Origin of the sequence: Delftia sp. 11MD (assembly GCF_050907895.1) — a bacterium.
In the GTDB taxonomy this organism is placed as follows: Bacteria; Pseudomonadota; Gammaproteobacteria; order Burkholderiales; family Burkholderiaceae_C; genus Comamonas; species Comamonas tsuruhatensis.
The window spans coordinates 2289276-2342392 of sequence record NZ_CP194333.1 but is presented as its reverse complement, the minus strand read 5'-3'; the positions used below and the strand labels follow the sequence as shown (position 1 = coordinate 2342392).

62 protein-coding genes and 1 tRNA gene (2 of these 63 cut by a window edge) are annotated in these 53117 nt (G+C 65.7%); 43 read left to right on the top strand and 20 right to left on the bottom strand.

Annotated features, from left to right (window positions below):
- The 8 genes from ACRSCF_RS10570 to ACRSCF_RS10535 form a co-directional block, all read left to right on the top strand.
- Positions 1–220, top strand: the end of a protein-coding gene (locus tag ACRSCF_RS10570; protein WP_034364552.1) for a DMT family transporter. Its footprint begins 731 nt before the window's first position; 220 of the gene's 951 nt are visible here — the last part of the coding sequence; its start codon lies beyond the left edge, outside the window; the stop codon is at positions 218–220.
- A 216-nt stretch (positions 221–436) separates the two neighbouring features.
- Complete coding sequence (locus ACRSCF_RS10565) at positions 437–736, top strand: SWIB/MDM2 domain-containing protein (RefSeq protein WP_012206418.1); 300 nt, start codon at positions 437–439, stop codon at positions 734–736.
- Positions 737–837: 101 nt separating this feature from the next.
- A complete protein-coding gene (locus tag ACRSCF_RS10560; protein WP_034364670.1) occupies positions 838–1965 on the top strand; it encodes an alpha-hydroxy acid oxidase in 1128 nt (375 codons plus the stop codon).
- Between the two features lie 106 nt (positions 1966–2071).
- Positions 2072–2344 carry a (2Fe-2S)-binding protein gene (locus tag ACRSCF_RS10555; RefSeq protein WP_016448321.1) on the top strand — a complete coding sequence of 91 codons (273 nt, stop codon included), beginning with the start codon at positions 2072–2074 and terminating at the stop codon, positions 2342–2344.
- 101 nt (positions 2345–2445) lie between these two features.
- Positions 2446–3150, top strand: a complete 705-nt coding sequence (locus ACRSCF_RS10550) for an energy transducer TonB (protein ID WP_432675721.1) — start codon at positions 2446–2448, stop codon at positions 3148–3150.
- A gap of 15 nt (positions 3151–3165) precedes the next feature.
- The gene (locus ACRSCF_RS10545) at positions 3166–3888 is read left to right on the top strand and encodes a MotA/TolQ/ExbB proton channel family protein (RefSeq protein ID WP_016448323.1); all 723 of its coding nucleotides are present in this window, start codon (positions 3166–3168) and stop codon (positions 3886–3888) included.
- A gap of 3 nt (positions 3889–3891) precedes the next feature.
- Entirely contained in the window at positions 3892–4305 is a 414-nt protein-coding gene (locus ACRSCF_RS10540) for an ExbD/TolR family protein (RefSeq protein WP_016448324.1), read from the top strand.
- Between the two features lie 213 nt (positions 4306–4518).
- Positions 4519–4740 (top strand): hemin uptake protein HemP, encoded by a 222-nt coding sequence (locus ACRSCF_RS10535; protein WP_016448325.1) that lies wholly within the window; start codon positions 4519–4521, stop codon positions 4738–4740.
- Between the two features lie 265 nt (positions 4741–5005).
- Here ACRSCF_RS10535 and ACRSCF_RS10530 read toward each other — a convergent pair whose 3' ends face one another.
- Positions 5006–5413, bottom strand: coding sequence for a GlcG/HbpS family heme-binding protein (locus ACRSCF_RS10530; protein ID WP_017405970.1), 408 nt, complete (start codon positions 5411–5413; stop codon positions 5006–5008).
- A gap of 190 nt (positions 5414–5603) precedes the next feature.
- Here ACRSCF_RS10530 and ACRSCF_RS10525 point away from each other — a divergent pair, with 190 nt between their 5' ends.
- Both ACRSCF_RS10525 and ACRSCF_RS10520 read left to right on the top strand, forming a co-directional pair.
- A complete protein-coding gene (locus tag ACRSCF_RS10525; protein ID WP_012206426.1) occupies positions 5604–6296 on the top strand; it encodes a Bax inhibitor-1/YccA family protein in 693 nt (230 codons plus the stop codon).
- Between the two features lie 68 nt (positions 6297–6364).
- Entirely contained in the window at positions 6365–6793 is a 429-nt protein-coding gene (locus ACRSCF_RS10520; protein ID WP_016448327.1) for a hypothetical protein, read from the top strand.
- Positions 6794–6881: 88 nt separating this feature from the next.
- On the opposite strand, the gene rlmD is transcribed toward ACRSCF_RS10520, so the two are convergent.
- Complete coding sequence (gene rlmD / locus ACRSCF_RS10515; RefSeq protein ID WP_034364556.1) at positions 6882–8354, bottom strand: 23S rRNA (uracil(1939)-C(5))-methyltransferase RlmD; 1473 nt, start codon at positions 8352–8354, stop codon at positions 6882–6884.
- Positions 8355–8430: 76 nt separating this feature from the next.
- On the bottom strand, positions 8431–8748 hold the full coding sequence (locus tag ACRSCF_RS10510) for a hypothetical protein (protein WP_017405967.1): 318 nt from the start codon (positions 8746–8748) through the stop codon (positions 8431–8433).
- Positions 8749–8935: 187 nt separating this feature from the next.
- On the opposite strand from ACRSCF_RS10510, the gene ACRSCF_RS10505 reads away from it, so the two are divergent.
- Genes ACRSCF_RS10505 through ACRSCF_RS10490 form a run of 4 tightly spaced genes read left to right on the top strand, consistent with a single transcriptional unit; the run spans position 8936 to position 11271 of the window.
- Positions 8936–9490, top strand: a complete 555-nt coding sequence (locus tag ACRSCF_RS10505) for a GbsR/MarR family transcriptional regulator (protein ID WP_034364559.1) — start codon at positions 8936–8938, stop codon at positions 9488–9490.
- Between the two features lie 38 nt (positions 9491–9528).
- A complete protein-coding gene (locus ACRSCF_RS10500; RefSeq protein ID WP_244388014.1) occupies positions 9529–10398 on the top strand; it encodes an NAD-dependent epimerase/dehydratase family protein in 870 nt (289 codons plus the stop codon).
- Positions 10391–10795 (top strand): DoxX-like family protein, encoded by a 405-nt coding sequence (locus ACRSCF_RS10495; protein WP_034364561.1) that lies wholly within the window; start codon positions 10391–10393, stop codon positions 10793–10795. Before ACRSCF_RS10500 ends, ACRSCF_RS10495 begins: the two co-directional genes overlap by 8 nt.
- Entirely contained in the window at positions 10792–11271 is a 480-nt protein-coding gene (locus tag ACRSCF_RS10490; RefSeq protein ID WP_432675715.1) for a DUF2269 family protein, read from the top strand. Before ACRSCF_RS10495 ends, ACRSCF_RS10490 begins: the two co-directional genes overlap by 4 nt.
- 41 nt (positions 11272–11312) lie before the next feature.
- Here the strand turns inward: ACRSCF_RS10490 and ACRSCF_RS10485 are convergent, their stop codons facing one another.
- The 7 genes from ACRSCF_RS10485 to ACRSCF_RS10455 all read right to left on the bottom strand — a co-directional run bounded on the left by ACRSCF_RS10485 (position 11313) and on the right by ACRSCF_RS10455 (position 18124).
- Complete coding sequence (locus tag ACRSCF_RS10485) at positions 11313–11528, bottom strand: TOBE domain-containing protein (RefSeq protein ID WP_012206434.1); 216 nt, start codon at positions 11526–11528, stop codon at positions 11313–11315.
- A 54-nt stretch (positions 11529–11582) separates the two neighbouring features.
- Positions 11583–12563, bottom strand: coding sequence for an ATP-binding cassette domain-containing protein (locus ACRSCF_RS10480; protein ID WP_047218081.1), 981 nt, complete (start codon positions 12561–12563; stop codon positions 11583–11585).
- 15 nt (positions 12564–12578) lie between these two features.
- A complete protein-coding gene (gene ssuC / locus ACRSCF_RS10475; RefSeq protein WP_012206436.1) occupies positions 12579–13430 on the bottom strand; it encodes an aliphatic sulfonate ABC transporter permease SsuC in 852 nt (283 codons plus the stop codon).
- Positions 13431–13441: 11 nt separating this feature from the next.
- A complete protein-coding gene (gene ssuD / locus ACRSCF_RS10470) occupies positions 13442–14602 on the bottom strand; it encodes an FMNH2-dependent alkanesulfonate monooxygenase (protein ID WP_012206437.1) in 1161 nt (386 codons plus the stop codon).
- A gap of 38 nt (positions 14603–14640) precedes the next feature.
- Positions 14641–15696 carry an aliphatic sulfonate ABC transporter substrate-binding protein gene (locus ACRSCF_RS10465; RefSeq protein WP_034364564.1) on the bottom strand — a complete coding sequence of 352 codons (1056 nt, stop codon included), beginning with the start codon at positions 15694–15696 and terminating at the stop codon, positions 14641–14643.
- Between the two features lie 23 nt (positions 15697–15719).
- A complete protein-coding gene (locus tag ACRSCF_RS10460; protein WP_016448337.1) occupies positions 15720–16721 on the bottom strand; it encodes a sulfonate ABC transporter substrate-binding protein in 1002 nt (333 codons plus the stop codon).
- Positions 16722–17101: 380 nt separating this feature from the next.
- Positions 17102–18124, bottom strand: coding sequence for a sulfate ABC transporter substrate-binding protein (locus tag ACRSCF_RS10455; RefSeq protein WP_012206440.1), 1023 nt, complete (start codon positions 18122–18124; stop codon positions 17102–17104).
- Positions 18125–18268: 144 nt separating this feature from the next.
- Here ACRSCF_RS10455 and ACRSCF_RS10450 point away from each other — a divergent pair, with 144 nt between their 5' ends.
- The 8 genes from ACRSCF_RS10450 (at position 18269) to ACRSCF_RS10415 (ending at position 27124) form a co-directional block, all read left to right on the top strand.
- Entirely contained in the window at positions 18269–18541 is a 273-nt protein-coding gene (locus tag ACRSCF_RS10450) for an oxidative damage protection protein (RefSeq protein ID WP_012206441.1), read from the top strand.
- A gap of 172 nt (positions 18542–18713) precedes the next feature.
- On the top strand, positions 18714–19382 hold the full coding sequence (locus ACRSCF_RS10445; RefSeq protein ID WP_012206442.1) for a trimeric intracellular cation channel family protein: 669 nt from the start codon (positions 18714–18716) through the stop codon (positions 19380–19382).
- Between the two features lie 15 nt (positions 19383–19397).
- Positions 19398–21329: an FAD-dependent 5-carboxymethylaminomethyl-2-thiouridine(34) oxidoreductase MnmC gene (gene mnmC / locus ACRSCF_RS10440; RefSeq protein WP_244388013.1), complete on the top strand. Its 1932-nt coding sequence runs from the start codon at positions 19398–19400 to the stop codon at positions 21327–21329.
- A 189-nt stretch (positions 21330–21518) separates the two neighbouring features.
- Positions 21519–23573: a TonB-dependent receptor plug domain-containing protein gene (locus ACRSCF_RS10435; protein ID WP_034364566.1), complete on the top strand. Its 2055-nt coding sequence runs from the start codon at positions 21519–21521 to the stop codon at positions 23571–23573.
- 132 nt (positions 23574–23705) lie between these two features.
- Positions 23706–24257 carry a DUF2478 domain-containing protein gene (locus ACRSCF_RS10430; RefSeq protein ID WP_034364673.1) on the top strand — a complete coding sequence of 184 codons (552 nt, stop codon included), beginning with the start codon at positions 23706–23708 and terminating at the stop codon, positions 24255–24257.
- A gap of 5 nt (positions 24258–24262) precedes the next feature.
- The gene (locus ACRSCF_RS10425) at positions 24263–25324 is read left to right on the top strand and encodes an iron ABC transporter substrate-binding protein (RefSeq protein WP_244388012.1); all 1062 of its coding nucleotides are present in this window, start codon (positions 24263–24265) and stop codon (positions 25322–25324) included.
- Positions 25324–26337: a FecCD family ABC transporter permease gene (locus tag ACRSCF_RS10420; protein ID WP_034364568.1), complete on the top strand. Its 1014-nt coding sequence runs from the start codon at positions 25324–25326 to the stop codon at positions 26335–26337. The genes ACRSCF_RS10425 and ACRSCF_RS10420 overlap by 1 nt, the downstream gene beginning before the upstream one ends.
- Before the next feature lies 1 nt (position 26338).
- Positions 26339–27124 (top strand): ABC transporter ATP-binding protein, encoded by a 786-nt coding sequence (locus ACRSCF_RS10415; RefSeq protein ID WP_244451703.1) that lies wholly within the window; start codon positions 26339–26341, stop codon positions 27122–27124.
- On the opposite strand, the gene ACRSCF_RS10410 is transcribed toward ACRSCF_RS10415, so the two are convergent.
- Positions 27121–28164 carry a hypothetical protein gene (locus ACRSCF_RS10410; RefSeq protein ID WP_034364676.1) on the bottom strand — a complete coding sequence of 348 codons (1044 nt, stop codon included), beginning with the start codon at positions 28162–28164 and terminating at the stop codon, positions 27121–27123. The genes ACRSCF_RS10415 and ACRSCF_RS10410 overlap by 4 nt on opposite strands.
- Before the next feature lie 264 nt (positions 28165–28428).
- Between ACRSCF_RS10410 and ACRSCF_RS10405 the strand changes: the two genes are divergently transcribed.
- The 8 genes from ACRSCF_RS10405 to ACRSCF_RS10370 all read left to right on the top strand — a co-directional run bounded on the left by ACRSCF_RS10405 (position 28429) and on the right by ACRSCF_RS10370 (position 35693).
- On the top strand, positions 28429–30261 hold the full coding sequence (locus tag ACRSCF_RS10405; protein ID WP_034364570.1) for a nitrite/sulfite reductase: 1833 nt from the start codon (positions 28429–28431) through the stop codon (positions 30259–30261).
- 28 nt (positions 30262–30289) lie between these two features.
- On the top strand, positions 30290–30673 hold the full coding sequence (locus ACRSCF_RS10400) for a DUF934 domain-containing protein (RefSeq protein WP_017407096.1): 384 nt from the start codon (positions 30290–30292) through the stop codon (positions 30671–30673).
- 1 nt (position 30674) lies between these two features.
- On the top strand, positions 30675–31433 hold the full coding sequence (locus ACRSCF_RS10395) for a phosphoadenylyl-sulfate reductase (RefSeq protein WP_013801647.1): 759 nt from the start codon (positions 30675–30677) through the stop codon (positions 31431–31433).
- A 40-nt stretch (positions 31434–31473) separates the two neighbouring features.
- Positions 31474–32406 (top strand): sulfate adenylyltransferase subunit CysD, encoded by a 933-nt coding sequence (gene cysD, locus ACRSCF_RS10390; RefSeq protein ID WP_016448348.1) that lies wholly within the window; start codon positions 31474–31476, stop codon positions 32404–32406.
- A complete protein-coding gene (locus tag ACRSCF_RS10385) occupies positions 32406–33773 on the top strand; it encodes a sulfate adenylyltransferase subunit 1 (RefSeq protein ID WP_016448349.1) in 1368 nt (455 codons plus the stop codon). The genes cysD and ACRSCF_RS10385 overlap by 1 nt, the downstream gene beginning before the upstream one ends.
- Positions 33774–33938: 165 nt before the next feature.
- Positions 33939–34268 (top strand): ferredoxin FdxA, encoded by a 330-nt coding sequence (fdxA, locus tag ACRSCF_RS10380; protein ID WP_012206456.1) that lies wholly within the window; start codon positions 33939–33941, stop codon positions 34266–34268.
- 13 nt (positions 34269–34281) lie between these two features.
- Positions 34282–35334 (top strand): NAD(P)/FAD-dependent oxidoreductase, encoded by a 1053-nt coding sequence (locus ACRSCF_RS10375; protein ID WP_016448350.1) that lies wholly within the window; start codon positions 34282–34284, stop codon positions 35332–35334.
- A gap of 71 nt (positions 35335–35405) precedes the next feature.
- Positions 35406–35693, top strand: a complete 288-nt coding sequence (locus ACRSCF_RS10370; protein WP_016448351.1) for a hypothetical protein — start codon at positions 35406–35408, stop codon at positions 35691–35693.
- Positions 35694–35741: 48 nt separating this feature from the next.
- Here the strand turns inward: ACRSCF_RS10370 and asd are convergent, their stop codons facing one another.
- Positions 35742–36596 (bottom strand): archaetidylserine decarboxylase, encoded by an 855-nt coding sequence (asd, locus tag ACRSCF_RS10365; RefSeq protein ID WP_026062786.1) that lies wholly within the window; start codon positions 36594–36596, stop codon positions 35742–35744.
- A 452-nt stretch (positions 36597–37048) separates the two neighbouring features.
- On the opposite strand from asd, the gene infA reads away from it, so the two are divergent.
- Positions 37049–37297: a translation initiation factor IF-1 gene (gene infA / locus ACRSCF_RS10360; protein ID WP_012206460.1), complete on the top strand. Its 249-nt coding sequence runs from the start codon at positions 37049–37051 to the stop codon at positions 37295–37297.
- A 60-nt stretch (positions 37298–37357) separates the two neighbouring features.
- Positions 37358–37434: transfer RNA gene (locus tag ACRSCF_RS10355), tRNA-Pro, on the top strand.
- A gap of 93 nt (positions 37435–37527) precedes the next feature.
- Here the strand turns inward: ACRSCF_RS10355 and trhA are convergent.
- Positions 37528–38181: a PAQR family membrane homeostasis protein TrhA gene (trhA, locus tag ACRSCF_RS10350; protein ID WP_052151651.1), complete on the bottom strand. Its 654-nt coding sequence runs from the start codon at positions 38179–38181 to the stop codon at positions 37528–37530.
- A gap of 204 nt (positions 38182–38385) precedes the next feature.
- Between trhA and ACRSCF_RS10345 the strand changes: the two genes are divergently transcribed.
- Both ACRSCF_RS10345 and ACRSCF_RS10340 read left to right on the top strand, forming a co-directional pair.
- A complete protein-coding gene (locus tag ACRSCF_RS10345; protein ID WP_017406949.1) occupies positions 38386–38805 on the top strand; it encodes a CopG family transcriptional regulator in 420 nt (139 codons plus the stop codon).
- Positions 38806–38815: 10 nt separating this feature from the next.
- Complete coding sequence (locus ACRSCF_RS10340) at positions 38816–39925, top strand: extracellular catalytic domain type 1 short-chain-length polyhydroxyalkanoate depolymerase (protein WP_026062785.1); 1110 nt, start codon at positions 38816–38818, stop codon at positions 39923–39925.
- A gap of 642 nt (positions 39926–40567) precedes the next feature.
- Here the strand turns inward: ACRSCF_RS10340 and ACRSCF_RS10335 are convergent.
- Positions 40568–40855, bottom strand: a complete 288-nt coding sequence (locus ACRSCF_RS10335) for an H-NS histone family protein (protein WP_016449500.1) — start codon at positions 40853–40855, stop codon at positions 40568–40570.
- 656 nt (positions 40856–41511) lie between these two features.
- Here ACRSCF_RS10335 and ACRSCF_RS10330 point away from each other — a divergent pair.
- The gene (locus ACRSCF_RS10330; RefSeq protein WP_034364575.1) at positions 41512–41946 is read left to right on the top strand and encodes a YbaY family lipoprotein; all 435 of its coding nucleotides are present in this window, start codon (positions 41512–41514) and stop codon (positions 41944–41946) included.
- A 71-nt stretch (positions 41947–42017) separates the two neighbouring features.
- Here the strand turns inward: ACRSCF_RS10330 and ACRSCF_RS10325 are convergent, their stop codons facing one another.
- Positions 42018–42641, bottom strand: a complete 624-nt coding sequence (locus ACRSCF_RS10325) for a glutathione S-transferase family protein (RefSeq protein WP_016453322.1) — start codon at positions 42639–42641, stop codon at positions 42018–42020.
- A 101-nt stretch (positions 42642–42742) separates the two neighbouring features.
- On the opposite strand from ACRSCF_RS10325, the gene ACRSCF_RS10320 reads away from it, so the two are divergent.
- Positions 42743–43207, top strand: coding sequence for a ribonuclease HI family protein (locus ACRSCF_RS10320; RefSeq protein WP_082254139.1), 465 nt, complete (start codon positions 42743–42745; stop codon positions 43205–43207).
- A gap of 17 nt (positions 43208–43224) precedes the next feature.
- Here ACRSCF_RS10320 and ACRSCF_RS10315 read toward each other — a convergent pair whose 3' ends face one another.
- On the bottom strand, positions 43225–43551 hold the full coding sequence (locus ACRSCF_RS10315; protein WP_016453324.1) for a tetratricopeptide repeat protein: 327 nt from the start codon (positions 43549–43551) through the stop codon (positions 43225–43227).
- A 610-nt stretch (positions 43552–44161) separates the two neighbouring features.
- Here ACRSCF_RS10315 and ACRSCF_RS10310 point away from each other — a divergent pair.
- Complete coding sequence (locus ACRSCF_RS10310; RefSeq protein ID WP_139223781.1) at positions 44162–44422, top strand: hypothetical protein; 261 nt, start codon at positions 44162–44164, stop codon at positions 44420–44422.
- Positions 44423–44524: 102 nt separating this feature from the next.
- Here the strand turns inward: ACRSCF_RS10310 and ACRSCF_RS10305 are convergent, their stop codons facing one another.
- Positions 44525–48346 carry an ExeM/NucH family extracellular endonuclease gene (locus ACRSCF_RS10305; RefSeq protein ID WP_244388011.1) on the bottom strand — a complete coding sequence of 1274 codons (3822 nt, stop codon included), beginning with the start codon at positions 48344–48346 and terminating at the stop codon, positions 44525–44527.
- Between the two features lie 465 nt (positions 48347–48811).
- On the opposite strand from ACRSCF_RS10305, the gene ACRSCF_RS10300 reads away from it, so the two are divergent.
- From ACRSCF_RS10300 to ACRSCF_RS10290, 3 genes are all read left to right on the top strand, one after another.
- Entirely contained in the window at positions 48812–49108 is a 297-nt protein-coding gene (locus ACRSCF_RS10300) for an H-NS histone family protein (RefSeq protein WP_034364579.1), read from the top strand.
- Positions 49109–49170: 62 nt separating this feature from the next.
- Entirely contained in the window at positions 49171–49389 is a 219-nt protein-coding gene (locus tag ACRSCF_RS10295) for a hypothetical protein (RefSeq protein WP_016453327.1), read from the top strand.
- Positions 49390–49659: 270 nt separating this feature from the next.
- A complete protein-coding gene (locus ACRSCF_RS10290) occupies positions 49660–50148 on the top strand; it encodes a thermonuclease family protein (RefSeq protein WP_432675701.1) in 489 nt (162 codons plus the stop codon).
- Here the strand turns inward: ACRSCF_RS10290 and ACRSCF_RS10285 are convergent.
- Positions 50126–50788, bottom strand: coding sequence for an SOS response-associated peptidase (locus tag ACRSCF_RS10285; RefSeq protein WP_203400699.1), 663 nt, complete (start codon positions 50786–50788; stop codon positions 50126–50128). The genes ACRSCF_RS10290 and ACRSCF_RS10285 overlap by 23 nt on opposite strands.
- A 51-nt stretch (positions 50789–50839) precedes the next feature.
- Here ACRSCF_RS10285 and ACRSCF_RS10280 point away from each other — a divergent pair, with 51 nt between their 5' ends.
- The 3 genes from ACRSCF_RS10280 (at position 50840) to ACRSCF_RS10270 (ending at position 52017) form a co-directional block, all read left to right on the top strand.
- Positions 50840–51298 carry a hypothetical protein gene (locus ACRSCF_RS10280; protein ID WP_158528242.1) on the top strand — a complete coding sequence of 153 codons (459 nt, stop codon included), beginning with the start codon at positions 50840–50842 and terminating at the stop codon, positions 51296–51298.
- A gap of 12 nt (positions 51299–51310) precedes the next feature.
- The gene (locus ACRSCF_RS10275; RefSeq protein ID WP_034364583.1) at positions 51311–51514 is read left to right on the top strand and encodes a hypothetical protein; all 204 of its coding nucleotides are present in this window, start codon (positions 51311–51313) and stop codon (positions 51512–51514) included.
- Positions 51515–51735: 221 nt separating this feature from the next.
- Positions 51736–52017, top strand: a complete 282-nt coding sequence (locus ACRSCF_RS10270) for a hypothetical protein (RefSeq protein WP_016453333.1) — start codon at positions 51736–51738, stop codon at positions 52015–52017.
- Here the strand turns inward: ACRSCF_RS10270 and ACRSCF_RS10265 are convergent.
- Together ACRSCF_RS10265 and ACRSCF_RS10260 are read right to left on the bottom strand one after the other, a co-directional pair.
- On the bottom strand, positions 52014–52829 hold the full coding sequence (locus tag ACRSCF_RS10265) for a Gp49 family protein (RefSeq protein ID WP_324623098.1): 816 nt from the start codon (positions 52827–52829) through the stop codon (positions 52014–52016). The genes ACRSCF_RS10270 and ACRSCF_RS10265 overlap by 4 nt on opposite strands.
- A 45-nt stretch (positions 52830–52874) precedes the next feature.
- A protein-coding gene (locus tag ACRSCF_RS10260; protein ID WP_244388004.1) for a crAss001_48 related protein crosses the window boundary here: on the bottom strand, positions 52875–53117 show its 3' portion. The gene runs 162 nt beyond the window's last position; 243 of the gene's 405 nt are visible here — the last part of the coding sequence; its start codon lies off the right edge, out of view — the gene reads right to left on this strand; it ends in the stop codon at positions 52875–52877.

The window sequence follows — 53117 nt, the reverse complement described above, 5'->3', positions numbered from 1 at the left end:
GACGGGCCTGCGCAGCGTGCCAGCCTCGCAGGCGGGCACTTTCACGGTTTTGCTGCCGATCAGCGCCGCCTTGGTCGGCATGTGCGTGCTGGGCGAACGGGTCACATCCATGCAGGCGCTGGCCTTCGCGATCGCCCTGCTGGGCATTTTTGTGGCTACCTGGCCCGCCCGAAAACTCTCTTCGGAACCTTCGTCCACAAGCGAAGTCCGCCCCCTCTGAAAGCGCTGGCTCCGACGGCCCTCCAGCCATGGCGGCCCCCGAAAGGGAGCAGGAATGCAAAAACTCTTCAAAAAACAGCGCCACAGCAACAAATCGAGGCAAAAATTTGACGGGTGAGCTTGGAAGACCGTTTTTTTCCCATTAGCATCAGCCTGCCAGTGGATAGCGACGGTTTTTCGCTGGTAAAGAATCCACTCCATACTAGGAACAAGCAACATGGCAACTGCAAAGAAGGCAACGGCTGCTCCGGCAGCTCCCGCAAAGAAGCGCACTCCCAACGCCGCCTTCATGAAACCCCTCACCCCCAGCCCCGCTCTGGCTGCCGTGGTGGGTTCCACCCCCCTGCCCCGCACCGAGATCATCAGCAAGCTGTGGGTCTACATCAAGGCCAACAAGCTGCAAGACGCTGCCAACAAGCGCATGATCAACGCTGATGCCAAGCTCAAGGAAGTGTTCGGCAAGCCCCAAGTCTCGATGTTCGAGATGGCTGGCCTGATCGGCAAGCACGTCAAGTAATCCCCGGGCCTGCCCCACGGATGAAAGCCGGCCCATGGGCCGGCTTTTCTTTTTTCCGGATGTCTGCCACCGGCGATGCGCCATCGCCCCCCTCCAATGCCATGAGCCAAGTGCCCGCACTGCAAGCCGTTCCCGACGGCATCATCAATCTGGCCGACCACGAGATCCAGGCGCGGCAGCGGTTGGACGACAACGCCTGGGCCTACTTCTCGGGCGGCGCGGCCGATGAGCACAGCCTTGCCGCCAACCGCAGCGCCTGGGATGCGCTCACGTTGTGGCCACGCGTACTCAGGCCTCTTGCAGGGGGAAACACACGGCTGCAACTGCTGGGGCGAGAGCTGGCCTGCCCCCTGCTGGTCGCCCCCATGGCCTTCCAGCAAATGGCGCATGCCGACGCAGAGCTTGCAACAGCCTATGCGGCTGCGGCGCTGGGCGCGGGCATGGTGCTCAGCACCCAGGCCAGCCTGCCGCTGGAGACTGTGGCGAAGGCCGCACAGCTCACGCCGACCCGCGGGCCGCTATGGTTCCAGCTGTACCTGCAGCACGACCGGGGCTTTACCAGGCAATTGATCGAACGGGCCGAGGCGGTAGGCTACGAAGCGCTGGTGCTGACGGTGGACGCCCCCGCCAGCGGCGTACGGGACCGTGAACGCCGCGCGCGCTTTAGCCTTCCCGCCGGCATTTCTGCCGTCAATCTGCAGGGCCTGGCTCCATCTCCGGCCGTCCGGCTCACACCGGACCAGAGCGCACTGTTCGACGGCCTGCTGCAGCATGCGCCCACCTGGGATGACGTCGCCTGGCTGCAGCAGCAGACACGCCTGCCAGTGCTGCTCAAGGGGGTGCTGCATCCGGCTGACGCGCTGCAGGCGGCGAGATCGGGCGTGGCAGGCATCATTGTTTCCAACCACGGGGGACGCACGCTGGATACCGTTCCCGCAACGGCCACCGCACTGGCGCGCGTCACCAAGGCCTTGCGCAACTCGGGCCATGCGCTCCCTGTGCTCGCCGACGGCGGCATACGGCGAGGCACCGATGTGCTCAAGGCCATCGCTCTCGGTGCAACGGCTGTGCTGATAGGCCGCCCGATAATCTGGGGTCTGGCCAATGCAGGTGCCGCTGGCGTGGCCCACGTACTGAGGCTGCTGCGCGACGAACTGGAGGTCGCCATGGCCCTGACAGGCTGTGCAACCCTCGCGCAGGCCACTGTGGAACTGCTGGATACCGAGTAAAGCGCAAGGCCATACAGCCCTACAGACAACCAAGAATTGCAAATGCGATGAATTCTCATTTATAATTTTTCATCTCATCAATAGCCAGCCATTACTGCCTGTAGCCATGATCGTCTGTGTATGTCGCCGGGTTTCCGACCGTGAGATCGCACGCCACGCTCACGCTGGCATGAGCTTTGACGAAATCCAATTCGAATTGGGTATCGCCATGCAGTGCGGCCGGTGCGAGAGTTGTGCCCGGGATGTGGTGGCGCAATGCTGCGCAACCCAGCCCGTGGCGGCCATACACAACGAGATCGCGGCCCAGACCGTCCAGCTTGCCAACAATATCCTGGAGAGCAAAGCATGGTCCTCCTCTCAGCACTTGTCGGCAGCCTGATCCTCGTCGTTACATGCACCTGGTGGATCCTGCGCAGCTGATACTCCGTCTTCCGAGCGACAGCACCCGGCACCTATCCGCTGTCAGCTCCTTCTGTCTCTATGTCCCAGTCTGATCGTTTTGGCCCCCCCGGGGGCCCTGGCCGTAACGTGGCCATCGCGGGTTCGGTCGTGGTCTTGCATGCAGCAACCCTCTGGGCGATGCAGCATGGCCTGCTCCAGCGCGCCCCCGAAGAGGTCATCGTGCCAGCCCAGGTGATCGCGGAATTCATTTCGCCACCCGCGCCCGAGCCCGAGGCCCCCAAGCCACCTCCGCCGCCACCGCCCCCCCCCAAGCCACAGCCGGTCGTGAAGAAGGCGCCGCCTCTGCCCAAGGCCATTGCCGATCCCAAGCCGGCACCTGCGGCGCCGCGAGGCACGCTGGAAGACGAGCCCAAGCCCGTGGTGGAGGCACCGCCGGCCCCCCCGGCACCGCCCGCCCCACCTGCCCCGCCCGCGCCTCCTGCCCCTCCGGCACCGCCCAAGATCGAGCTGCCATCCAACAATGCCGCCTACCTGAACAACCCGGCACCCAACTACCCTGCCATCAGCCGGCGCATGGGCGAGCAGGGAACCGTGATGCTGCGCATCTTCGTGGATGCGCAAGGCCTGCCTCAGAAGATCGAGGTCAGCAAATCCAGCGGCTACGACCGTCTGGACCAGCAGGCCGTGGACGGCGTCAAGAACTGGAAGTTCGTCCCCGGCAAGAGCAACGGCACGCCAACCCCCATGTGGGTTACGGTCCCGGTCAAATTCACCCTCAATTGATTCTCAGGAGTATCCATGGATTCCCAATTCGGCATTGCCCACGTCTGGACGCAGGGAGACTTCGTCACCCGTGCCGTCGCCGTCATCCTGCTGGCCATGTCGGTGGCCTCTTGGCTGGTGATGATCATCAAGGCCCTGGACATCGTGAAGTTCAAGAAGTACGCCCGCAACGCCCAGGACTTCTGGCACAGCCCCGACCTGGCCAGCGGCCTGGAAAAGCTCGGCAATGACCGGTCCAACCCCTTCCGCTACCTGGTGCTCGAAGGCCGCGAAGCCACTGCCCACCACCGCAAGACCAGCGCCCACCTGCACGACACGCTTGACATCAGCGACTGGGTGACCCGCTGCATGCGCAACGGCATCAGCGAGTTCACGGCCCGCCTGCAATCGGGCCTGGCCATTCTGGCCTCCGTGGGCTCTACAGCTCCCTTCATCGGCCTGTTCGGCACCGTCTGGGGCATCTACCACGCACTGGTCGCCATCGGCCTGTCGGGCCAGTCCTCCATCGACAAGGTGGCAGGCCCCATCGGCGAGGCGCTGATCATGACGGCCCTGGGTCTGGCCGTGGCCATTCCGGCCGTGCTCGGCTACAACGCCGTGGTGCGTGGCAACAAGTCCATCCTCAACGCACTCAACAGCTTTGCCCACGACATGCACGCCTACTTCGTGACCGGCGCCCGTGTGTCCATCGACGGCAAGGAAGCCGGCAATGTGCTGCCGCTGAAGAAAGGCGCGTAAGCCATGGCATTCGGAACAATGGATGATGACGGCGAAGAGGTGATGAACGAGATCAACATGACGCCGCTGGTCGACGTCATGCTGGTGCTTCTGATCATCTTCATCATCACCGTGCCGGTGATGAAGCATTCGGTGAACGTGGACCTGCCCCGCGCCACCAACCAGCCCGAAGACGTCAAGCCCGCCACCGTGCGCCTGGCCGTGTCCGCTGATGGCCAGTACCACTGGAATGGCGTGGCCGTGAGCGATACGCAGTTCGAGGAAAACCTCAAGGCCGAGGCAGCCAAGGAGCCGCAACCCGACCTGCACATCCAGGGCGACAAGGAAGTGCGCTACGAGCGTGTTGCCCAGGCCATGGCCGCCGCCCAGCGTGCCGGCGTGCGCAAGATCGGCTTTGTGACGGACCCCGTCAAGTAGGCCGCGAGAGCGGCATTCGTTGCCTGGCGCTCAGCGACAACGGCCCTTCGGGGCCGTTTTCCATTGCGGCCCGGTCTTGGAACAAGCTCGCGAGGTGATCAGGCGTTCGGTCGTTCGGGGGGCAGAAACCACAATGAGAGTAAGTCTCACTTGATTTTCAATTGAGAATTGTTATCATTCACAAAACTTTCCAATTTTTGAGGAATTCCCTGCATGTCTGCCACTTCCGCCGCCACCTCGCATCTGTCCGGCAACTCCACAGCCCAGGCCTTTGCAGCGCTGCAGGCCGCAGCATCCGCAGCCCTCAGCGGGGCCGCCAGCGGACTCGACAGCACCTTGCTGCTCAATGGGCAGAAGGCTGTGACCATCGTGCACAACGGCACACCCTATCGTCTGCAGGCCACCAAGCTGGGCAAGCTCATCCTGACCAAATAACCAAGATTGCAGCCGTCGGCGGGTCATGTTCGGGTCCGCTGACCGCTTCTTTGTTTCATCGTGGGGCGACCTTGGGGCTTCCAGTCCCAAAGGTCGATTAGCCAGCCAACAGAATCTTCGGATTTTGCGTAGCCAAGCATTTTTTCCCTGAGCTGCAATGTGGATCGCTTCAAAGAAAAAGCCCCTGTACCTCAGTACAGGGGCTTTTTCTTTGCCTCATGAATCGGCCCGAAAGGCAGATTCATGCAGGGTGCATCAGGGGCTTTTACAGACCCAGAGCCGCAATGCCGGCGCTGGCCACCTGGGCATCCTCATTGGCTTTGACGCCGCTGACGCCCACGGCACCCAGGCACTGGCCGTCCTTCATGATGGCCACGCCGCCTTCGAGCAGGCCGTCCACCGTGGGGGCGCTCAGGAAGGCCGTACGGCCGTTGTTGATCATGTCTTCATAGCCCTTGGTATCGCGGCGGCCCAGGGCAGCCGAACGGGCCTTGGACGGAGCGATATGGGCCGAGACTGCGGCGGCGCCATCGAGGCGCTGCAGCCACAGCAGGTGACCGCCGTCATCGACGATGGCAATGGTCACGGCCCACTTGTTCTTCAGCGCCTCGGCCTCTGCGGCGGCGGCAATGGCCTTCACGTCGGCCAGTTCGAGTTCATGCTTGGTCTTCATAAGATTGCAGTTATCCATTCCATCACAAATGTCCTATAAGCATAGCAATCGTATGAGGACTGACAATGCATGCGCAGAACAAAACATTCGAAACCAAACCATGGCAGCGGCTCGGGGTATTGCAAGCGGCGCGCGAGCCGCCACCTAGAATGGGCAAGTCGCAACAACACTCCTTCGGAGGACTGGCCACATGAATGATCAAGTCACCACACTGGGCTCTGCGGGCTACGGTGTCTCGCAGCAAGAGCGCAATCGCGTATTGCGCAACACCTACTGGCTGCTGGCCCTGAGTCTTCTCCCCACCGTGCTGGGCGCTTGGCTGGGCGTGGCCACGGGCATCACGCGCTCGCTGAGCGGCGGTCTGGGGCTCATCGTCTTCCTGGGCGGCGCCTTCGGCTTCATGTTCGCCATCGAGAAGACAAAGCACTCGGCAGCCGGCATTCCCGTGCTGCTGGGCTTTACCTTCTTCATGGGCCTGATGCTGTCGCGCATGATCGGCATGATCCTGGGCTTCAAGAACGGCTCCGAGCTGATCATGACCGCCTTTGCAGGCACGGCCGGCGTGTTCCTGGTCATGGCCTCGCTGGCCACGGTGATCAAGCGCGACCTGTCGGGCATGGGCAAGTTCCTGTTCGTGGGCGTGCTGGTGCTGTTCGTGGGCTCCATCATCAACGTCTTCATCGGCTCCACGGCCGGCATGATGGCGATCTCGGTGGCGGCCATCGGCATCTTCAGCGCCTACATGCTCTATGACCTCAAGCAGATCATGGACGGCGGCGAGACCAACTACATCAGCGCCACGCTGGCCCTGTACCTGGACCTGTTCAACGTGTTCCAGAGCCTGCTGGCCCTGCTGGGCATCATGGGTGGCGAACGCGACTGATGCCGCACGCGCCAAGGCTGCGCCTTGCGTGCTGCAACACCAAAGGCCTCCTTCGGGAGGCCTTTTGCATGTCCGGGATCATCATTCGTGCAAGGCGGGCTCAACTTTTTCCGGGTCGTGCCGATAATCTCGTCAAGATGACCATGCCTAATCTTCCCCGCACCTTCGCCATCCTGCTGCTGCCCACGCTGCTTGCCGGCTGCAAGCTGGATGATATTCCGGGCCTGGGGCCGGACCCCCGCGCCGTCGCCAAGGAGGCCGAGGCCAAGGCCATTGGCGGGGCCTGCCGCCATGCCCTGCGCGGGCTGGAGGACTGCTACACGCTCAACCCCAAATCGCCCAAGGCCCTGGTGTTCGCAGGCTGGAAGGATATGGACGAATACATGCGCGCCAACAAGATCGAGGGCACGCCTTCGGTCCTGGGCCAGAGTGACCGCCGCCGCAGCGACAAGGAAGATGTGCCTGCCGAGCCTTCGGCAGGACGCAATCGCAGCTGATCCGGCAGGCATCCGGATCCGGCCGCAAAAAAGCCGTGGCGCCCTCAGGCGGCCACGGCTTTTTCATGCAGGGTCTGAGGGGCCGCCGTCAGTCCACGCGACGCTCGAACACCGCCATGCTCTCCACATGGGCCGTGTGCGGGAACATGTTGACCACGCCGGCCGAAACACAGCGATAGCCGGCCAGGTGCACCAGCAGACCGGCATCGCGCGCCAGCGTGGCGGGATTGCAGCTGACATAGACGATGCGCTCTGGAAAGCGCCAGTCCTCATGCCCTACCGGCAGGGGCTCGGCGCCTTCGGCGCCGATGCGCGCCTGGTGGATGTCGGCCAGGGCCTTGGACAGCGCAAACGCTCCTTCGCGCGGCGGATCGACCAGCCACTTGCCGGCGACGCCGTCGGCGAACAGCATCTCGGGCGTCATCTCGAACAGGTTGCGCGCCACAAAGCGCGTGGGCGCGAGCTTGTCACCCTCCGCCCGCTGCGCGTTGTTGGCCGCGTAGTTTTCATGGGAACGCTTGACCAGGGTGTCGCTGCCCTCGATGCCCAGCACCTCGCGCGCCTGCGTGGCCAAGGGCAGGGTGAAGTTGCCCAGACCGCAGAACCAGTCGATCACGCGCTCATCCTTCTTGACATCCAGCAAGCGCAGCGCGCGCGTGACCAGCACGCGGTTGATGTGCGGATTGACCTGGGTGAAGTCCGTGGGCTTGAACGGCATGGTGATGCCGAAATCGGGCAGGCCGTAGTCGAGTTGGGCGCCTCCCTGCTCCATGAGGTGCACGGTGTCCGGGCCCTTGGGTTGAAGCCACCACTGCACGTTGTGCTCGGCCGCGAAAGCGCGGAGCCGGGCCTGATCGTCCTCGGACAGCGGCTCCAGGTGGCGCAGCACCAGGGCCGTGACGGAGTCGCCGCAGGCGACCTCGATCTGCGGGCAGGTTTCGCGCGCATCCATGGAGGCGATCAGCGCGCGCATGGGCAGCAGCATGGCATCCACATGGGGCGGCAGGATCTTGCAGGTCTCCATGTCGGCGATGTAGCGGCTCTTGCGCTCGTGAAAGCCCACCAGCACCTTGCCCTTCTTGGCCACGTAGCGCACCGACAGGCGCGAGCGGAAGCGGTAGCCCCAGGACGGACCTTCGATGGGGCGCAGCAGCGTCTCGGGCCTGACCTTGGCCAGATGCCAGAGGTTGTCCTCCAGCACGCGCTGCTTGATGGCCACCTGGGCAGCGACGTGCAGATGCTGCATCTTGCAGCCGCCGCACGCGCCGGCATGCAAGCCGAAGTTGGGGCAGCCGGGGCGCACGCGCTGGGAGGATTCGCGGTGGATGGCCGTCAGGCTGGCGGCTTCCCAGTTGTTTTTCTTGCGATGGGTATTGGCGCTGACCAGCTCGGTCGGCAGTGCGCCGTCGATGAATACCACCTTGCCATCGCTCTTGCGGGCCACGCCCTGGGCGTCCATATCCATGGACAGCACCTGCAGCCAGCCTTCGGGCAGTGCAGGGGCGTCGGCGTCGGCTTCGGGCAGGTTGTCGGGGTTCTTGTTGTCGCGGGGTTCACTCATGGGGCCAGATTGTCTCAGGCTCTCCGATTGCCCTGGTGGCGGCCCCCCAAAAAAGCCCCGAACTCGCTTTTGCCCCTCAGGAGCGCGGCGTGCTGCTGCGGCCCAGGTCCCGCTGGCGCTCCTGGCGTGCACGCGCCAGCTGTTCGCGCTCGGCCAGCAGATTGACTTCAGTGAGGCAGTTGAACTCGTCCAGCGTGAACACCATGGTGGCGCCGCGCTCGATCTTGTCCACGGTCTGGTGCAGCGGCAAGGTCAGGTCCACCGGCGGGCGGTTGGAGCGGTAGATCAGTTCCTGCTCGGGCGTGTAGACGGAATAGCAGGCGGCAGACGCGGCCTGCGCCAGCGCGCAGGCGGCCAGCACGGTGATGGCACGCAGGTTTTGCACAGCAGTCATGGTGTTCCCCTCAAAACGGCGGCCCGCCTGTGTATGTACTGGGTGGCAGGCCAGGCTGCCCAGCATTATGGAGCAGCACATGCCGCGCCCCGCCAGGTGCCGCCTCCGCGCTGCAGCCGGTTTTGATTTTTCAGTTTTCTCAAATTTCTCTCTTGACAGAAATTTCAGGCATGCAGACACTGAGGCCATGCAACTGAGTCCCATCGCACACCGTTTCATCCACCATTGGGGCGACATGGGCAGCTCCTGGGGAGTGAACCGCACGGTCGCCCAGATCCACGCCCTGCTGTTTTTCCATGGCCGTCCGCTCAATGCGGAAGAGATTGCCGGCACGCTGGGCGCCGCTCGCTCCAACGTGAGCAACAGCCTCAAGGAACTGCAGGACTGGGAGCTGATCCGCACCAGCCGCAGGCCCGGCGACCGCCGCGACTACTTCGAGACCTCGTCCGATGTCTGGGAGCTGCTGCGCACCATCGTGCGAGAGCGCAAGCAGCGCGAGTTCGACCCGACCTCCGAGATGCTGCGCGAACTGATCGCCGAGCCCGGTTTCGATGCCGAATCCCCCGACACCCAGGACCGCGTGCACGAGACGCTGCGCCTCATGGAGTCGCTGGGCATCTGGACCGACGAGATGCTGCGGCTGTCGCCCTCCACGCTGGACAAGCTCCTGCGCCTGGGCGCCAGCGTGCAGCGCTTCGTGCGCTCCGAGGCCGCTGACACCCGTGTCAAGCGCGGACGCTGAGCCTGAAATTTCCGTCACAAGAGAAACTGGAGGTCACCATGCGCATTCTGGTCTGCGGCGGCAACGGCTTCATCGGCCGCCATATCGTCAACCTGCTGGCACTGTCCGGCCACGACCCCGTGGCGCGCAGCCGCCATTCACTGCCTGCGCTCGACTACGCCAAGGCCACCACGCCCGACGCCTGGCTGCCGCACCTGGCGGGCGTGGATGCCGTGGTCAATGCCGTGGGCGTGCTGCGCGACAGCGCCTCCCGGCCCATCGATGCCATGCATGCCAAGGCCCCCATCGCCCTGTTCGATGCCTGCGCGGCAGCCGGCGTGCGGCGCGTGGTGCAGATCTCTGCCCTGGGCATAGAAGGCAGTGCCACGCGCTACGCCACCACCAAGCGCGCCGCTGACGAGCATCTGCTGGCACTCACGGCAGCCGGACATCTGCAAGGCTGCGTGGTCCGCCCCAGCGTGGTGTTCGGCGCTGGCGGCGCCAGCAGCGAGATGTTCCTGTCCATGGCGCGCCTGCCGGCGCTGCTGCTGCCGCGCCCCGTGCTGCAGGCCCGCGTGCAGCCGGTAGCCGTGCGCGACCTGGCCGAGGCCGTGGCCGGCCTGGTGACGCGCCCCGAGCCCGTGGGCATGATCGAGATCGGTGGCCCCCTGCCCTTGCCGCTGGCCGCACTGATTGCCAGCCTGCGCGCGCAAATGGGCCGCGCCCCCGCCCGCGTGGGCACGCTGCCCGGCTGGCTCACCCGCGCCAGCGCACGCGCTGGCGACTGGGTCAGCGCCTCGCCCTGGTGCAGCGAGACACTGGCCATGCTGGCCAGCGACAACGTCACTGATCCGGCGGGATTGCAAACCCTGCTGGGCCGGCCCGGCATTGCACCCGCCCAGCTGCTGGCCACGCTGCGCCATGGGTGAGCACCGCCTGCGCCAGGTTCCCCCTTCACAGCGCACCATGCACTTGAGCCTGATCGCCGTCTGGCTGGGCACGGCCCTGGTCAGCGCCATCGAGCACCGCGGCCTGAGCGTGCAGGTGCTGGCCGATGCCGGCATCCACGATGCGCGCTGGCAGACATTCCTGATCTGGAGCGGCCTGCTCGCCGACCTGGCCGTGGGCCTGGCGCTGTGGCTGCTGCCCGGCCGCAAGAGCTATCTGGCGGCCCTGCTGCTGATGGCCGCCATGACCGTACTGGCCACGGCGCTGCAGCCCACGCTGTGGCTGCATCCGCTGGGGCCGCTGCTCAAGAACCTGCCGATCGCAGCCATGCTGCTGCACCTGATGTCGGCACCTGTCACCCCGAAGGAGTCCGCATGAATCTCTACCTGTTGCTCAAGACGCTGCATATCGCGTCCAGCGTGCTGCTGGTCGGCACCGGCCTGGGCTCGGCCTTCTACATGTTCTTCGCCAACCGCAGCAGCAGCGTCGCTGCCCAGGCCGTGGTCAGCCGCCTGGTGGTGCGTGCGGACTGGTGGTTCACCACGCCCTGCGTGGTCATACAGCCTGTGAGCGGCATTGCCCTGGCCCACATGGCGGGCTGGCCGTTGACCACGCCGTGGCTGGCACTGTCGCTGGGCCTGTACCTGCTGGCCGGCGCCTGCTGGCTGCCCGTGGTCTGGCTGCAGGTGCGCATGGCCGCCATGGCGCGCGGCGCGCACGCAGCGCAGGCCGCCCTGCCCGCGCTGTATGCCGTCTATGCCCGGCGCTGGGAGGCGCTGGGCTACCCGGCCTTCATCGCCATGGCCGTGACCTATTACCTGATGGTCAACAAGCCGATGCTCTGGGGCGGTTGAGCATCGGCAATGCCTTCAGTGCCTGGCCTCAGAGCTTGGCCTCAGAGCTTGGCAATGGACACTTCGGTGGACTTGACCAGGGCCACCACGTCGGAGCCCACGACCAGGCCCAGCTCGTCCACCGAGCGCGTGGTGATCACCGAGGTGACCACGCCCCAGGGCGTCTGCACGTCGACTTCGGAAACGACATCGCCACGGATGATTTCGCGCACCTGGCCCTTGAACTGGTTGCGCACGTTGATGGCTTGAATGGACATGTTTTTCTCCTGGGGATCAAAAGGAATCAAAGGAAGGTGGGGGAAAACGGAAAGTCAGACCGCCCAGCGCAGGCCATGGGCCGGCACGCCGGGCCAGGCCGTGGTGTCGGTCAGCGGGTTGGAGTCGGGCTCGGCGGCGGGCTTTTGCAGCACGCGGTCGAGAATGCGTTGCTCGATGGCCGCCAGCGCCACGCTGCCGTGCACGCGCGGCCGTGGCAGGGCGATGCGTTCATCCAGCGCGATGCGGCCGTCCTCGATCAGCACCACGCGGTCGGCCAGGGCCACGGCCTCCTGCACGTCATGCGTGACCAGCAGGGCCGTGAAGCCGTGGCGCTGCCACAGGCCTTCGATCAGGCGGTGCATCTCTATGCGGGTGAGCGCATCGAGCGCGCCCAGCGGCTCGTCCAGCAGCAGCAGTTGCGGGCGGTGCACCAGGGCGCGCGCCAGGGCCACGCGCTGGCGCTGGCCGCCAGACAGGCGCGCCGGCCATTCGCCCTCGCGGTCGGCCAGGCCGACCTGGGCCAGCACTTCGCGGCCACGTTCCTGGGCCGAGGCGGGCAGGCCCAGCGTCACATTGGCCAGCACGCGCCGCCAGGGCAGCAGGCGCGCATCCTGGAACATGATGCGCGTGCCGCCCTGCGCGCCCTGCACGGCGCGGGCGGGCTCGCCGTCCAGCAGCAGGGTGCCGGCCGTGGCCTGTTCCAGGCCTGCGACCAGGCGCAGCAAGGTGCTCTTGCCGCAGCCGCTGCGGCCCACGATGGCGACGAATTCGCCAGGCTCCACCTGCAGTTGCACTTCGTGCAGCACCTCGCGCTGGCCGTAGCGCTTGGTCAGCCCGCCGGCCTGCAGGCGCACGCCACGGCGCGGTGCGGATTGGGGGGATGCGGACTGCGGCGCATCGTCGTTCTGGGCCAGGCGGTCGCTGACGTCCAGGCCATCGGCGTCGAACGAGGCCTCCCAGGCCATCGCCGGCGCGGTGGTGTTCAGCTCCACGGCCTGTGCCAGCGTGGTCTTCATGCGGTTCCATCGGCTCATGTCGTGCTCCTTGTGTCACTTGGGCTGGTAGCCCGGATGCCAGCGCAGCCACCAGTGCTCCAGCGCACGCGCAAACCAGTCGGCCAGCTTGCCCAGCAGGGCGTACAGCAGGATGCCGACCAGCACCACGTCGGTCTGCAGGAACTCGCGGGCGTTCATGGTCAGGTAGCCGATGCCCGACTGCGCCGAGATGGTCTCGGCCACGATCAGGATCACCCACATCAGGCCCAGCGAAAAACGCAGGCCGACGAGGATGGAGGACAGCGCGCCCGGCAGGATGACCTCGCGGTACAGCTGCCAGCGCGTGAGGCCGTAGCTGCGCCCCATCTCGATCAGCGCCGGATCCACATTGCGTATGCCGTGGAAGGTGTTCAGGTAGATGGGAAAGAACACCGACACACTGATCAGGAACAGCTTGGCGCTCTCGTCGATGCCGAACCACAGGATGACCAGCGGAATCAGCGCCAGCGCGGGAATGTTGCGCACCATCTGGATGGTGGAGTCCAGCAGCGTCTCCGCCCAGCGCAGCGAGCCCGTGAGCAGGCCCAGCGCCAGCCCCAGCCCGCCGCCGATGGCCAGGCCACCCAGCGCGCGGCCCGCGCTCACCTGCACATGCTTGAGCAGCTCTCCCGACTCGGCCAGCGCCTGCGCGGCGCGCAGCACATCCAGCGGCGCGGGCAGCACCCGCGTGGACAGCCAGCCCCACGCCGAGGCGGCCTGCCAGACGGCGATCAGCGCCAGCGGCACCAGCCAGGGCACCAGGCGGCGGCCCACGCCGGCCGCAAAGCGCAGCAGCGGCGACCAGGCATCGCCGGCCGGGGGGGCCGAGGAGGCCGGCAGCGCAGTAACGGTACGTGCATCGGACATGCGTGACTCCCTCAGCTTTGCGACGCGCGCGGCGAGTACAGGTTGGCAACGGTCTCGCCCAGCGGCCCGCCCACGCCGCCAGCCAGCCTGTCGCGCACGGACAGCGGCAGCAGCGGGAAGACCAGCTCGGCAAAGCGGTAGGCCTCTTCCAGGTGCGGATAGCCGGACAGCACGAAGGTGTCTATACCCAGGTCCGCGTACTCCTTGATGCGGTCGGCCACGGTCTGCGCATCGCCCACCAGGGCCGTGCCCGCGCCGCCGCGCACCAGGCCCACGCCGGCCCAGAGGTTGGGGCTGATCTCCAGCTCGGCCCGCGTGCGGCGGCTGCCACCGGCATGCAGGGCGGCCATGCGGCGCTGGCCTTCCGAGTCCATGCGCGCGAAGGCGGCCTGGGCCTGGACCACGGTCTCGTCCTTGAGGCGGCTGATCAGGCGATCGGCATCGGCCCAGGCCTCGTCCTCGGTCTCGCGCACGATGACGTGCAGGCGGATGCCGAACTTCACGCTGCGGCCATGGCGCGCCGCCTTCTCGCGCACATCGGCAATCTTCTTGGCCACCTCGGCCGGGGGCTCGCCCCAGGTCAGGTAGGCATCGACCTGCTCGGCGGCCAGGTCGTGCGCGGCTTCGGACGAACCGCCGAAGTACACGGGCGGATACGGCTTTTGCAGCGGCGGGAACAGTAGCTTGGCGCCCTTGACCGAGAGGTGTTCACCTTCGTAGTCGAGCGTGCCGCCTTCATGGCTGCGCTCAAGGATCTCGCGCCAGATGCGGATGAACTCGGCCGATTGCTCGTAGCGCTGCGCATGGTCGAGGAAGACGCCGTCGCCCTCCAGCTCGGCGCGGTCGCCGCCCGTGACCAGGTTGATCAGCAGCCGCCCGCCCGACAGGCGGTCGAACGAGGCCGCCATGCGCGCCGCCAGGCTGGGCTGGTGCAGGCCGGGCCGCACGGCGACCAGGAACTTCAGGCGCCTGGTGACCGGAATCAGGCTGGAGGCGACGACCCAGGGGTCCTCGCAGGAGCGGCCCGTGGGAATCAGCACGCCCTCGTAGCCCAGGCTGTCGGCCGCGATGGCGACCTGCTTGACATAGTCGTGGCTGAGCGGGCGGGCGCCCTCGGCCGTGCCGAGGTAGCGGCTGTCGCCGTGGGTGGGAATGAACCAGAAAACCTGCATGCGCTGCTCCAGTCAGGGGACGGAATCGAGGAAGGAAATCAAAGGGCGGAAGAAGGCCGCGCCGCCACCGGCTCGGCCAGCCGCGCGTACTCGGCCGCCGAGGGCCGCCAGACGATGTCGGCCACCTGCACCTGGCGCGGAATCAGGCCCAGCCGAAAAAATGCATCGGCCACGCGCTGCTGGTCCACCACGGTCTGCGCAGCCAGCAGGCCCACGGGGGAGCTGGGCCGGCGCGCAATGAAGCGGCTGACCACCGCCGTATCCAGGCCGCTGAAGCCGGCCACCAGGGCCACGGCCTCCTGGCGTGCGCTCTGGGCCAGGCGATCGGCGCGCGTGAGCTCATCGAACAGCGCGCGCAGCACCTGCGGATGGCGCTCCACCAGTCCGCGCGCGGCCAGATAGAACGAGGCGTTGCCCGACAGGCCTTCGCCATTGGCCAGCACGCGCGGGCGAATCGCCAGTTCGGTGGCCGCGTAGAACGGGTCCCAGATGGCCCAGGCGTCCACGCTCTTGCGCTCGAAGGCGGCGCGCGCATCGGCCGGGGCCAGGTAGACGGGCTGGATCTCGTTCCAGGCCAGGCCCGCCTTGTCCAGCGCGCGCACCAGCAGGTAATGGGCGCTGGAGCCTTTTTGCAGCGCCACGCGCCGGCCCTTGAGGTCGGCCAGGGCGCGCAGCGGCGAGTCCGACGGCACGAGGATGGCCGAGCTCTCGGGCTTGGGCGGCTCGGCGCCCACGTACAGCAGGTCGCGGCCCGCGGCCTGGGCAAAGACCGGGGGTGAATCGCCGGTCAGGCCGAAATCCAGGCTGCCGGCGGCCAGGGCCTCCAGCAGCTGGGGGCCGGCCGGAAACTCCAGCCAGCTGACCTTGGTGCCCGCAAAGCGCTTTTCCAGCACGCCTTGCTGCTTGAGGATGACCAGGTTGACGGCCGACTTCTGGTAGCCGATGCGCAACTGCTCGGGCCCGGCCACGGCGGCCGGCGTCTCGGCGCGTGCGTACTGGCCGGCCAGGCTCCAGCTGAAGGCGGTGGTGCCCAGCAGTTGCAGGGCCTGGCGGCGCACGCGGTCCAGGCGGGGCTTCTTGGAATTGGCATTCATGGTGCGGACTCCTTGCAGTGGGCTCAGGGACGCGACGCGATCAGGTCCACCGGCGCGGCATGCAGCAGGTTGAGCTTGCGGGGGATGAGCTTGAGTTCGAAGAAGGTGTCGGCGATCTGCTGCTGCTCGGCCAGGATCTCGCGCGTCACGGACGAGGTGCCGAAGCGTGCGCGGCTCAGGTACAGCTCGGTGATGGACTTGTCCAGCCCCAGGATGCTGGACAGCTCGGCGGCCGCCGCCGTCTGGTTCTTCGAGGCCCAGCGGTCAATCCCATCGACCTCTTCGATGGCAATGCGCAGCACATCGGCATTGCGCGTGGCGAAATCGCGCGAGGTGAAGTAGTAGGCGCGGTTGTTGACCACGCCCGTGGCATCGGCCAGCAGGCGGGCGTCCAGCGTCTTTTGCGCGGCAGCCAGGAAGGGGTCCCAGATCAGCCAGGCATCGACGGAGCCGCGCTCGAAGGCGGCGCGCGCATCGGCCGGCGCCAGGAAGACGGACTGCACATCGCCGTACTTCAGGCCATGCTTTTCCAGCAGCTTGACCAGGAAGTACTGCACGTTCGAGCCCTTGTTGTAGGCCACGCGCTTTCCCTTGAGGTCCTGCACGCTGCGGATGGGCGAATCCTTGGGCACGATCACCGCCTCCAGCCCGGGGCGCGGCACGGTGGCGCCCGCATAGACCAGGGGTGCGCCTGCGGCCTGCGCAAAGATGGGCGGGGCCTCGCCCACATCGCCGAAGTCGATGGAGCCCACGTTCAGCGCCTCCAGCTGCACGGGGCCGGCGTTGAACTCGATCCAGCGCACCGACACGCCCAACGGCGCCAGCCGCTTTTCCAGCGTGCCCCGGCTCTTCAGGATGGACAGCCAGCCCTTTTGGTGGCCGACGCGCAGCACGCGGTCGCCCGCCTTGTCCTGGGCCAGGGCCGGGCCGCCCACCGTGGCGACTGCTGCGGCAAGGCCCGCGCCCAGCAGTTGGCGTCGGCGCCAGTTGGCTGTGTGTCGGGGGAAAGAATCAAACGAGACCATGACGGACATCCTTGGAAGAGTGGTGCGTGGTGCGTGGTGCGCGGCGCACAGGCAAAGCGCTGCCCATGCATGCGCGCGGCATGCAGCCAGAAAACAAAAAAAAGGGAAGGCGGAGCAAGGGGCGGCCGCCTGCAGGACCAGGCCTGCAGGCGCGCCGCACGGAGTCGTCAGGTGCTACATCGACGGCTGGCGAAGGCCATGGTCTCGAAGCGAGGAAAAGAGCTGGATGCCACCACGCCTGCCTGCGCCGTGCGGCGCGGGGCCTGCAAAGAGTGGCGGGAAGTCAGCAAGATGGACATGGCGGATCGTGGTAATTGGCAGAGATCTGGGAAAGCGGGTGAATTCAGTGGGTGGGCGCCGGCCGGGCCGGCGCACCGCACTCACTTCTTGGTGTAGATCTGGTCGAAGCTGCCGCCGTCGGCAAAGTGGTCCTTGTCGGCCTTGGCCCAGCCGCCAAAGGCCTGGTCGATGGTGACCAGCTCCAGCTTGGGGAACTTGTCCGCGAATTCGGCCTTGACCTTGGCATCGGTGGGACGGTAGTAGTTGCGGCCGGCGATGCGCTGGCCTTCCTCGGAGTACAGGTACTTCAGGTACTCCTCAGCCACGGCGCGCGTGCCCTTCTTGTCCACGACCTTGTCGACCACGGCCACCGAAGGTTCGGCCAGGATGGACAGCGAAGGCACGACGATCTGGAATTTGTCGGGACCGAACTCCTTGAGTGCCAGGAAGGCCTCGTTCTCCCAGGCCAGCAGCACATCGCCCACGCCGCGCTGCACGAAGGTGATGGTGGCGCCGCGCGCGCCCGTGTCCAGCACGGGCACGTTCTTGAACAGCTTGCCGATGAAGTCCTTGGCCTGTGCGTCGCCGCCGTACTTGCGCTTGGCGAATTCCCAGGCGGCCAGGTAGTTCCAGCGCGCACCGCCGCTGGTCTTGGGGTTGGGCGTGATCACCTGCACGCCGGGCTTGACCAGGTCGTCCCAGTCCTTGAGGTTCTTGGGATTGCCCTTCTTCACCAGGAAGACGATGGTGGAGCTGTAGGGCGCCGAGTTGTGCGGCAGGCGCTTTTGCCAGTCGGCCTTGAGCAGGTTGCCGTTCTTGACCAGGGCGTCGATGTCGCCGGCCAGCGCCAGCGTGGCCACGTCGGCGTCGATGCCGTCGATGATCGAACGCGCCTGCTTGCCCGAGCCGCCATGCGACTGCTTGACGCTCACGTCCTGGCCGCTCTTGGCCTTCCAGTGCTTGGCGAAGGCCTGGTTGTATTCCACGTACAGCTCGCGCGTCGGATCGTAGGAGACATTGAGCAGTTGCACCGACTGGGCCAACGCCGGCAGAGCCGACAGGGTCAAGCCCGCGATCAGGCCGGCGGCGACAGGAAACTTGATAAAGTGGCGGCGAATTTTCATTGGAGTGTCGGTAGAGAGTGGAGACGACGGTCTGGTGCCGTGGAAAGCATTCTCAAAGCCAACTCTTAAAACTCAAACCAATAAGATTTCAGTTTGTTATTCCCAAAACATCTGAATCTCTGCAAGACAAGGACTCAATTCCCCATGGCACGTACCGTTCACTGCATCAAGCTTGGCGTTGACGCTGAAGGCCTGGATTTCCCGCCCTACCCCGGCGAGCTGGGCAAGCGCATTTTTGAAGGCGTGAGCAAGCAGGCCTGGGCCGACTGGCTCAAGCACCAGACGATGCTGGTCAACGAAAACCGCCTGAACCTGGCCGACGCACGCGCCCGCCAGTACCTGGCCCGCCAGATGGAAAACCACTTCTTCGGCGGCGGCGCCGATGCGGCGGCCGGCTACGTGCCTCCTACGGCCTGAGCCGCTTCGTGCCCTTTCACCGCCCCCGTCGCACCGCGCCGGGGGCGGTTTCATTTGCGGTGCCGCAAACGGCCGCCGCCCAGAGACCGCCTACAATGCCCGCCTTCTTGCGCTGGACGGCGCAGTGGCCGCACACCCTGCGGCGCGGGCCGGTCTTCATCCGAGGTTTTCCGTGCTTCCATCCGTCTCCCTGCTGGAATCGTTCCAGGCATCGCAGTTCACCGTCATGCTGGTGATCTACCTCGTGGCCATCACGGCCGAAGCCATGTCGGGCGCGCTGGCGGCGGGCCGGCGCAACATGGACATCTTCGGCGTGGCCGTGATCGCCTTCGTCACCGCGCTGGGCGGCGGCACCATCCGCGACATGGTGCTGGGCCACTACCCCATCGGCTGGACGCAGCACCCTGAATATGTCTACCTGGTCATCTCGGCCGGGCTGCTGACCATCGTCGTGGCGCGCCACATGCACCATCTCAAGCAGGTCTTTCTGCTGCTGGACGCCATGGGGCTGATCGCCTTCTCGCTGATCGGCTGCAACGTGGCGCTGGAGCTGGGCTACCCGCCCGTGGTGGTGGTGATGTCGGGCATGCTGACCGGCATCAGCGGCGGCATTCTGCGCGACGTGCTGTGCAACCAGGTGCCGGTCGTCTTCCGGCGCGAGCTGTACGCCAGCGTGTCCCTGGCCGTGTGCCTGCTGTTCCTGGGGCTGCGCACGCTGGAAGTGGGCTCCAACCTCAGCACCGTCGTCTGCTTTGCCGGCGGACTCACGCTGCGCCTGGCTGCCATCCGCTTCAAGTGGCGGCTGCCCGTGTTCTCCTACCAGCAGCGCTGGGAGGAGTAGTTCTGCCCCTTGCCCATGTCCGAACCCATTGACTGGCTGCCCGATGGCACGCCCTACAGCCCGCGCTTCGGCGACCGCTACCACAGCGAACTCGGCGGCCTGGACCAGGCCCGTCATGTCTTTCTGGGCGGCTGCGGCCTGCCGGCGGCCTGGGCCGATGCGCCGCAATGGCGCATCCTGGAGACCGGTTTCGGGTTCGGGCTGAATTTCCTCGTGGCCTGGGAAGCCTGGAAAACCGATCCCCGGCGCCCGAGGCTGCTGCATTTCGTCTCCGCCGAGGCCTTTCCCGTCAGCGCCGACGCCATGCGCCAGGCCATGCCGCGCGAGCCAGGATTGCGCCTGCTGGCCGAGGAGCTGGCCACCCGGTTCCAGGGCCTGCTGCCCGGCGTGCACCGCCTCGCCTTCGAGCAGGGGCGCGTGCTGCTGACGCTGTACATCGGCGATGCCCAGGCCATGCTGCGGCGCCAGCAGCTCACGGCCGACAGCATCTACCTGGACGGCTTCACGCCGGAACTCAACCCCGACCTCTGGAGCGCCGATACCCTGCGCGCGCTGGCGCGCCATTGCCGGCGCGGCACGCAGCTGTCCACCTGGTGCGTGGCGCGCACGGTGCGCGATGGCCTGGCACAGCACGGCTTTCAGGTGCGCAAGGTAGATGGCGTCCCACCCAAGCGCCACAACCTGCATGCCGTCTTCGACCCGGCCTGGCAACCGCGCGGGCCGGGTGCACAGCCGCAGGAACCCATCACCCCACGGCGCTGCATGGTGCTGGGTGCAGGCATCGCCGGTGCGGCCGCCGCCGCCAGCCTGTCGCGCCGTGGCTGGCAGGTCACCGTGCTGGATGCTGCCGACGCGCCTGCAGCGGGCGCCTCGGCCCTGCCCGCGGGCCTGTTCTGTCCCCATGTCTCGCCCGATGACAGCCTGCTGTCCCGCCTGAGCCGCGACGGCGCACGCCTGACCCTGGCGCAGCTGCAAATGCTCTCCGGCCAGGGCCTGCTGCAACCGGCCACGGACTGGTGCGATACCGGCGTGCTGGAGCACGGCGTGGAGGCCGCCCCGCGGCTGCCGCGCGACTGGCAATCCCCCGGCCCGGGCGACCACTGGAGCCGGCCCGCAAGCGCCGATCAACTCTCGGCGGCCGGCCTGCCCGCCGACGCCCCGGCCTGCTGGCATGCGCAGGCCGGCTGGGTACGCCCCGCGCGGCTGGTGCAGGCGCAACTGGCGCTCCCGGGCGTGCGCTGGCAGGGCCGCGCCTGCGTGGCGCGTCTTGCACGCACCGACACAGCCGGTGGCGCGCCCGTCTGGCAGGCCCTGGATGCACAGGGCAATCTGTTGGCCGAGGCTGAACTGGTCGTTCTCGCCCTGGGCCCCGCAACCAATGCGCTGCTGGAGCACAGCCTGGGCGCCCAGGCCGCCTGGCCGCTGCAGCCCATACGCGGCCAGGTCAGCTGGGATGTGCACACCCCGGCCAGCGCGCAGGCCATGCCGCCCTTTCCCGTCAACGGCCATGGCAACCTGGTGCCTGCCATGCCGCTGCCCGGCGATGCAGCCGGGCCAGGCTGGGTCATGGGATCGACCTTCGAGCGCGACCAGACCGCGCTGCCGCCCAGCCCCGGAGACCAGGCCGCCGCCCATGCAGCCAATAGCGCCAAGCTGGCGCAGCTGCTGCCACGTGCCTACCAGGGCCTGCAAGGCTTCTTCGACGCGCCACCGCGCGCCACCTGGGGCGCCGTGCGCGTGGCCTCGCCAGACCGGCTGCCCGTGGTCGGACCGGTGTCCGACCAGGCTCCCGGCCTGTGGGCGCTGACGGCCATGGGCTCGCGCGGGCTCACGCTGTCGCTGCTGTGCGGCGAGCTGCTGGCAGCACGCCTGCACGACGAACCGCTGCCCCTGGATGCCAAGCTGGCGGCTGCCCTGGCCAGCGAGCGCCTGGGCCGCAGGCGCTGAGCCGTTGTACCGCCCGGCCGCTGAACGGCCGGGCATTCACACAACGGCCCGAGAGAAAACCCGAGTCTTCCCGCAGACGGTTTTTTGTCACTCGTTATGTTTGCTGGTGCATATTGCTAGAATCCGGAACCTGTTTTCAAAAGGAAACAACCAGCCGCTCCGCGTCCACTCACACAACCACCGAAAATCGTGCCCCTCCAGCCCCGCTACAGCGCCCAAGCCTCCTCCCCTGCCTTCCGCCTGCAGTCCACGCTGGCCCACGCCCTGCTGCTTGCGGGCCTGGCCGCCAGCACCCAGGCACAAGCCCAATCGGTCACGTCCGCAGCACAGGCTTCGCAGACCTTCCTGCTGGGCACGGTCGATGTGCGCGATGATCGTGAAGAGCGCGACGCCATATCTAACGATGAACAACGAACGGACGCCACCGAGATGCGCCGGCGCAATGCAGACACCGTGGCCGACGCCGTGCGCCTGCTGCCGGGCGCCACGCTGTCGCGCAACAATCGCAACGAGGAAATGATCTACCTGCGCGGCTTCGATCCGCGCCAGGTGCCGGTCTTCGTGGACGGCGTGCCCCTGTACGTGCCCTATGACGGCTATGTGGACTTCGGCCGCTTCACCACGTTCGACCTGTCCGAGATCCGCGTGGCCAAGGCCGGCGCCTCGCTGATGTATGGCCCCAATACGCTGGGCGGCGCCATCAACCTGGTCACGCGCAAGCCCGTCAAATCCTTCGAGGGCGATGCGCGCATCGGCGCAGGCGCAGGCGGCGAACGCAAGGCCGCCGTGAACCTGGGCGGCAACCTGGGCACCTGGTACTACCAGCTTGGCGCCTCCTACCTGGACGCGGACAGTTTTCCGCTGCCCAAGGGCTTCAAGGACTTCAAGAAGCAGCCCACCGACACGGGCAACTACCGCGACAACGCCTACCACACGGACAGGCGGCTGTCGTTCAAGCTGGGCCTCACGCCCAATGCCACGGACGAATACGCGCTGGGCTATGTGCGCCAGGAAGGCGAGAAGGGCAACCCCGTGTATACCGGCAGCGCCACGGGCAAGAACGTCATCCGCTACTGGCGCTGGCCCTACTGGGACAAGGACAGCGTGTACTTCCTGAGCACCACGCGCATCAATGCCGACAACCTGCTCAAGACGCGCATCTACCACGACACCTACCAAAACGGCCTGGACATGTACACGGACGCGAGCTACACGCGCCATGACCCCACCAGCAGCTACAAGGACGTGAGCCAGGGCGCCAGCATCGAGTGGGCCAACTACAGCTTCAAGGGCCATGCGCTGCGCCTGGGCGCGCACTACAAGATCGACGAGCACACCGATGCCGCCTCGGCCAAGGACCCCAGCAAGCACTACCGCGACGTGACGCGCTCCCTGGTGATCGAGGACACGATCTCCCTGGCCGAACGCTGGAGCCTGAACCTGGCGCTCAGCCACGACCAGCGCGATGCGCGCGAGGTCTACCAGTGGCCCACGGGCTCGGCCAGCGCCACCAATGGCGTGGCCAAGCTCGGCTATGCGCTGGGCGGTGGCAGCGAGGCGTATTTCATCGCCTCGCACAAGACGCGCTTTCCCACCATCAAGGACCGCTACTCGGCACGCATGGGCACGGCCCTGGCCAACCCCGACCTGCAGCCCGAGACGGCCAACCACCTGGAGCTGGGCGTCAGCGGCTCGCCCTGGCAGGGCGGCCAGGGCCAGGCCGCGCTGTTCTACAGCCGCGTGCGCAACCAGATCCAGACCGTGGTCGTGGCCTCGGCCGAATGCGGCGGCACCACCTGCAACCAGGCGCAGAACGTGGGGCGCACGCGCAACATCGGCATGGAGCTGTCCCTGGCCCAGCAACTGTCCGCGCAATGGGGCGTGAACGCCGGCTACACCTACCTGAACCGCCGCAACACCAGCGACTCCAGCATCACGCTGACCCACACGCCACGCCACCGCCTGCTGGCCGGCGTTCAGTGGCGTCCGCTGGCGCAGTGGGAATTCAATGCCGAGGTCGAGACCGAGAAGGGCCGCTACGTGCCGCTGTCGGGCAGCGGCCAGCTGCAGACGCTCAAGCTGCCCGGCTACGGCATTGCCAACCTGCGCGCACGCTACAAGCCGCGCAGCGACATCACCGTGGACTTTGGCGTGGCCAATATCGGCGACAAGTGGTACCAGTTCGATGACGGCCTGCCCATGCCGGGCCGCAGCTGGTATGTCAACCTGGGCTATCACTTCTGAGGAGCGGACCTGGCGCGAAGCGCCCGCCCACGCCTGCCTGCGCTCCGGGTCCAGCCAAGCTGCCCATGGTCAACGACACCGGGGTCGGGCAGGAGTACAACAGCCCCATTGATACGCATCAACCTGCATGCCATGAACCCGCCCTTCACCGCCCTGCCCCTGGCCGCCCTGGTCCATCCCGACGACGAGCATGCAATGGAGCTGCTGCTCGAACGCGTGGCGCGCCGCCTGCAAGGCGCGGGCTGGCGCGTGGGCGGCCTGGTGCATCGCCAGGACCGCTATGCCAACGGCAACAAGCGCATGCAGCTGTTCGACCTGCGCAGTGACCGCCAATTCGAGCTGTCCCAGGACCTGGGATGCGCCTCGCGCGCCTGCAGTCTCAACCCCCAGGCCCTGGCCCAGGCCAGCGCCGTGCTGCGCCAGGCGCTGGACGATGGCGTGGATCTGGTGGTGATCAACCGCTTCGGCATCGTCGAGGCCTCGGGGCAAGGCTTTGCCGCCGAATTCGCGGCCTTTGTCGAGGCAGGCACGCCTGTGCTCACGGCCGTCGCGGCCCGCCATCTTGAAGACTGGCGCAGGTACACCGGCAGCCTGCATGCCGAGCTGGCAGCCGATGAGGTGCAGATCGAGCAATGGTGCCAGGCACAGCTTGAGCACCGTGGCTGCGCCAGCCCCATCCCCTGACTTTCATGACCGATCTTCTGTTCACCCGCCGCCGCTGGCTGGGCCAGGCCATGGCGGCACTGGCCTCATCGGCGCTTGTTCCCGGCCATGCCCAGGCAACCACGATTGCCGCCCGCATGGGACAGTTGCCGGACCCTGCCAGGCTGCGCCGCGTATTCGCGGCCGGACCGCCCGCAGGCGTGCTGGTGGCCACGCTGGCACCGCACAAGCTGCTGGGCTGGCCCCAGCAGCTGGACGATGTCTCGCGCGCCTATCTGGGGCCCACGCTGCAGGCGCTTCCGCATCTGGGCCGCCTGTCCGGGCGCGGCAGCACCATGCCGCTGGAGTCGCTGCTGAAGCTGCAGCCCGACCTGGTGCTGGACGCCGGCACGGCCGATACCACCTATATCTCTGCCACCGAGCGGCTGGCGCGCCAGACCGGCCTGCCCTGCGTGCTGATCCAGGGCTCGCTGGCCGACCACGCACGCCAGTTGCGCGAGGTCGGCGCCCTGCTGGGCGAGGCCGCACGTGGCGAAACCCTGGCCTGCCATGCCGATGCCGTGGCGGCGCTGGCGCAGCGTTCCACCCAGGGCATGGCACCGGCCGAGCGCCCGCGCGTGTACTTCGCGCGCAGCGCCAACGGCCTGGAAACGGGGCTGGCGGGCTCCATCAATGTGGAAGCCGTCGAATATGCGGGCGGGTGCAATGTGGCCGCCGATGCAGGGCGTGGCGGGCTCACGCGCGTGTCCATGGAGCAGATCCTGGCCTGGGACCCGCAGGTCATCGTCACGCAGGAACCCGGCCTTGCCGAGCGCATGCGCCAGGACCCGCTGTGGCGCGGCGTAGCCGCCGTGCGCTCGGGCCGCGTGCACTGCGCGCCGGTCTGGCCCTTCGGCTGGCTGGATGGTCCGCCCGGCGTCAACCGGCTCATCGGCGTGCGCTGGCTGCTGGAAAAGCTCCACCCGCAGGCGCCGGCCCTGCAGGCACTGCCTCCGTTGGAGCGCGAGGTGCGCGACTTCTACCGCCTGTTCTACGGCGCCGACCTGTCGCCCGCAGCGCTGGGCAGGCTGATGGAGACTGCGCGTTGATGCCTGCCACAGGCCGCCGCATGGGTTGGGTGCTCGCGCTGGCCTTGCTGGCCGCCGTGCTGCTGTGGGCACTGGCAGCGGGTCAGTTCTCCATCGCGCCGCAGCAGCTGTGGCAGTCGCTGCTGGCGCGCGCCACGGGCACGGCGTCCCCCTTGTCCGCCAGCGCCGAGACCGTGCTCTGGAACATCCGCCTGCCGCGCATCGCCGCAGGCCTGGCCGTGGGCGCCACGCTGGCGGCGGCAGGCGCAGCCTACCAGGGCATGTTCCGCAACCCGCTGGTCTCGCCCGACATCCTGGGCGTCTCGGCCGGTGCCGGCCTGGGCGCGGTGCTGGGCATCTTCCTGGGCTGGTCCATGGCAGCCGTGCAGGCCCTGGCCTTTGGCGGCGGGCTGGCCGCCGTGGCCGTGGTGGTGACCATCAGCGCCAGCGTGCGCCGGCATGACCCCGTGCTGGTTCTGGTGCTGGCCGGCATTGCGCTGGGCGCGCTGCTGGGCGCGGGCATCGCCCTGGTCAAGACGCTGGCCGACCCCAATACGCAGCTGCCATCCATCACCTTCTGGCTCATGGGCGGCCTGAGCGCCGTGACCCTGCCCGAGCTGGGTGCCACGGCACCCGTGATGCTGTGCGCCCTGCTGCCCCTGCTGCTGCTGCGCTGGCGCATCAACCTGCTGGGCCTGCCCGACGAGGAGGCGCTGGCCCTGGGCGTGCCCGTGGCACGCCTGCGCCTGCTGCTGGTGGCCTGTGCCACGCTGGGCACGGCGGCCGCCGTATCGCTGGCCGGCATCGTCGGCTGGGTGGGGCTGGTGGTGCCGCATGTGGCGCGCCTGCTGGTCGGCCCCAATTTTGTGCGCCTGCTGCCGGCCTCGGCGCTGCTGGGCGCTGGCTTCGTGGTGGCGGCCGACACGCTGGCGCGCAGTGCGGCACGCATCGAGCTGCCGCTGGGCATTCTCACGGCCCTGGTCGGCGCGCCTTTCTTCCTCTACCTGCTGTCGCGCACGTGCCGCAATGACTGAAATGCCGACGGCGCCCGTGCTGCAGACGCTGGCCCTGGCCACGGGCCATGGGCGCCGGCGCGTCAGCCAGGGGCTGGACCTGGCCATCACCGCAGGCGAGGTGCTGTGCCTGCTGGGCCCCAACGGCTGCGGCAAGACCACGCTGTTCCGCACCGTGCTGGGCCTGCTGGCGCCGCTGGCCGGAGAGGTGCGCGTGCAGGGCCAGCCCGTGCACAGCTGGCCGCGTGCCGAGTTTGCGCGGCGCGTGGGCTATGTGCCCCAGGCTCAGGCCGGCGTCTTCGGCTTCGAAGCGCTGGACATGGTGCTCATGGGCCGTGCCGCGCGCCTGCCTGCGCTGGCACGGCCTTCAAGTGCCGACCGTGCCCTGGCGCTGGGCTGCCTGGAGCAGTTGGGCATCGCCCATCTGGCGCTGCGTCCCTACACCGAGCTGAGCGGCGGCGAGCGCCAGCTGGTGCTGATCGCACGCGCCCTGGCCCAGGAGCCCGCGCTGCTGGTCATGGACGAGCCCACGGCCAGCCTGGACTTCGGCAACCAGATCCGCGTACTGGACCAGATTGCCACGCTGCGTGCACGCGGCATGGCCGTGCTGCTGTCCACCCACCAGCCCGAGCATGCGCTGCAGGTGGCCGACCGCATCGCCCTGCTGGGCCGCGGTGGCCTGCAGGCCTGCGGTGCGGCGGCGCAGGTGGCGACACCGGCCGCGTTGGCTGCGCTCTATGGGGTGAGCGAGGCGGCGGTGGCGGCGCGGCTGCCCGCAGACCTGGACAGGCGCAGCGTTGGCATTTAGTGCTTGGGAACGGGCAGCCTCCAGCCAGGCGGGGGCTGCAGCGGGCGGCCTGCGTCCTTGAGCATGCGCTCCAGCAGTTGCTGTTCGCTGTGGATGGAGGAATCGGACAACAGCCGGACAAACGGATCGCCACCCGCCTGCACGCTCAGTGGGTTGGACTCGTGCATCAGCCAGTCCAGCTGATGCCGCCGGGATTGCACTGCAGCGCGCTCGGCCGGGGTTTTGGCAAGCCAGCGCCGTATCGCCAGCCCAAAGGCCTCATCCAGCACGGTGGATGAGCGTTCCGTCATCAGGTGCGCCACATGCAGGCAGTCGGCATCTCGCGCCGGGGCATCGCCCCGCTTTTCGGGTTTGCAGGCATCGATCAAGGTCCGGTAGCCCGGCAGTTCAAAGGCCGCCCAGATGCCCATGGCCGTGATGGCAGCGCCTTCCTCGGGGCGGTAGGGCTGCCCACCTCCAAACGCCTGCAACTCCTCGGCCGTGGGCGGGTGTTTGAGCAGCGCCGACTGCATCCAGCGCACGCCCTCATACATGTGCAGGTCCGCATAGCGGCTTTCGCGCGCGGCAGTCAGCAACTCCTGCGGCCCCAGCGCCTGCCACATCAGCGCAGTGAGATTGCTGGGTTCCAGCGCCAGCCAGCGGCGCGCAGCCTGCGACCGCAACTCGCCTTCACGTTCAGGCGCCCTGGCGGCCAGCAGTTGGTAGGCCAGCACGTCCTGCCCGGCCCGCTCCAAGGCGGCCTGGCGCCATTGCGGGGCTCGGCTGTCGGCATCCTCTTGTAGGAAGGGCGGGATCGACAGATTGATCAGGATGGCTGCGAGGGCCAGATCGCGCCCGCTGCCGGAACCGGCCAACTGCGCCGCCACGCGATGCAGATACGCATCCCAGGCTAATTCCTGTGCGGATTCGTCGGGTTCAGGCGTGTCAGCTGTGTGCGCTGCTGACAACGGGGACGGCGGCGGTGCCGGCTTCTGGGCCTGCGCCTGAGCAGCAGTTGCCAATGCCAAGGCCAGCCCGATGGCGGCACAACGGTTTCGCATTCTGAAATCCTCCCTCTGGCCGGAAAGCATATCTGCCGCCCATGCGTTTGACATGCCCAGCCCCACAAAGCCTGCTGCCATTCACTTATATCCATATCCACATACTTGCAGGACAAAACAATCGTTTGCTTCTATAAGGCCATTGCTTACATTTCCGTCCATGCAGGGTTCTGCGCGCGTTTCCCGCAAGTGCCTCGGTGCCACGCAATGAACCCCTGCACCGCCGCCACTGGCGGCAGTCGAAGACCCCACATCCGAAGCGCCATGTACCAATACACCGAATTCGACAAACAGTTCATCCGCCTGCGCGCCGAGCAGTTCCGTGACCAGCTCGAACGCTGGCAGGCCGGCAAGCTCTCGGAGGATGAGTTCAAGCCCCTGCGCCTGCAAAACGGCTGGTATGTGCAGCGCTACGCGCCCATGCTGCGCGTGGCCGTGCCCTACGGCGAGCTGTCCAGCGCCCAGCTGCGCGTGCTGGCCCGCGTGGCCCGCGAGTACGACCAGCCCGACGCCGCCCTGCTGGCCGAGGCCCGCGACACCCAGGCCAAGCTGGGCGACATTCCCCTGCACGACGGCCGCCGCATCGGCTCCGACCTGAAGTTCGGCTACGGCCACTTCACCACGCGCACCAACGTGCAGTACAACTGGATTCCGCTGTCCAAGGCCGCCGACGTGATGGACCTGCTGGCCAGCGTGAACCTGCACGGCATCCAGACCAGCGGCAACTGCATCCGCAACATCAACAGCGACGCGCTGGCCGGCATTGCCATCGACGAGATCGCCGACCCCCGCCCCTTCACCGAAATCCTGCGCCAGTGGAGCACGCTGCACCCCGAGTTCAGCTTCCTGCCGCGCAAGTTCAAGGTCTCCATCAGCGGCGCCGAGGAAGACCGCGCCGCGCTGGGCTGGTACGACGTGGGCCTGCAGCTGCTCAAGAACGAGGCTGGTGAGCTGGGCTTCAAGGTGCGCGTGGGCGGCGGCATGGGCCGCACGCCCACCATCAGCCCGGTGCTGCGCGAGTTCCTGCCCTGGAACCAGCTGATGAACTACCTGGAAGCCGTGATCCGCGTCTACAACCGCTACGGCCGCCGCGACAACGCCTGGAAGGCGCGCATCAAGATCCTCGTGAAGTCCGAGGGCCAGAACTACATCGACCAGGTTGATGAGGAGTTCCGCCAGATCGTCGAGGTCGAGGGTGGTCCCCACACCATCACGCAAGCCGAGTACGACCGCGTGGCCGCCAATTTCCGCGAGCCCGAGCTGGACCTGTCGCCCGCCAATGCCGAGGCCGAAACCCTGGCCCTGCTGCGCACGGCCGCCGAGGAAGACAAGGACTTCGGCCGCTGGCTGACCAGCAATGTGCGCCCGCACCGCCACCCGCAACTGCGCGCCGTGCTGCTGTCGTTCAAGCGCCTGGGCTACGCGCCGGGCGACGCCACGGCCGACCAGATGGATGCCGCCGCCGCGCTGGCCGACCAGTTCTCGGCCGGCGAGATGCGCGTCACCCACGAGCAGAACCTGCTGCTGCCCTGGGTGCGCCGCGACCAGTTGCCCCAGCTGTACAAGGCGGCCAAGGCCCTGGGCCTGGCCAAGCCCAACATCGGCCTGCTGACCGACATGATCGCCTGCCCCGGCGGCGACTTCTGCTCGCTGGCCAATGCACGCTCCCTGCCCATTGCCGAGGCCATCACCGAGCGCTACCAGGACCTGGACGAGCTGTGGGACCTGGGCGAGATCGACCTGCACATCAGCGGCTGCATCAACAGCTGCGGCCACCACCACAGCGGCCACATCGGCATCCTGGGCGTGGACAAGGACGGCAAGGAGTGGTACCAGATCACGCTGGGCGGCGCCGACGGCTCCCACCTGTCCGGCCCGGCCACGCCCGGCAAGATCATCGGCCCCTCGTTCAGCGCCGCCGAAGTGCCCGGCGTGATCGAGGCCCTGCTGGCCACCTACCGCGAACAGCGCCAAAGCGAAGGCGGCCGTTTCGAGACCTTCATCGCCACCGTGCGCCGCGTGGGCATCGAACCGTTCAAGGCCGCCGGCAATGCAGCCCGCCACCCCGCCAAGCACACCGAGGAAGCGGCCGCCTGACCCCAGGTGAGAGCCGCAGGAGATCCCCATGAAAATCATCGCCGCCCACGAGCACCAAAGCCCGGCCGAAGGCCAGCAGACTGTCATCGCCCCGGCCAATGACGCCGACCCCTTCACGCTGGACCTGACCGGCGTGCAGCGCATCGACCTCAACTTTCCCAAGTTCACCGACGGCCGCGCCTTCAGCCAGGCCCGCCTGCTGCGCAAGCGCCTGGGCTTCCAGGGAGAAATCCGCGCCACGGGCGACGTGCTGATCGACCAGTTGGTGCAGATGCAGCGCTGCGGCTTCGACGTGGCCGTGCTGCGCGAAGGCGTGGACATCTCCGATGCCCAGCGCCAGCTGGAACGCTTCCACGGCTTCTACCAGGGTGATGCCGTCCATCCCGAGCCCCACTTCGTCAAGGCAGCCTGACATGGGTGCGCAAAGCTTTCTGTCGCGACAGGCATCGGCCAAGGCCACCGAGGTCAACGGCCGTGCCAGCAGCGGCTTTGCCGACAAGCTGGCCGCCACCGAGGCCTTGCTGCGCGAGGCAGCGGCGCTGGGCGCCGAGGCCGTGACGCAGGCCTCCAGCCTGGGCGCCGAGGATGTGGTGATCACCGACATCATCCACCGCCTGGGCCTGGACATCCCCGTCTTCGTGCTGGACACCGGCGCGCTGCACACCGAGACCCTGGCCCTGCTGGAGCGCACCCAGTCGCTGCCCGGCCTGAGCGTCAAGGTCTACCGGCCGCAGCTCGAATCGGTGATCCACTTCATCCGCGACAACGGCCAGGACGCCATGTACCGCAGCATCGAGCTGCGCAAGGCCTGCTGCGGCGTGCGCAAGATGGAGCCGCTGGCGCGCGCGCTGGCCGGCAAGAGCGCCTGGATCACGGGCCTGCGCCGCGAGCAGTCCAATGCCCGCGCCGACGTGCCCGCCGTGGACCGCAGCGAGGTCGAGACCAAGGGCCTGACCAAGTTCAACCCGCTGACCGACTGGACCCAGGGCGATGTCTGGCACTACATCGCCAGCCATGGCGTGGACTACAACCCGCTGCACGACCAGTTCTATCCCAGCATCGGCTGCGCACCCTGCACGCGCGCCGTCAGCCTTGGCGAAGACTTCCGCGCCGGCCGCTGGTGGTGGGAGGACGAAGCGGCCAAGGAATGCGGGCTGCACGCCAAGAAGTGAAACAACAGCGTTTGACACCGATTTGATTGGAAACCAAGAAATGAACGCCCGTGTGGACACCTCCGTGCTGAGCCATCTCAGCAACCGCCACCTCGACGCCCTTGAAGAGGAAACCATCTTCGTGCTGCGCGAAGTGGCCGCCGCCTTCGAGCGCCCCGCCCTGCTGTTTTCGGGCGGCAAGGACTCGCTGGTCATGCTGCGCTGCGCCGAAAAGGCCTTCGGCAAGGGCCGCATCCCCTACCCGTTGCTGATGATCGACACCGGCCACAACTTCCCGGAAGTGACCGATTTCCGCGACCTGCGCGCCAAGGAGCTCGGCGCCGAACTCATCGTGCGCAGCGTCGAGGACTCCATGGCACGCGGCACCGTGCGCCTGGCCCATCCGGGCGAAAGCCGCAACGTCCACCAGTCGGTGACGCTGCTGGAGGCCATCGATGAATTCCGCTTCGACGCCCTGATCGGCGGCGCGCGCCGCGACGAGGAAAAGGCCCGCGCCAAGGAACGCATCTTCAGCCACCGCGACAGCTTCGGCCAATGGCAGCCCAAGGCACAGCGCCCCGAACTGTGGACGCTGTTCAACACGCGTCTGGCCCCCGGCGAGCACTTCCGCGTGTTCCCCATCAGCAACTGGACCGAACTCGACGTGTGGCAATACATCGAGCGCGAGCAGATCGCCCTGCCCAGCATCTACTACACGCACAAGCGCGAAGTGGTGGAACGCCGCGGCCTGCTGGTGCCCGTGACCGAACTCACACCGCCGCGCGACGGCGAGGAAGTCGTGGTGCGCGACGTGCGCTTTCGCACCGTGGGCGACATCACCTGCACCTGCCCCGTGGAAAGCGATGCCGCCACGGCGGCCGACATCGTGCTCGAAACCCTGGCCGCCGATGTCAGCGAGCGCGGCGCCACACGCATGGACGACAAGACCAGCGAAGCCTCCATGGAAAAGCGCAAGAAGGACGGATATTTCTGATGACCACCGCAAGCATTGCCGCCGGCGCAGCCGTTGCGGATTCCCCCGCCACCGAGGCCTCCAACGCCTCGGCCCTGCGCTTCATCACCTGCGGCTCCGTCGACGACGGCAAGAGCACGCTGATCGGCCGCCTGCTGGTGGACACGCGTGCCGTGCTCCAGGACCAGCTCGCCGGCGTCACCAAGAGCGGCGAGACCGACCTGGCGCTGCTGACCGACGGCCTGTCGGCCGAGCGCGAGCAGGGCATCACCATCGACGTGGCCTACCGCTACTTCGCCACCGAAAGCCGCAAGTTCATCATCGGCGACGCGCCGGGCCATGAGCAGTACACGCGCAACATGGTCACCGCCGCCAGCAGCGCCGACGCCGCCGTGGTGCTGGTCGATGCCACCAAGCTCGACTGGAAGAACCCGCAGCTCACCCTGCTGCCGCAGACGCGCCGCCACAGCCTGCTGGCCCACCTGCTGCGCGTGCATTCGCTGGTGTTTGCCGTCAACAAGCTCGACGCCGTCGAAGACCCGCAACTGGCCTTCGTCCACATCCGTGGCGCGCTGCAGCGCTTCACGGCCGAGGCCGGCATCGCCTCCGCGGCCACCGTGCCCGTCTCGGCCCTCAAGGGCTTCAATGTGGTCAACGCCGAGCCCGGCTGGGCCGGCTACGACGGTCCCAGCCTGCTGCAACTGCTGGAGCAGTTGCCCAACACGCCGACCGACACCGGCCTGGCGCTGGCCTTCCCCGTGCAGTGGGTGGAGAAATTCTCGTCCTCGGCCGATACCAGCCAGGGCCGCCGCGTGTTCTGGGGCCGCGTGGCCGCAGGCCGCGCACGCGTGGGCGACGCCGTGCAGATCCTGCCCAGCGGCCAGCAGGCCGTGATTGCCCAGGTGCTGGACCATGCCCGCGTTCCCGGCTCCATCGACGCGGGCCTGTCGGCCGGCATCACGCTGGACCGCGAGGTCGATGTCTCGCGCGGCGACTGGATCGTCGCCGCCCCGGTGGCTGCGGCAGCAGTGGCAGACGACGACTTCGATTCCCCCGGGACACAGCCGGCATGGCCCAGCCAGCGCGAGCTGACCGCCACCGTGGCCTGGATGGACGAGCAGCCGCTGGTCCCCGGCCGCACCTACCTGGCGCTGCACGGCCACCGCTGGATCAAGGCCAAGGCCCGCCGCGTGGTGCACCGCCTGAACATCCACACGCTGGCCCAGGAAGAGGCCACCCAGCTGGAGCCCAACGCCATCGGCCGCGTGGAGCTGCTGCTGCAGGAAAGCATTCCCGCGGCGCCCTTCGCCCAGGCCCGCCAGCTGGGTGCGCTGATCCTCGTGGACACGGCCAGCCACGCTACCGCAGGCGCTGCACTGCTGGATTGAGCAACTGGACAGTCCCGCTTCGCGAGCCGGCACATGCCGGCTCGTGGGCTTTCAGAAAACCGCAGCAGTCCGCGCCAGAATCTCTTGCATGTGCAGGACCGTGTTCCGAAAAATTCTAGAATCCCGGGTTGATACCGACATTCACACCGCAAATAAAAGACTCCCATGACTCACGTCGTCACCGAAAACTGCATCAAGTGCAAATACACAGATTGTGTGGATGTCTGCCCCGTGGACTGCTTCCGCGAAGGCCCCAACTTCCTCGTGATCGATCCTGACGAGTGCATCGATTGCGCCGTGTGCATTCCCGAATGCCCGGCCAATGCCATCTTTGCCGAGGAAGACGTCCCCGCCGACCAGCTCGCCTTCATCAAGCTCAATGCCGAGCTGTCGCTGGAAAAGGGCTGGAAGAGCATCACCAAGCGCAAGGCCTCGCTGCCCGACGCCGACGACTGGAACGGCAAGCCCGGCAAGCTGGACCAGCTCGAACGCTGAAGCCGCGCAGCCCATGCAAGACACCTCCGGCGCGCAACCGATCCAGACCGATGCCCTCGTCATAGGCGCAGGCCCGGCGGGCCTGTTCCAGGTGTTCCAGCTGGGGCTGCAAGGCATCCGCTGCCATGTCGTCGATGCCCTGCCCCATGTGGGCGGGCAGTGCGCGCAGCTGTACGGCGACAAGCCCATCTACGACATTCCCGGCATTCCGGTGTGCACGGGCCATGAACTGGTCCAGTTGCTGCAGCGGCAGGTCGCGCCCATGGACGCGCAACTGCACCTTTCCCAGCAGGTCGCCCAGCTGCAGCGCATGGACGATGGCCGCTGGCTGGCGCAGACCTCGCAAGGCCTTGAACTGCATGCGCGCAGCGTCTTCATTGCGGCTGGCGTGGGCGCCTTTGTGCCCAAGGCGCTGAAGGTGCCCGGCGTGGAGCGGCTGGCTGCCGGCCAGCTCCACTACCATCCCGCCGATCTGGAAATGGTGCGCGGCCGGACCGCCATCGTCCACGGTGGCGACGAAGAGGCCGTGGCCGCGGCCATTGCCTGCGCCGACAAGGCCCAGACCACCTGCCTGCTCTACCGCCGCGACGCCTTCCAGGCTTCGGCGCCGTTGCTGGAGCGCCTGCAGGAGCTGCGCGACAGCGGCGCCATCCGCGTGGTGATCGGCCAGATCACGCAACTGCATGCCGACTCAGGCCTGCTGCGTGCCGTGCAGTGGATGGATGGCGAAGGGCAGGAGCATGAACTGGCGGCGCAGCAACTGGTCGTCTGCCTGGGCATCTCCCCCCGCCTGGGCCCGGTCGCCGAATGGGGCCTGGCCATGGAGCGCAAGCAGCTGCTGGTGAACCCTGCAACCCAGGCCACCGATGCGCCAGGCATCTATGCGATCGGCGACATCGTCAGCTACCCGGGCAAGCACAAGCTGATCCTGTGCGGCTTCCACGAAGCCACCATGGCGGCCTTTGCCGCCGCCGAGTACCTGCAGGGCGAGAAACCGCTGCTGCAGTACACGACGACCAGCGCACGGCTGCACGCCATCCTCGGCGTTTCCCATCAGGACGCCTGAGCTTGGTGGTCGCCGCCCGGCGACCCTACAGTTCGGCGCGGCAGTGCCGATAAGGTGGGCAGCGTCCACTCATGCACATCAAGCCTATGGTTGCCACTCTAGAAGCCCCTCCCAGCACTGCCGTCGCGCCACCGGCCGATCCGCGCAGCTTCACCTTCCAGATGCCGCTGTTCCGCCCGGGCACGCAAGTCACACAGAACGGGAAGGCCGAGAAGGTCAGCCACGTCATACTGCGCCGCCGTGAACTGATGGTCTATCTGGTCGGCCATGAAGACCCCGTCAGGCCAGAGCGGCTGAGCATCGCACCCTCGATGTTCACCACACAGCGGCGCCCTGAAGCCCTGAGCTGGATTCTTTGACAGAAAACCGGGCCTGGGCCCGGTTTTTCATCGACGATCCTTCGAGACTCAGGCCTCGCCGCGCCCGGCCATCTTCTGGCCCAGGCGCACGGGCGCGGCATGTGTCCACTGCGCGTTGAAGCGCAGCCCTGCCGATGCGGGAAACAGCATGACGACGGTGGAGCCCAGCTGGAAGCGCCCCATTTCCTCGCCCTGGCCCAGGACGATGGACTGGTCGTCGTAGCGCCAGTCCTGGATGCGACCGGGCCGCGGCGGATTGACGATGCCGTGCCACACCGTTCCCATGCTGCCCACGATGGTGGCCCCCACCAGCACCAGCACCATGGGACCGTGGTCCGTATCGAAGACGCAGACCACGCGCTCGTTGCGCGCAAACAGGCCCGGCACGCCGCGCGCCGTGACCGGGTTGACCGAGAACAGTTCGCCGGGCACATAAATCATCCGACGCAACCGGCCGGCACAGGGCATGTGGATGCGGTGGTAGTCGCGCGGGCTCAGGTAAATGGTGGCGAAATGCCCGTTGTCGAACTGCCGCGCCAGCTGCGCATCGCCGCCGACCAGCGCCGTGGCGCTGTAGCTGTGCCCCTTGGCCTGGAAGATCTGCTCGCCCTCGATGGCGCCGATCTGGCTGATGGCGCCATCCACAGGACAGACCCAGTCAGCCGAAGCCAGCGGCCGCACACCGGGCTTGAGCGCCCGCGTGAAGAACTCGTTGAAGCTGGCATAGGCCGCAGGATCGGAATCGGCCGCCTCCGACATGTCCACGCCATAGCGTGCAATGAAGCGACGGATGACTGCCGTGGTCAGGTCACCCGCACGCGCCTGGGCCAGGCGCCCCATGACGGCAGTCAGCGCCTGCTTGGGCAAAAGATACTGGGAGAGAACGGCAAGTCGATCAGACATCGAGGTTTTGCTATAAAAGTAATAGAAGCTGTGGGCGGATTCTAGCCAACCCGCGACCATCGCCCCTCCTCGGCTACCGCGGCCTTCAACCCTGGCCGGACCGCCCCAAAGCCTCGCACACGTTTTTCGAGGCCATCTCATCACACGCGGATGACAAAAGCCTCGCCGTCCCAGCACGAATCCGACCTGTGTTTTGCGTACGATGGCCGCTTTGAACACCGCCCGCACGGCGACGAATACAACACTGTAGAATCAGGAAGTTTAGGTGTTGCCGGGCTTCGTCTTTGCGACACCGTTGTGACCTGGTCCTCTGTCCGGTCTGCGCCTTTTGCGCAGAACATCCACAGCCTTTTCAGCCTGACCACGTACCCCATGTTCTGTGGGCCAGGCAAGGTTTTCGTGGTTCCGACAAATGAGTGCCGCAACCGACCCAGACCTAAGAGATTGAACACATGGCCAAAGAAGAACTGATTGAAATGCAAGGCTCCGTCACGGAAGTCCTGCCTGACTCTCGCTTTCGTGTGACGCTGGAAAACGGACACCAGCTGATCGCCTACACCGGCGGCAAGATGCGCAAGCACCATATCCGCATCCTGGCTGGCGACAAGGTATCGCTGGAGATGTCGCCCTACGACCTCACCAAGGGCCGCATCACCTTCCGCCACCTGGCCAACCGTGGCCCCGGCCCTGGATCGCGTTGAACAGAAAATTCGCACATTGCGAAAATACCCATTTTTTTGACGCTACAATAGCGTTTTAGTCGGAGCGTAGCGCAGCCTGGTAGCGCATCTGCTTTGGGAGCAGAGGGTCGCGAGTTCGAATCCCGCCGCTCCGACCAAATGATTCAAGCCCCTGGTTCGAAAGAGCCAGGGGCTTTTGTCTAACAGAATCCAAAGCGTCCAACGCAGCGCCGCCAGCACGAGCCCTCGCTTCAGGCCAGCAAACCGACCACCGCGACGGTATGGCAGGCGCTGCCGGCAACCACGAACAGGTGCCAGATGCCATGCGAATGGCGCATGCTCGAAAGGCTTCGGTAGAACACCGTTCCTGCCGAATAGAGCAGTCCGCCCGCGAGCAGCCAGGCCAGGGTCTGCGCACCGTGGCGCAAGGCCATCGGCACCGCGCCCCCCAAGCTGAGCCAGCCAAGGCTGATGTACAGGGACAGGCGCGGCGGCGAATCGAAACCAAGTGCACGTATCGCGCCCTGCAATGCGAGCGCCCATACACCGGCAAGCAAGGACCAAGCCCACAAGCCAGAGGGCGCCATCAAGGCAAAGGGCGTGTGGCTGCCGGCAATCAGCAGGTAAATGCAGGCGTGGTCGACGCGCTGCCAAAAACGCTTGCGTGCCCCGGTGCAGCCATGAAAGAGGGCCGAGGCACCGAACAGCGCCGCCAGAGAGAGGCCAAACACCACAGAGCCCGCAATCTTGCGCGCATCGCCGCCGGCCACCGTTTCGCAGATGAGGCCCACACTGGCCACCACGCCCACGAGCAGGGCTGCCAGATGACTCCAGGTATTGAACCGCTCGCCGGGCTGGCACCAAACGCTTGTGCCGCTCGGCAAGCCTGCCTGCAAGTCTGGCATGAAGCCTCCTGTCGCATGACCAAGGAACGCCGGACGCCGTGCCCGGCTCCGCCACCTTACGGCTCAGACGTGACAGGGCAATGATTGCAACTCACACGCTGCAGCGCCGTCCGCCGGATACCCCACGACATGCCGCGTCAAATTGCAACGCCAGGCCTTGAAACCATCCCTAAACCATCCATATGGATGGCATAAGGATGTTCCATGGCCGCAAACACAACCACCTCCAACCCTCGCGTGAGCGAATCCGAGAAGCTCACCATCAATCTGGGCTATGTAGACCTGGGCCAGATCGACCTGCTGGTCGCCGAAGGCTTCTACGCCAACCGCAGCGATTTCATCCGCACAGCGATACGCAATCACCTGCGCAGCCATGCGGACGCGGTGCAACAGGTCGTCGCCCGCAAGATGCTGGTCCTTGGGATGCAGCATTTCTCCCAGGCCGATCTCATGCGGGTGCAGGCTGCCGGGGAAAAGCTGCAGATCCGCGTGTTGGGCCTGGCCAGCATCGCGCAGGACGTGCCTGCGCAGCTTGCCGCCGAAACCATCGAATCCATCACGGTGCTGGGAGCGCTCCAGGCCAGCCCCGCCGTTCGTGCCGCTCTGGCCGGCCGCATTACCTGAGAACCATTCCATGAAACAGCTTTTTCAAGACATGCTGGGCGAGGCGACACGCCTGACGCGCACCGGCCATCTGCTGGAAGCCACCGAGCTGATTCAGCGCACGCTGCGAGGCCAAAGTGCGCCCACACCCCACGACAAGCCAGCCGCAACCAGTCATCGGGATGCAGGCTGGATCGTCGATGCCGAAGCCCGCTTCATCGACGATGCGCCCGAACTCGCCGTGCCTGCGGGCACATCGCAGGCAGGCACCTCCAGCGACGAGCAATGGCTGCTCGGCAGCTACTCTCACGGAGGCCGGCAGCTGGCCTATCGGCTGTACGTGCCGCCAGGCAGTGCCCTCGAAGCGGGACCGCGCCCGCTCATCCTCATGCTGCACGGCTGCACCCAAGGGCCGCAAGACTTCGCCGCCGGCACGCGCATGAATGACCAGGCGCGCAGCGCTGGCGTACTGGTGCTCTATCCCGAACAAACACAGCATGCAAACTCGCAAAAGTGCTGGAACTGGTTCAAAGCCCAGCACCAGCAACGGGGCCGGGGCGAGCCCGCACTGCTGGCAGGCCTCACGCGCCAGGTGATGGCCGACCATGGCGCGGACGCATCGCGGGTCTATGTCGCCGGACTTTCGGCCGGAGGTGCAATGGCGGACATATTGGGACGCACCTATCCCGAGCTGTTCGCCGCCGTGGGCGTGCATTCGGGCCTGGCCGCCGGTGCCGCGTCCAATCTGCCCTCAGCCCTCGAGGCGATGCGAAGAGGCGCAGCATCTGGCTCGGCCAGCGGCCCCAGCGTGTGTCCAGTGATCGTGTTTCATGGTGACGCGGACACCACGGTACATCACGACAACGGTGCGGCCGTCGTGCATGCTGCACGCAGCGCGCAAAGCCCCACAGGCGCACCTCGCGTCAGCCAGGGCCATGCGCCGAACCGCCAACGGTTCACCCGCTCTGCCTATATCGCAGCCGATGGCAGTACCGCCATCGAGCACTGGCAACTGCATGGCGCAGGCCACGCCTGGTCCGGCGGCAGCGCAGCGGGCAGCTACACCGCGCCGGGAGGAATCGACGCCAGCGCCGAGATGCTGCGCTTTTTCCTTTCGCACCAGCGTGCGCGCAACTGCTGATTAGGCGCCGCTGCTCGCATTCGCCAACCACATGATTTCAAAGGCTCACAAGGGTTAGGAATGGTTGAGCATGGGCCTATTACTCCGGAAGAGCAGGCTCAGCAATAAATGGGCTGGCCAGGACAGCAAAAGGGCCCCCAGGGTCCTTTTTTGCCTGCATGGAGTCAAGCTGCCTCGAAAGGCATGGGAAATCACCGCGAGGCACAAGAGACAAGGCAGCCATATGAAATTCACGATGGGTTGAAAGCTCTGCCAGATGAGATAAGCACAGCCCTGACCATTTCGGAAGCTGGAATACAGGAGCCTTGTCCATGCTGGAGACCTTGATAAATCCGGGCTACGCCTGCGAAGGATATGCAGTGAAAGCCAGGCAGGACGTACAGGATCTTCTTGTAAGCCTGGCCTGCAGGCCTGCATGGCAGCAGATGCTGCGCAGTAATACGCGGTGGACGCACTGCCAGCGCCAGCGGCATGGTCCGCGAGAGATACCTTTACCGCGCTCTTCCACATGTCCAGCTCGGTCTGGGAGACCTTCGGGCAAGACAGCGCTCAGTCGCCCTTTCCCGGACAGCTGCCGGCCGATCAAAACCACACGGGGACCCACAAAAGAAAAGGCCCGCGACTGCGGGCCCTTGATCAGATTCAGATCTCGAAAGCGGTTCGGTCCGCTGCGTCCTTGATCCAGCCGGGAGGCTTGCCCCGGCCGGTCCATGTTGCGCCAGTAGACGGATCACGGTACTTGGCCACACCTGTGCCAGCAGGAGACTTGCGCTTACCGGTAGCAAACACGTCTTCCTGGGTCAACTGGAACTGCTGGACCAGTTCACGGACCTTGGCGATGGCACCGCCTTTTTCGGCTTTGAGGACCTCTGCAATGCGAGCCTCGATCTCGGCCTTTTGCTGAAGGAGAGTCTTGTAATCAGATGTCATGGCTTTTTCTTTGGATGCATGCTAGCAAAAACGCATTCTATTCAAAAAATGCTCCGCACCCCAAAGCACAAACTTTCCACCGCCGTGTGCTGGGACAGAGAAGCCCTTCCGCTTGGCACCCCACAGCCGTGGAGCGAGGCTCCGTGGCCGACGCGGCGGCTGCCCAGATCGATCGCTGCCGCACCTCTGCACACTTGCGCACACCTCTTCGCGCCAAGGAGTCAGCCCCTCGGGCTGCAATGACTTGCCCTCGGCAGCCGCGATGTGGGGAGAGTTGCCCAGACACGTCAAAAGAAACGGTCTCTCGCCTGCGGCGAGCGATGGCAAAAGCAAGAACGATTCACCACCCAAAGAGGAGCGGCGGATTGATGAGAAGTAAAGCAAATAGATCGGGACGCTTGACCCATCGCTCTTGGCATGGCGCAGGCTTCGAACGATGCAGCCCCCTCCGAAACCCTGTGGACTGTCTGGCAGCGTCCTTCATGCGCCGGCGCGACCTGATCTTTCACACGCCCGTCGCCCTGGCTGGCAACCCGACCGCAGATCGGCGTATGCGACTTTGGGGAAATGGCAGCAGCCTCTGTGGAACCCGTTCCTACAGCCCTCCAGAATGCGCCAAGCCAGACTGGGACCTTTCCAATCAAGAAGGAATTCCCATGAATCCCAACATCCTCCAGCGCCGAACCTCTCTCGCCATCGTGATGACCGCCGCACTTTTGGGCGCATGTGCCCAGTCCCAGCCCTCGCCCAACGCGCCGGTCACCGCCGTCATGGGCACGGTCGATCTGAGAGAGCCCATGCCGCTCCCGTCCGATGCAGTGCTGGTTGTGGAGCTGCAGGACACCTCTCGCGCCGATGCCGCCGCCCCCGTGATATCTCAGCAATCCGTGCGGCTTGAGGGCCTCAAGCCCCCGTTCAGCTACAAGCTGCCCGTGGAGCCCAATCGTCTCAATCCTGCGGCGCAATATACGGTGACCTCACGCATCACCCAAGGCAACCAGCTCATCTTCACCAATGACACCGTCCACCCGGTCCTGACCCGTGGAGCAGGCCCGAAGGCCGATATGGTGCTGGTGCGGGTTGCCTCCTGACCTTCCCTAAAAAGACAAAGCCCGCAGGACATTCCGGCGGGCTTTGTCGCGCAGAAAGCACCAGGCGGCCATCAAGGCATGCCGTTGGCACCATGCGTGCGAAAGCCTGGGCGCTCGCAAAGCCGCTCATAGTACGCACGGACTGCGGGCAAGTCAGGGCGCTCCATCGGGGCAGACAGCCAGCGGTGGGCAGACAGGCCCAGCACGATGTCGGCAAGGGTGAGTTGCGCGCCTGCAGCAAAGGCGCCTGTGCGCGACAGTTGCTCCTCCAGCATGCGCATGTGGCGATGCCAGTTCGCCATGCTGCTGGCCAGCAGCGCAGGATCCTGATGCTCCGGACTGTTTCTCACCAATCCCATGAAGGCATAGCGCCAGGAGTTGTTCAGTTCGGTCGCCTGCCAGTCCATCCATTGCTCGACGCGTGCGCGCTCTGCGGGTGCTGCAGGCAGCAGGTCATGCCGAGCCTGGCGCGCGGCAAGATAGCGGCAAATGGTGTTGGACTCCCACAGCACCAGCGCCCCATCAAGCAGCACGGGAACCATGGCATTCGGGTTGAGTGCAAGAAATCCCGGCTCCTGCGTTGACCGATGGCCCGAACCCCACTCTTCCTGTTCGAACGAGACTCCCAGCTCCACGCAAAGCCACAGCACCTTGCGCACATTGATGGACGATGACTTTCCCAGAATCCTGATCATTCGCAGCCTTCTTCGGTTTCGGTGATTTGCAATCCTGCATTGTCCCGTCCAATCCGATGAGGAATGCGGTCAGATTCCCACTGCTGCCGCATGATGCAGACATGCCTCTGGAACAGCTTTCATCCCGCCGAAACCACTCTGGCCCTTCTCCGACCGACACTGACCTGTGGACTGCATACATTGATGCAAGCGCACTGCCCAACCCGGGTCGCATGGCCTTGGGAGCCGTCATCACGGCGCCCGACGGAACACGGCAGCTTCTGTCCCAGGTCTGCCCCGACCAAGGCTGCAACAACGAAGCCGAGCTGCGGGCCTTGATGGCTGTGCTGCAGACCCTGCTAGGCCTGCAGGCTCGCCGGCTGGCCATCTTCACGGACAGCAGCGTCCTGGTAGAGCAGTTGGCGCCATCGCCCCGCCCCACCAGGCCCATCGTGCGGCTGGCCGACCTTTTCGATCAGGCCCGCGCCATGCTGGCCAAGTTCGAGCATGTGCAACTGCGCTGGATTCCTCGTCACCGCAACACCGAGGCCGACGCGCTGGCCAGAGCGGCCCTTTTGCAGCCGTGACCCCGCGCTTGCCGCACTCAGGCGGACTGCTGCCTGTCCAGCCGCTTGAGGAACACACCAATCTCCTTGACGACCTGGGCATCTCCCTTTTCCTGCGCACAGGCCAACCCCGTGCTCCACGCCTGCCGAGCCCCCGAAGCATCGTCCAGCGCCAGCAATGCCCGGCCCAGAAGCTTCCATGCCACCGAATAGCCGGGATCGAGTTCAGTGGCGCGCTGCAGGTGCGAGTGCGCCACAGCAGGCGCATCGCCATCAAGATACGCCTTGCCCAACGTGCAGCGCATCAAAGCCGAGTCCTTGCCGGACGCCAGGAGGCCCTCGAGCCTTTGCGTCATTTCGTTCATGGTTTCATCCTTTGGTGGCAATGCATGTTCTCGATCCAGCTGAAATTGCGGTCATGCTACAATCTCGCGGTTGTCTGCGCAGACAATGCTGTATCTCACGCCGGCGCGTCGTGCACTACGACGAAAAAAACAACGGTGACAGCCGCAGAGACGTTCTGCCGTAAAACGATGGTCGCGTAAGAGCCATCGTCCACATCACCCGCAAAAAGCCCGCTTTCAAGCGGGCTTTTTGCATTCCCACTGCATGGCTGGTCTCACGATGGCGTGTGAAAAACAGGATTTACGACTCAGTTGCATGCAACTTCACCCGAGTTAGCTCCGTCAAGCACCTTGTTTCAATTTACACTTGACAACCAGGAAGGACCGGAGGCGCCAGACGCCAGCGCTCTCATTTCAAACTCTTAGCATGTGTCCTTCCTGGATTGATCGCATGGAACGCTCCATTCAGCGCCCCGGCCGCCTCCGCAGCCGGGGCGTTTTTTCTTGACGACGATCGCTCAGGCGCCCTGGCAACAACCGAAACGGGCACAAAGGCAAGTTTTTTCTCAATTCCAGAGAAAAGCACAGGTTTATTTGAGAATGATTCTTGTTTGCGTATATGATTCAACCCATGCCGCAGCATTCATGGTGTTGCAGCAGTTCAGTTTCATCGTGGGGCGACTCGTCAGGCCAGTTCAGCCTGCAGTCGTTTTTGCCAGCCAGCGGTATGCCGGTTAGCCAGGCTCTTTTTTTAAAGCACGATCATTTCTGGATATTCAATGCATCAGTTGCATTGAGGCAGCGTCCACAGCAGGCGCTTTTTCTTCGCCTCAACACTGCCATCGCGCATCCATCGCGCACCGGCCTGCGACTGCACGCCAAATTTCTCTGAACTCCATCGCATCCAGGCAATGCCCTGACTGCAGATTTCCTTCGCGCAATGCAACAGGCCCGGCCCGCGCCAAGCGCAAGCCGGGCCTTTCCCGTTGCCGGATCAGGAACCGCGACGGCGCAAACGGATGGCCAGCCCGCCCATCATCAGACTCAGCAGAGCCACAGCCCATTCGCTCAGTAAAGGAATCGCCGCTGGCGTGCCGCCGCCGACCGCCGCAGCAGGCACAACCAGTGCAGAGGGATCTTCCACCCGGCCGTTGGCCACCAGATCGTCATCACCCAGGCCACCATCGCGCAGCACGAAGGAGACGACGCGCCCCTGCAGCGTTGCCGGTATCCGATACCAGTGCTGCGTGGCGTTGTCGCTTGTGCGCCCCCACTTCCAGTACTCGGCACCGCTGGGCAGATCACTGGGATAGGTCAGCTTGACAGTCACGAGCGCACCCGCATCACAGCCATCGGTATTCAGCTTCAGCAGTCCGTGGGGCACCACAGCCCCCGGACGCGGTGTGCCAGGCGCCGCCATCACCTGAGGCGGCTCGGCCAGGCGGCAGTTGATACCGCCGCCGGCGACTTCGCCCGATACCGCCATCTGGCCCGACCCGGTGATGTTGAAGCGGTTGGCCTGGTCCACAGGACCTGCAGCAGCCGCCAGCAACGGATAGCTGGCAGTCACAGGCGCATGGACCCCATCGCTCACGCTCAGTTGCAAGCTGGCCGAACCGGCCACCGATGCCAGATAGACGGCGGAGCGAAATTGCTCCGACACCTGAGCGGGGCTGCCGCGCAACTGTATGCCCGGCTGCGCGGCATCGGCGTCTTCGAGTCCAAGCACCTGCCCGTTGCTGGCAACAATGGACAGCGTCACGACAGGGCTGTCGGCATCTGCCACCTGCACATCGGCCAGATCGGCCGCCTGGCCAACCACCACGGATTGCGCATTGGCGGGCAAGCCACTGAGCGATGGCGCCTGCCCACCTAAATTCAGACCCAGCAAAATCGGATTGTGGTCGCTGGAACGATAGGCCGTCGGCGCATAGAAGCTGGCCTGCTGGTCCAGCGACTTGTACTCGAGGTTGTAGTCCAGGACTTCAGGCTCCTCGGCATTGATAGCCCACTTGACCGCGCGCCCCACGCTCGGCTGCAGGCTGGCACTTACCAGCACATGGTCCAGCGAGCCCCACATTCCATCGAACGCATAGGACAGGCCCTGAGACACCTTGGCGTAGCCGCCATCCTCCAGCGCCTTGATGGGGTCCTCCTTAGAGTACGCATTGAAATCCCCGACCAGCACCACATGCGGGCTGGTCGTGCCTGTGGGCCGGGTTGCCAGCCAGCTGCTCAGTTGCTCGGCCGTCTTCACACGCGCGGCGTTGTTGGCGCCCTGGCCGTCAAGCGCGTCTGCATTGCCCGGGCTGCTGAGCACACTGCCCTTGGATTTGAAGTGATTCACCACCAGCGTGAACTGCTCCGTGCTGCCGCCTACCGCAAAAGTCTGTGCAATCGGTACGCGAGCGCCGCCAACGCCTGGGTTGAAGGCGTCGTAGGTGGTGACGCTGGGTGCCGCTGCGCTGCCCACCGGCGTGACACGATCGCTGCGATAGAGGATGGCCACGGTGATCGCATCCGTGCCAGCACCCGCCACCGTACCTGAAGCCTCGCTGAAAGGCGCTTTGACCACCGCATACACGGCGCCGGCAGGCTTGTCCGCACTCGCGTTCAAGGCGTCGGCCAGATCCTGGATGGCGCTGCCCGGGCCAAAGCCGTTGTTCTGCACCTCCATCAGGCCGTACACATCGGCGCCCAGCCCCAGCAGATTGGCCACGATCTTGGCGCGCTGCCTGTCCAGCTCGGCAATGCTGTTGGCACCACGAATGCCCTGCTGATTGCCCAGGGGCGTGCTGAACATCACCTGGGAAGAGCCGCTGGTGGCGCCCGTCAGGTTGAAGAAATTGAGCACGTTGGCCGAGGCAATCTTGAGCGATGCCGCCCCCACAGCCTGCTGCAACTGAGCAGCCGAGGGACGCGCCGCCCCGGAGAACTGCGGCGTCTGCGTGGGCTGTACGCGGTAGCTGGTCAGATACGGCTCGCTGGCAGCTGCATCCGAGAACTGATCGAGCACGCCGATGACACGGTCCACGCCATCGCCGGCACGCAGCGTGTTGGAGGCCGACAGAGACTGTCCGCCGCGGCCCGGCACAGAGGCGGGATTCTGTGCGCCCGAGCGATCATCCAGAATGATCTGGCTGCGCTGCAATGTCTGCACATAGGCGGCATAGCCCGTCACGCTGGGCGCATTGAGTTCGGTGTACTGCGCCAACGGCGCGTCGGCAGACAGCGTGACATTGCCGTAGCGGCCCAGCGTGCGGTTGTCGCTCACCACCAGCTTGCCGCCCGCAGTGGCGGACGCGACCTCCACACGCATCCCCTCCAGACGCTCCCACTGCCCCATGTCGCTGACAGGCAGCGTGACGCGCACGGGCTCCGGCAAGGCGGCCGCGCCACGGACCACGAAGTCCGTGACGGCGCTGAGCTGGGTCTGGTTGCGAAACTCGCTCACCGAGGCGGAGACCTGCACCAGCTTGCCTACCGTGCCCTCATCCACCCCGGGATTCGCATTGCCGTAATAGACGAAGACGCCCTCCGAGGTGGCAGCATCGCCATCGGAATCCGCCTCCTCCTCCTGCACGAAGAAGCCGCTCAACCCTGGCATATAGGCCGTTACCACGGCGCTCACTGTCACCTTCTGCCCCACCAGGGGAGACTGGTCGCCGGAACCCTGGAGTGCAGAAATTCTGGTGATGGGCGGCTCGCCCCCCGTCGTGAAGCCCAGCGCCGTGCCGGTCCACACATTGCCCGAGGTATCCAACACCGGCTCGCCCACGGGAACCAGGCTGTAGGACGTATTGACCGCCAGCCGCACACCCGCGTTGAGCGTGATGGTCGAGCCACTGAATTTCACCTGCGCCGCATCGCCAGCCTGCAGCATTGCCACCACGGTGCTGCCCTGGCGCAGTTCGAAGCTGCCGCTACCGGGTTTCACCGCCTCATCAAAGCTCAGCTTGATTTCGGGATTCAGCGCCACCCCGGTTGCCGCCGCAGCAGGAATGGTGGCCTGCACTGTGGGTGGCGTGGTATCGGGCAGTGCCAGGGCGATGGAGACATCGTCAACGGCCAGGCCGTGATCGTTGCCCACATCATTGAGTTCGACCCAACGCAGCCACAACGTGGCGCCTGGCGCCCAGCCCAGACCGCGCAGATCGCCGCCCACATCATTCACCCGTCCGGCCACATTGCCATCCACCGGGGCGGCAGTACCGGTAGCGATCGGCGATTTCCAATTGAAATTCGCACCGGCAGGCAGCCATTCAGGCACATCGGCAAAGGTCGCGCCCATGCCGTACTCCAGCTCCATGGGCTGCTCGGAGGTGTTGCCGCCATTGCGCCATTGCTCGCCACTGAATCGCAGGCTGATGCCATCCACCGCGCCGCCCGTGTCATTGCGCATCGCCAGTGCAATCCAGCCGGCCACGGCACCCTGGGAGGGGCTGCCAAAGTAAGCTCCACCCGATGCCACGCCACCCAATGCACGGTCCGCATCCAGTCCCAGGCTGTAGAAGCTGCCGGCATTGGACGCGCCATTGCCTGCCGCATATGCAGTGATGCCCGCCAGGTTTCTGTTGAAGAGAAACCAGCCCGGCAGGGTGCTGTCATTGGCCCAGGCCAGCCCCGTCCCGGACGCGGCCAGGGTGTCGAAATTCTGCGCATAGGTGCCGGTGAAAGGAACCTGCGCCCATACGCCGGCGGAGGCCGAAAGAAGCAGGCCTGCACCATACAGACGCCAACGATGGCGCTGCAGCGGCGGACTCATCGGATTGGCCGGGTTGAATACAAACGGAATCAGCGTGCGGACAATGGACATGGATGTGCAATAAAAAATAATGCGCATCCCCCCGTGGTTGCGCAACTTTCGGTTTATCGCGCATGGACATGACCAGCCTGTGACTCGGCGGATGCTCCCGCGTCCTACGCGCAGACTGGCCGCTCACCCATCTGCCACTCCCCACACGGCATGCATCATTGCACCCAGTTTCTGAATCGTTTCATTGCCGGCCCTGGGGCATTTCCTCCTCCCTCCCTCTCATTCCCCCAGGAAGCCTTCAAAAAGGCACCGGCTCTTTCTTCCCAGGCCAGCGCAAGCCGCTGGCCTTTTTCTTGGGCGCGCCTCGTCGCCAAAACCATCCTCGTCACCCGTCTTGAACGCGCCACGTCGCTGGAGGCTTTTCGTGCGTCCGCACACTCCCACACTCTTTTTCTTACTCATAACTTACAAAAAATTCATTCCCGTGATATACACGCGCATCTCCCACTGAAAATCATCATCGCCATGACATCCGACTACAGAGCCCTGCTGCAACAAAAAGCCGATCTTGAGAAAAAGATCGACGCTCTGATCAAGCACGCAAGAACGGATGCGATCACTGAAGCAAAGGCCATGGTGCAGCAATATGGCCTGACGAAAGAGGATGTCTTCCCCTCCGCCAGGATCAAACCTCGCCAGACCGGACAGCGCAGCGTGGGCGAACCCAAATTCCGCAACCCCGAAACCGGCGCAACCTGGACAGGCCGCGGAAAGCCGCCCAAGTGGATAGAAGGCAAGGACCGCGCAAGCCTCGCCATCTGATCGCCAGCCATATTCAGGCGCGATGCCATACCATGTGCTTCCATCACCAGGAGGAAGCACACATGAGCAAACAGAACTCGGACACGCTGTTGGCTGCAGAACTGGCCGACCACTTCATAGAAGTCATTTTGTCGACCAAGCCCGAACTGCTGGTGTCAGGCATCGGCGGAGTGGCAGACCTGAACCATATACAGCATGGAGCCAAGGCCCTGGCACATTTCCGCCTGACGCTGATCCAGGAACTGTCCCAGCAGCCCATGCCCGACATGAACAGCCACTGAGGCAGGCGCGAGGCAACGAACAGGCAAGAAAAAACCGCCACACACTGAGGTCTTCAGTGTGTGGCGGTGTCTTGGATGGTGGAGCTGGCGGGAATTGAACCCGCGTCCGACCCAATATCCACGCGCCTTGTGGCTGGGCTGCGTGAATCCGGTGTGAATTTCCCAATTTCCAAAAACAAGCCGTGGCAACCTATGGCAATCTGCTCGGCGCTGCAGAAATCGCGGGCTTATTGCATCATTTTGTAAGCGCAATTCATCCCAGAATTCAGCATGCTCGCAGCTACCCTCATCTGTCTTGTCGTCGGCATCAGCGACGGCGACACCCTCACTGCCCGCTGCGGCCAGCCGGGCGAGTACCAACAGATCAAAGTTCGCCTGGGCGGGATCGATGCTCCTGAGAGTCGGCAGCCGTTCGGCGCCCGCGCCAAGCAAGCCTTGAGCGACCTCACATACCGCCAGGAAGCCGAGCTGCGCTGCAACAAGATCGACAGGTACAAGCGCCACGTCTGCAGCGTTTGGGTCGCGCCGGCATCGTCGCCCAATGGCCCACGCACGCTTGACGCTGGCCTGGCCATGGTCACGCAGGGCATGGCATGGTGGTATCGCTACTACTCCAGCGAGCAGACGCCGCAAGAGCGCGGACAGTACGAATTCGCGGAGGCAGAGGCCAAGGCCAAGCGCGTGGGGTTGTGGTCCGATCCTGAGCCAGTCGCGCCCTGGGACTGGCGCTCAAATCTTAGGCAACAGGGCCGGCGTTGAACACTTCGACCGGCGCCACACGCAGAAGCTGCGAGGCCTCGGCCACAGTGCCCGCCAGCCACTGGTCCACGTCCGCGAGCTCGATCGGGATCACGCTCCGCTTGTCTTGGCGGTCGGCCGGCAGCTTGGGGTCCGGCTTGTGCATCCTCGACATGAGCGGGTGCGCGTCGGCATTGATCGTCAGCATCGTGTAGCTCTCGTACACCTGGCCCGTCGCGTGGTCGGTCCAGGTGTTCCAGAGCCCGGCGAGGCCCCACGGGTCGCCGTCGGCGCGCGCGAACCGCCACCACACATTCTTCCCTGTCTCCCAGTTGGGTTCATCGAACGTCGTCGCCGGGATGATGCAGCGCTGCCCGCGCGCCCACGGGTGCTTGTAGCTGGCCTTGGCTGCCAGCTCCTCGCTGCGCGCGTTGTTGGTCGGAAATTTCAGGCGTGGCTCTTTCGCGAACCACGGGATGAGACCCCACTGCCCAGCGACGAGCTCGCGGCTGTAGCCCGTGTCGTCCTGTGCGCGGCGCACGAACGCTCCCGTGCCGCGCGGGAAGACCTCAGCGTCCCACCATCGGGTCGGATTCTGGCGGCCCACACGCCACATGCGCTCAATCTCATCTTCGCGCGGAGACTTATATCGATTGCACATAAGTGGATGCTAACTTTTTTGACGCCAGTCCTATAGCTGTATATTTGCACAGTGTTTTGCGAACTCATAGAACTCCGTCGCGCCGGCCTCCGCCTGGCGCCCAAGGACTGGCCCGAGCCCGTCCGGGGCGATCTGCGCGTCGAGTATGAAAACGGCAAGACAAACAACAGCCGCCGCAACATGCGTGTTGCCACTGTCTGGGTCAACTGGAGCTGCTCCCATGTAATCCCGGGGCCTCGCTTGGCAGAGCCGGTGCTGCTTGACGTCCTGGGGGACGCGATGCTGTGGCGCGGCCATGTCTGCGCGCGCACAGCCGACGGCATCTGCGAATACGAGCAGATGTGGCTCATCCGCCCCATTACCTCCCTCGACGCCGCGCCGCTGAAGAAATTCGATGCCGCCCGTTTCACTCCGAAGCTACCCGAGACACTGCCTCCTCGTTCCGAGACACCCAGCGTTGCAAGGCAGTGGCATGCAGAGCAAGGGCGCGAGATGCCGTTCACACGCTGATAGGAGACAGTCATGCACCCGCCGCTGATTTATCCGACGATTCTCCGCATGCACCCCTGGTTCGGCCAGCCAGAGGAAGAGTTGCTTCCGGGTCGACCAGAGGATTACCGCATCGAGCAGGAGGACAGGGACTGGTTCGTGGTGCGCGGCCCAGGCGGCCAGGTCGTGCACAGCGGCCTCGGCCCGGTCCAGATCCTGCCGGCGCGCAATGGCTGACGGCCTGATCTGGGGCGGCCAGCCGACCACGCCGGGCTGGTATGCCTGCGTCGTGGACTACGGCCGCCTACCCTTCCCTGCTGCGAGGCGATGGACCGGCACCCTCTGGGACGATGAGCGCGGCATCAGGGCATTCGACGGGCCGCACGAATCGGCCGAGGCGGCACTGGACTGGGCCACGGAGCGATGCCCGGAGGATTGAGCACGGCACAATGCCGCCCATGGCAATCGATCCGACACATCCCAAGCACACAGTCCACCAGCGCGTCGTGGAGGGTTTCCAGGGACACTGGAAGGCCCACGGCAGCGACAAGTATCCGCAGCGCTTCCGGCTGCCCCCGGAGGAGCTGTATCACCTGGACCATGTGATGCACAAAGGCGGGCACCCAGGTCTGATGTGGGGCGTGCCGCTCGAAGCCGACCCCGCGACGAAAGGCGAAATGGTCGCAATCGACGGCTCAGTTGTGTCGATAGCGCCGGCTGACCCGGCGCCTGCGGCTTAGGCGCCAGCCGCAAGCTTGTCGCGCAGCCGGAAGCCCAGCAGTTCCCAGACCTTCTCCACGGCCTGGGCTCGTGCCTCTTGGCGGCCTCGGGCGGCGTCGTGCTGCGCCGGGTCGATGGCGCCGTAGTTGATGCCGACCACCTTGGTGCCGTTCTTCAGGACCAGCACGCAGAAGGTCAAGGCACCCAGGTTGCTGCTCTTCCAGACATCGCCGAAGTCGTAGGGCTTTGCGTCTCCATCAGGATGCTTGGCGCCCTGCTCGGCGGTGAAGTAGTGCTCACGAGCGATCTCGGCCTCGATGTCAGCTGGAGTCACACGCGACGGGCTGCAGCTTGCATAGTCGGTGTCCATAGGAATCCAGCCTTGCGTCGCACCTGCTTCAGCGATGCATTCGCGCGAGTGGCGGCCGTCTGTCGCGCCGCAATAGGCCCCCTTGCAACTGACAGCCGATACGGCGGCCTGCACCTCCATGGCGTCCAGTGCCTCGCGGATGTTGCTGCCCACTCGTTTGCCCGCGTAGCTGGGATTGGCCACCAGAGGCCCCATCCCGTGCGCCATGGCCAGCTCCAGCTCCTGACGGTGGGAGCGCTCGCGGGGTTCAGGCGGCGCCGGCTGGCTGGGCACCTGGAACGCCAGGTTGATCTGCGTGGCACAGAACAGCAGGACCAGGAAAGCGCAGACGCCCACGAAGACGGGCAGTGCGGCACCACTGGGAGACGCTCCCACCTTGTAGGCGGCCAGTGCCAGCACGGCGCCCAGCACCGCGACGGCTGTGGCGATCATCTTGGGGGTGGTATTGAAGGCGAATTTCACGGGAATCTCCAATGCCCGGCAGCCGGCCGGTGCGGGCCGGCTGGCTCAGAAATTGGCGATGCGCTCGCCCAGGATCGTGGACAGCTCGTGCATCACGTCCAGCTGTCGGCGCAGGCGGGCCTGCTCGTCGGCGGGCAGAGCGGGAAATGCGGCGTTCTCGCGGATGAACGTGTCCAGGCGGGTGATTTCCTGATCGCGCTCCATCTTCTCGTCCAGCACGCGCTGCTGGTGGGGCGCCAGCTTGCTCGCGGGCGGCTCGGGCATGTCCAGGGCCACGCGGACAAAGCA

What these genes read in the sequence shown, in the direction of transcription:
- ACRSCF_RS10295 (WP_016453327.1), top strand. Translation starts at nt 49,171, where the DNA reads ATGAGCAAACAGAACTCGGACACGCTGTTGGCTGCAGAACTGGCCGAC.
- ACRSCF_RS10525 (WP_012206426.1), top strand. Translation starts at nt 5,604, where the DNA reads ATGAATGATCAAGTCACCACACTGGGCTCTGCGGGCTACGGTGTCTCG.
- ACRSCF_RS10520 (WP_016448327.1), top strand. Translation starts at nt 6,365, where the DNA reads ATGTCCGGGATCATCATTCGTGCAAGGCGGGCTCAACTTTTTCCGGGT.
- ACRSCF_RS10300 (WP_034364579.1), top strand. Translation starts at nt 48,812, where the DNA reads ATGACATCCGACTACAGAGCCCTGCTGCAACAAAAAGCCGATCTTGAG.
- ACRSCF_RS10545 (WP_016448323.1), top strand. Translation starts at nt 3,166, where the DNA reads ATGGATTCCCAATTCGGCATTGCCCACGTCTGGACGCAGGGAGACTTC.
- ACRSCF_RS10335 (WP_016449500.1), bottom strand. Translation starts at nt 40,855, where the DNA reads ATGACATCTGATTACAAGACTCTCCTTCAGCAAAAGGCCGAGATCGAG.
- ACRSCF_RS10275 (WP_034364583.1), top strand. Translation starts at nt 51,311, where the DNA reads ATGCACCCGCCGCTGATTTATCCGACGATTCTCCGCATGCACCCCTGG.
- ACRSCF_RS10490 (WP_432675715.1), top strand. Translation starts at nt 10,792, where the DNA reads ATGAATCTCTACCTGTTGCTCAAGACGCTGCATATCGCGTCCAGCGTG.
- fdxA (WP_012206456.1), top strand. Translation starts at nt 33,939, where the DNA reads ATGACTCACGTCGTCACCGAAAACTGCATCAAGTGCAAATACACAGAT.
- ACRSCF_RS10415 (WP_244451703.1), top strand. Translation starts at nt 26,339, where the DNA reads ATGCCGACGGCGCCCGTGCTGCAGACGCTGGCCCTGGCCACGGGCCAT.
- ACRSCF_RS10375 (WP_016448350.1), top strand. Translation starts at nt 34,282, where the DNA reads ATGCAAGACACCTCCGGCGCGCAACCGATCCAGACCGATGCCCTCGTC.
- ACRSCF_RS10450 (WP_012206441.1), top strand. Translation starts at nt 18,269, where the DNA reads ATGGCACGTACCGTTCACTGCATCAAGCTTGGCGTTGACGCTGAAGGC.
- ACRSCF_RS10555 (WP_016448321.1), top strand. Translation starts at nt 2,072, where the DNA reads ATGATCGTCTGTGTATGTCGCCGGGTTTCCGACCGTGAGATCGCACGC.
- ACRSCF_RS10500 (WP_244388014.1), top strand. Translation starts at nt 9,529, where the DNA reads ATGCGCATTCTGGTCTGCGGCGGCAACGGCTTCATCGGCCGCCATATC.
- ACRSCF_RS10505 (WP_034364559.1), top strand. Translation starts at nt 8,936, where the DNA reads ATGCAACTGAGTCCCATCGCACACCGTTTCATCCACCATTGGGGCGAC.
- ACRSCF_RS10420 (WP_034364568.1), top strand. Translation starts at nt 25,324, where the DNA reads ATGCCTGCCACAGGCCGCCGCATGGGTTGGGTGCTCGCGCTGGCCTTG.
- ACRSCF_RS10310 (WP_139223781.1), top strand. Translation starts at nt 44,162, where the DNA reads ATGCCGCAGCATTCATGGTGTTGCAGCAGTTCAGTTTCATCGTGGGGC.
- ACRSCF_RS10320 (WP_082254139.1), top strand. Translation starts at nt 42,743, where the DNA reads ATGCCTCTGGAACAGCTTTCATCCCGCCGAAACCACTCTGGCCCTTCT.
- ACRSCF_RS10395 (WP_013801647.1), top strand. Translation starts at nt 30,675, where the DNA reads ATGGGTGCGCAAAGCTTTCTGTCGCGACAGGCATCGGCCAAGGCCACC.
- ACRSCF_RS10430 (WP_034364673.1), top strand. Translation starts at nt 23,706, where the DNA reads ATGAACCCGCCCTTCACCGCCCTGCCCCTGGCCGCCCTGGTCCATCCC.
- ACRSCF_RS10460 (WP_016448337.1), bottom strand. Translation starts at nt 16,721, where the DNA reads ATGGTCTCGTTTGATTCTTTCCCCCGACACACAGCCAACTGGCGCCGA.
- ACRSCF_RS10305 (WP_244388011.1), bottom strand. Translation starts at nt 48,346, where the DNA reads ATGTCCATTGTCCGCACGCTGATTCCGTTTGTATTCAACCCGGCCAAT.
- ACRSCF_RS10345 (WP_017406949.1), top strand. Translation starts at nt 38,386, where the DNA reads ATGGCCGCAAACACAACCACCTCCAACCCTCGCGTGAGCGAATCCGAG.
- ACRSCF_RS10400 (WP_017407096.1), top strand. Translation starts at nt 30,290, where the DNA reads ATGAAAATCATCGCCGCCCACGAGCACCAAAGCCCGGCCGAAGGCCAG.
- ACRSCF_RS10565 (WP_012206418.1), top strand. Translation starts at nt 437, where the DNA reads ATGGCAACTGCAAAGAAGGCAACGGCTGCTCCGGCAGCTCCCGCAAAG.
- ACRSCF_RS10530 (WP_017405970.1), bottom strand. Translation starts at nt 5,413, where the DNA reads ATGAAGACCAAGCATGAACTCGAACTGGCCGACGTGAAGGCCATTGCC.
- ACRSCF_RS10340 (WP_026062785.1), top strand. Translation starts at nt 38,816, where the DNA reads ATGAAACAGCTTTTTCAAGACATGCTGGGCGAGGCGACACGCCTGACG.
- ACRSCF_RS10285 (WP_203400699.1), bottom strand. Translation starts at nt 50,788, where the DNA reads ATGTGCAATCGATATAAGTCTCCGCGCGAAGATGAGATTGAGCGCATG.
- asd (WP_026062786.1), bottom strand. Translation starts at nt 36,596, where the DNA reads ATGTCTGATCGACTTGCCGTTCTCTCCCAGTATCTTTTGCCCAAGCAG.
- ACRSCF_RS10425 (WP_244388012.1), top strand. Translation starts at nt 24,263, where the DNA reads ATGACCGATCTTCTGTTCACCCGCCGCCGCTGGCTGGGCCAGGCCATG.
- ACRSCF_RS10455 (WP_012206440.1), bottom strand. Translation starts at nt 18,124, where the DNA reads ATGAAAATTCGCCGCCACTTTATCAAGTTTCCTGTCGCCGCCGGCCTG.
- ACRSCF_RS10315 (WP_016453324.1), bottom strand. Translation starts at nt 43,551, where the DNA reads ATGAACGAAATGACGCAAAGGCTCGAGGGCCTCCTGGCGTCCGGCAAG.
- ACRSCF_RS10370 (WP_016448351.1), top strand. Translation starts at nt 35,406, where the DNA reads ATGCACATCAAGCCTATGGTTGCCACTCTAGAAGCCCCTCCCAGCACT.
- cysD (WP_016448348.1), top strand. Translation starts at nt 31,474, where the DNA reads ATGAACGCCCGTGTGGACACCTCCGTGCTGAGCCATCTCAGCAACCGC.
- ACRSCF_RS10465 (WP_034364564.1), bottom strand. Translation starts at nt 15,696, where the DNA reads ATGAATGCCAATTCCAAGAAGCCCCGCCTGGACCGCGTGCGCCGCCAG.
- ACRSCF_RS10325 (WP_016453322.1), bottom strand. Translation starts at nt 42,641, where the DNA reads ATGATCAGGATTCTGGGAAAGTCATCGTCCATCAATGTGCGCAAGGTG.
- ACRSCF_RS10405 (WP_034364570.1), top strand. Translation starts at nt 28,429, where the DNA reads ATGTACCAATACACCGAATTCGACAAACAGTTCATCCGCCTGCGCGCC.
- ACRSCF_RS10385 (WP_016448349.1), top strand. Translation starts at nt 32,406, where the DNA reads ATGACCACCGCAAGCATTGCCGCCGGCGCAGCCGTTGCGGATTCCCCC.
- ACRSCF_RS10550 (WP_432675721.1), top strand. Translation starts at nt 2,446, where the DNA reads ATGTCCCAGTCTGATCGTTTTGGCCCCCCCGGGGGCCCTGGCCGTAAC.
- infA (WP_012206460.1), top strand. Translation starts at nt 37,049, where the DNA reads ATGGCCAAAGAAGAACTGATTGAAATGCAAGGCTCCGTCACGGAAGTC.
- ACRSCF_RS10480 (WP_047218081.1), bottom strand. Translation starts at nt 12,563, where the DNA reads ATGAGCCGATGGAACCGCATGAAGACCACGCTGGCACAGGCCGTGGAG.
- ACRSCF_RS10535 (WP_016448325.1), top strand. Translation starts at nt 4,519, where the DNA reads ATGTCTGCCACTTCCGCCGCCACCTCGCATCTGTCCGGCAACTCCACA.
- ACRSCF_RS10410 (WP_034364676.1), bottom strand. Translation starts at nt 28,164, where the DNA reads ATGCGAAACCGTTGTGCCGCCATCGGGCTGGCCTTGGCATTGGCAACT.
- ACRSCF_RS10510 (WP_017405967.1), bottom strand. Translation starts at nt 8,748, where the DNA reads ATGACTGCTGTGCAAAACCTGCGTGCCATCACCGTGCTGGCCGCCTGC.
- ACRSCF_RS10540 (WP_016448324.1), top strand. Translation starts at nt 3,892, where the DNA reads ATGGCATTCGGAACAATGGATGATGACGGCGAAGAGGTGATGAACGAG.
- ACRSCF_RS10560 (WP_034364670.1), top strand. Translation starts at nt 838, where the DNA reads ATGAGCCAAGTGCCCGCACTGCAAGCCGTTCCCGACGGCATCATCAAT.
- ACRSCF_RS10485 (WP_012206434.1), bottom strand. Translation starts at nt 11,528, where the DNA reads ATGTCCATTCAAGCCATCAACGTGCGCAACCAGTTCAAGGGCCAGGTG.
- mnmC (WP_244388013.1), top strand. Translation starts at nt 19,398, where the DNA reads ATGTCCGAACCCATTGACTGGCTGCCCGATGGCACGCCCTACAGCCCG.
- ACRSCF_RS10330 (WP_034364575.1), top strand. Translation starts at nt 41,512, where the DNA reads ATGAATCCCAACATCCTCCAGCGCCGAACCTCTCTCGCCATCGTGATG.
- trhA (WP_052151651.1), bottom strand. Translation starts at nt 38,181, where the DNA reads ATGCCAGACTTGCAGGCAGGCTTGCCGAGCGGCACAAGCGTTTGGTGC.
- ACRSCF_RS10495 (WP_034364561.1), top strand. Translation starts at nt 10,391, where the DNA reads ATGGGTGAGCACCGCCTGCGCCAGGTTCCCCCTTCACAGCGCACCATG.
- ACRSCF_RS10270 (WP_016453333.1), top strand. Translation starts at nt 51,736, where the DNA reads ATGGCAATCGATCCGACACATCCCAAGCACACAGTCCACCAGCGCGTC.
- ACRSCF_RS10290 (WP_432675701.1), top strand. Translation starts at nt 49,660, where the DNA reads ATGCTCGCAGCTACCCTCATCTGTCTTGTCGTCGGCATCAGCGACGGC.
- ssuD (WP_012206437.1), bottom strand. Translation starts at nt 14,602, where the DNA reads ATGCAGGTTTTCTGGTTCATTCCCACCCACGGCGACAGCCGCTACCTC.
- ssuC (WP_012206436.1), bottom strand. Translation starts at nt 13,430, where the DNA reads ATGTCCGATGCACGTACCGTTACTGCGCTGCCGGCCTCCTCGGCCCCC.
- rlmD (WP_034364556.1), bottom strand. Translation starts at nt 8,354, where the DNA reads ATGAGTGAACCCCGCGACAACAAGAACCCCGACAACCTGCCCGAAGCC.